At 67.2% G+C, this 57,671-nt stretch carries 49 protein-coding genes (1 of these 49 running past the window's edge); 18 read left to right on the forward strand and 31 right to left on the reverse strand.

Annotated features, from left to right (window positions below; translation table 11 throughout):
* Positions 1-149: 149 nt before the first annotated feature.
* The 4 genes from G3O06_RS18500 to G3O06_RS18515 all read right to left on the reverse strand — a co-directional run bounded on the left by G3O06_RS18500 (position 150) and on the right by G3O06_RS18515 (position 7,067).
* Positions 150-3,563 (reverse strand): transglutaminase family protein, encoded by a 3,414-nt coding sequence (locus G3O06_RS18500; protein ID WP_205817068.1) that lies wholly within the window; start codon positions 3,561-3,563, stop codon positions 150-152.
* Between the two features lie 96 nt (positions 3,564-3,659).
* Positions 3,660-4,637, reverse strand: coding sequence for a transglutaminase family protein (locus G3O06_RS18505; RefSeq protein ID WP_205817069.1), 978 nt, complete (start codon positions 4,635-4,637; stop codon positions 3,660-3,662).
* 8 nt (positions 4,638-4,645) lie between these two features.
* A complete protein-coding gene (locus G3O06_RS18510) occupies positions 4,646-5,587 on the reverse strand; it encodes an alpha-E domain-containing protein (protein WP_174910732.1) in 942 nt (313 codons plus the stop codon).
* A 64-nt stretch (positions 5,588-5,651) separates the two neighbouring features.
* Positions 5,652-7,067, reverse strand: a complete 1,416-nt coding sequence (locus G3O06_RS18515; protein ID WP_174910735.1) for a circularly permuted type 2 ATP-grasp protein — start codon at positions 7,065-7,067, stop codon at positions 5,652-5,654.
* 600 nt (positions 7,068-7,667) lie between these two features.
* Between G3O06_RS18515 and G3O06_RS18520 the strand changes: the two genes are divergently transcribed.
* The 11 genes from G3O06_RS18520 (at position 7,668) to G3O06_RS18570 (ending at position 22,113) form a co-directional block, all read left to right on the forward strand.
* Positions 7,668-8,669 (forward strand): LysR substrate-binding domain-containing protein, encoded by a 1,002-nt coding sequence (locus G3O06_RS18520; protein ID WP_205817070.1) that lies wholly within the window; start codon positions 7,668-7,670, stop codon positions 8,667-8,669.
* 731 nt (positions 8,670-9,400) lie between these two features.
* Positions 9,401-9,811, forward strand: a complete 411-nt coding sequence (locus G3O06_RS18525) for a hypothetical protein (protein ID WP_205817071.1) — start codon at positions 9,401-9,403, stop codon at positions 9,809-9,811.
* A 63-nt stretch (positions 9,812-9,874) separates the two neighbouring features.
* Complete coding sequence (locus G3O06_RS18530) at positions 9,875-10,660, forward strand: hypothetical protein (RefSeq protein ID WP_205817072.1); 786 nt, start codon at positions 9,875-9,877, stop codon at positions 10,658-10,660.
* 105 nt (positions 10,661-10,765) lie between these two features.
* Complete coding sequence (gene pgaA, locus G3O06_RS18535) at positions 10,766-13,456, forward strand: poly-beta-1,6 N-acetyl-D-glucosamine export porin PgaA (protein WP_205817073.1); 2,691 nt, start codon at positions 10,766-10,768, stop codon at positions 13,454-13,456.
* Between the two features lie 14 nt (positions 13,457-13,470).
* Positions 13,471-15,564 carry a poly-beta-1,6-N-acetyl-D-glucosamine N-deacetylase PgaB gene (gene pgaB, locus G3O06_RS18540; RefSeq protein WP_205817074.1) on the forward strand — a complete coding sequence of 698 codons (2,094 nt, stop codon included), beginning with the start codon at positions 13,471-13,473 and terminating at the stop codon, positions 15,562-15,564.
* Positions 15,561-16,832 (forward strand): poly-beta-1,6-N-acetyl-D-glucosamine synthase, encoded by a 1,272-nt coding sequence (gene pgaC, locus G3O06_RS18545; protein ID WP_205817075.1) that lies wholly within the window; start codon positions 15,561-15,563, stop codon positions 16,830-16,832. The genes pgaB and pgaC overlap by 4 nt, the downstream gene beginning before the upstream one ends.
* A complete protein-coding gene (locus G3O06_RS18550; protein WP_174910756.1) occupies positions 16,810-17,298 on the forward strand; it encodes a Biofilm PGA synthesis auxiliary protein PgaD in 489 nt (162 codons plus the stop codon). Before pgaC ends, G3O06_RS18550 begins: the two co-directional genes overlap by 23 nt.
* Positions 17,299-17,415: 117 nt before the next feature.
* On the forward strand, positions 17,416-19,239 hold the full coding sequence (gene glmS / locus G3O06_RS18555; protein WP_205817076.1) for a glutamine--fructose-6-phosphate transaminase (isomerizing): 1,824 nt from the start codon (positions 17,416-17,418) through the stop codon (positions 19,237-19,239).
* A gap of 8 nt (positions 19,240-19,247) precedes the next feature.
* The gene (locus tag G3O06_RS18560; protein WP_205817092.1) at positions 19,248-20,504 is read left to right on the forward strand and encodes a hypothetical protein; all 1,257 of its coding nucleotides are present in this window, start codon (positions 19,248-19,250) and stop codon (positions 20,502-20,504) included.
* Between the two features lie 259 nt (positions 20,505-20,763).
* On the forward strand, positions 20,764-21,600 hold the full coding sequence (locus G3O06_RS18565) for a cytochrome c (RefSeq protein WP_174983784.1): 837 nt from the start codon (positions 20,764-20,766) through the stop codon (positions 21,598-21,600).
* A 33-nt stretch (positions 21,601-21,633) separates the two neighbouring features.
* Positions 21,634-22,113: a GNAT family N-acetyltransferase gene (locus tag G3O06_RS18570; protein WP_205817077.1), complete on the forward strand. Its 480-nt coding sequence runs from the start codon at positions 21,634-21,636 to the stop codon at positions 22,111-22,113.
* A gap of 92 nt (positions 22,114-22,205) precedes the next feature.
* On the opposite strand, the gene G3O06_RS18575 is transcribed toward G3O06_RS18570, so the two are convergent.
* From G3O06_RS18575 to G3O06_RS18585, 3 genes are read right to left on the reverse strand one after another with little or no spacing between them, the layout of a single operon-like run.
* Positions 22,206-23,471 (reverse strand): Zn-dependent hydrolase, encoded by a 1,266-nt coding sequence (locus G3O06_RS18575; protein WP_205817078.1) that lies wholly within the window; start codon positions 23,469-23,471, stop codon positions 22,206-22,208.
* Positions 23,464-23,988, reverse strand: coding sequence for an L-2-amino-thiazoline-4-carboxylic acid hydrolase (locus tag G3O06_RS18580; protein ID WP_174969325.1), 525 nt, complete (start codon positions 23,986-23,988; stop codon positions 23,464-23,466). The genes G3O06_RS18575 and G3O06_RS18580 overlap by 8 nt, the downstream gene beginning before the upstream one ends.
* 33 nt (positions 23,989-24,021) lie before the next feature.
* Complete coding sequence (locus G3O06_RS18585) at positions 24,022-25,188, reverse strand: branched-chain amino acid ABC transporter substrate-binding protein (protein WP_174969324.1); 1,167 nt, start codon at positions 25,186-25,188, stop codon at positions 24,022-24,024.
* A 177-nt stretch (positions 25,189-25,365) separates the two neighbouring features.
* Here G3O06_RS18585 and G3O06_RS18590 point away from each other — a divergent pair, with 177 nt between their 5' ends.
* The 4 genes from G3O06_RS18590 to ahpF all read left to right on the forward strand — a co-directional run bounded on the left by G3O06_RS18590 (position 25,366) and on the right by ahpF (position 29,165).
* Positions 25,366-26,262 carry a LysR substrate-binding domain-containing protein gene (locus G3O06_RS18590; protein ID WP_089442808.1) on the forward strand — a complete coding sequence of 299 codons (897 nt, stop codon included), beginning with the start codon at positions 25,366-25,368 and terminating at the stop codon, positions 26,260-26,262.
* A 128-nt stretch (positions 26,263-26,390) separates the two neighbouring features.
* Complete coding sequence (locus tag G3O06_RS18595) at positions 26,391-26,600, forward strand: ribbon-helix-helix protein, CopG family (protein WP_174910776.1); 210 nt, start codon at positions 26,391-26,393, stop codon at positions 26,598-26,600.
* Positions 26,601-26,874: 274 nt separating this feature from the next.
* On the forward strand, positions 26,875-27,438 hold the full coding sequence (ahpC, locus tag G3O06_RS18600) for an alkyl hydroperoxide reductase subunit C (protein ID WP_205817079.1): 564 nt from the start codon (positions 26,875-26,877) through the stop codon (positions 27,436-27,438).
* A 128-nt stretch (positions 27,439-27,566) separates the two neighbouring features.
* On the forward strand, positions 27,567-29,165 hold the full coding sequence (gene ahpF / locus G3O06_RS18605; RefSeq protein WP_205817080.1) for an alkyl hydroperoxide reductase subunit F: 1,599 nt from the start codon (positions 27,567-27,569) through the stop codon (positions 29,163-29,165).
* A 95-nt stretch (positions 29,166-29,260) separates the two neighbouring features.
* On the opposite strand, the gene G3O06_RS18610 is transcribed toward ahpF, so the two are convergent.
* From G3O06_RS18610 to G3O06_RS18645, 8 genes are all read right to left on the reverse strand, one after another.
* Positions 29,261-30,025 carry an extensin gene (locus tag G3O06_RS18610; protein ID WP_205817081.1) on the reverse strand — a complete coding sequence of 255 codons (765 nt, stop codon included), beginning with the start codon at positions 30,023-30,025 and terminating at the stop codon, positions 29,261-29,263.
* 161 nt (positions 30,026-30,186) lie between these two features.
* Positions 30,187-30,741, reverse strand: a complete 555-nt coding sequence (locus tag G3O06_RS18615; protein ID WP_174956526.1) for a carboxymuconolactone decarboxylase family protein — start codon at positions 30,739-30,741, stop codon at positions 30,187-30,189.
* A 32-nt stretch (positions 30,742-30,773) separates the two neighbouring features.
* Entirely contained in the window at positions 30,774-32,108 is a 1,335-nt protein-coding gene (locus tag G3O06_RS18620) for an aspartate aminotransferase family protein (protein ID WP_174969318.1), read from the reverse strand.
* Positions 32,109-32,123: 15 nt separating this feature from the next.
* Positions 32,124-33,173 carry a C45 family peptidase gene (locus G3O06_RS18625; RefSeq protein WP_205817082.1) on the reverse strand — a complete coding sequence of 350 codons (1,050 nt, stop codon included), beginning with the start codon at positions 33,171-33,173 and terminating at the stop codon, positions 32,124-32,126.
* Between the two features lie 20 nt (positions 33,174-33,193).
* Positions 33,194-33,922: a glutamine ABC transporter ATP-binding protein GlnQ gene (glnQ, locus tag G3O06_RS18630; protein WP_011355556.1), complete on the reverse strand. Its 729-nt coding sequence runs from the start codon at positions 33,920-33,922 to the stop codon at positions 33,194-33,196.
* Positions 33,919-34,575, reverse strand: coding sequence for a glutamine ABC transporter permease GlnP (gene glnP, locus G3O06_RS18635; RefSeq protein WP_011355557.1), 657 nt, complete (start codon positions 34,573-34,575; stop codon positions 33,919-33,921). The genes glnQ and glnP overlap by 4 nt, the downstream gene beginning before the upstream one ends.
* Positions 34,576-34,641: 66 nt before the next feature.
* Positions 34,642-35,394: a glutamine ABC transporter substrate-binding protein GlnH gene (glnH, locus tag G3O06_RS18640; RefSeq protein ID WP_174983799.1), complete on the reverse strand. Its 753-nt coding sequence runs from the start codon at positions 35,392-35,394 to the stop codon at positions 34,642-34,644.
* Positions 35,395-35,940: 546 nt separating this feature from the next.
* Positions 35,941-39,480: an ABC transporter ATP-binding protein gene (locus G3O06_RS18645; protein WP_205817083.1), complete on the reverse strand. Its 3,540-nt coding sequence runs from the start codon at positions 39,478-39,480 to the stop codon at positions 35,941-35,943.
* A 119-nt stretch (positions 39,481-39,599) separates the two neighbouring features.
* Here G3O06_RS18645 and G3O06_RS18650 point away from each other — a divergent pair, with 119 nt between their 5' ends.
* Positions 39,600-40,562: a LysR family transcriptional regulator gene (locus tag G3O06_RS18650; protein WP_174969313.1), complete on the forward strand. Its 963-nt coding sequence runs from the start codon at positions 39,600-39,602 to the stop codon at positions 40,560-40,562.
* A gap of 27 nt (positions 40,563-40,589) precedes the next feature.
* Here G3O06_RS18650 and G3O06_RS18655 read toward each other — a convergent pair whose 3' ends face one another.
* Positions 40,590-40,961, reverse strand: coding sequence for an MAPEG family protein (locus G3O06_RS18655; protein WP_011355561.1), 372 nt, complete (start codon positions 40,959-40,961; stop codon positions 40,590-40,592).
* Between the two features lie 301 nt (positions 40,962-41,262).
* Here G3O06_RS18655 and alr point away from each other — a divergent pair, with 301 nt between their 5' ends.
* On the forward strand, positions 41,263-42,384 hold the full coding sequence (gene alr / locus G3O06_RS18660; protein ID WP_174969312.1) for an alanine racemase: 1,122 nt from the start codon (positions 41,263-41,265) through the stop codon (positions 42,382-42,384).
* 150 nt (positions 42,385-42,534) lie between these two features.
* On the opposite strand, the gene G3O06_RS18665 is transcribed toward alr, so the two are convergent.
* The 4 genes from G3O06_RS18665 to G3O06_RS18680 all read right to left on the reverse strand — a co-directional run bounded on the left by G3O06_RS18665 (position 42,535) and on the right by G3O06_RS18680 (position 45,567).
* Complete coding sequence (locus G3O06_RS18665; protein ID WP_205817084.1) at positions 42,535-43,329, reverse strand: enoyl-CoA hydratase; 795 nt, start codon at positions 43,327-43,329, stop codon at positions 42,535-42,537.
* Positions 43,330-43,473: 144 nt separating this feature from the next.
* Entirely contained in the window at positions 43,474-43,926 is a 453-nt protein-coding gene (locus G3O06_RS18670; RefSeq protein WP_174969310.1) for a DUF3592 domain-containing protein, read from the reverse strand.
* Between the two features lie 10 nt (positions 43,927-43,936).
* The gene (locus G3O06_RS18675) at positions 43,937-44,521 is read right to left on the reverse strand and encodes a hypothetical protein (RefSeq protein ID WP_174910812.1); all 585 of its coding nucleotides are present in this window, start codon (positions 44,519-44,521) and stop codon (positions 43,937-43,939) included.
* Positions 44,522-44,661: 140 nt separating this feature from the next.
* Positions 44,662-45,567 carry a LysR family transcriptional regulator gene (locus G3O06_RS18680; protein WP_205817085.1) on the reverse strand — a complete coding sequence of 302 codons (906 nt, stop codon included), beginning with the start codon at positions 45,565-45,567 and terminating at the stop codon, positions 44,662-44,664.
* A 90-nt stretch (positions 45,568-45,657) separates the two neighbouring features.
* Between G3O06_RS18680 and G3O06_RS18685 the strand changes: the two genes are divergently transcribed.
* The gene (locus G3O06_RS18685) at positions 45,658-46,188 is read left to right on the forward strand and encodes a DMT family transporter (RefSeq protein ID WP_205817086.1); all 531 of its coding nucleotides are present in this window, start codon (positions 45,658-45,660) and stop codon (positions 46,186-46,188) included.
* A 39-nt stretch (positions 46,189-46,227) separates the two neighbouring features.
* On the opposite strand, the gene G3O06_RS18690 is transcribed toward G3O06_RS18685, so the two are convergent.
* The 11 genes from G3O06_RS18690 to G3O06_RS18740 form a co-directional block, all read right to left on the reverse strand.
* Entirely contained in the window at positions 46,228-46,593 is a 366-nt protein-coding gene (locus G3O06_RS18690) for a response regulator (RefSeq protein WP_174910821.1), read from the reverse strand.
* Positions 46,594-46,633: 40 nt separating this feature from the next.
* Positions 46,634-47,593 carry a chemotaxis protein CheX gene (locus G3O06_RS18695; RefSeq protein ID WP_174983811.1) on the reverse strand — a complete coding sequence of 320 codons (960 nt, stop codon included), beginning with the start codon at positions 47,591-47,593 and terminating at the stop codon, positions 46,634-46,636.
* Positions 47,594-47,635: 42 nt separating this feature from the next.
* Positions 47,636-48,217 carry a hypothetical protein gene (locus G3O06_RS18700; RefSeq protein WP_205817087.1) on the reverse strand — a complete coding sequence of 194 codons (582 nt, stop codon included), beginning with the start codon at positions 48,215-48,217 and terminating at the stop codon, positions 47,636-47,638.
* Positions 48,214-48,942 (reverse strand): methyl-accepting chemotaxis protein, encoded by a 729-nt coding sequence (locus G3O06_RS18705; RefSeq protein ID WP_205817093.1) that lies wholly within the window; start codon positions 48,940-48,942, stop codon positions 48,214-48,216. The genes G3O06_RS18700 and G3O06_RS18705 overlap by 4 nt, the downstream gene beginning before the upstream one ends.
* 22 nt (positions 48,943-48,964) lie before the next feature.
* Complete coding sequence (locus G3O06_RS18710; RefSeq protein WP_205817088.1) at positions 48,965-51,346, reverse strand: MCP four helix bundle domain-containing protein; 2,382 nt, start codon at positions 51,344-51,346, stop codon at positions 48,965-48,967.
* Between the two features lie 460 nt (positions 51,347-51,806).
* Positions 51,807-53,537, reverse strand: coding sequence for a cation acetate symporter (locus tag G3O06_RS18715; RefSeq protein WP_174983816.1), 1,731 nt, complete (start codon positions 53,535-53,537; stop codon positions 51,807-51,809).
* Positions 53,534-53,842 carry a DUF485 domain-containing protein gene (locus G3O06_RS18720; RefSeq protein WP_174910839.1) on the reverse strand — a complete coding sequence of 103 codons (309 nt, stop codon included), beginning with the start codon at positions 53,840-53,842 and terminating at the stop codon, positions 53,534-53,536. Before G3O06_RS18720 ends, G3O06_RS18715 begins: the two co-directional genes overlap by 4 nt.
* 282 nt (positions 53,843-54,124) lie before the next feature.
* Positions 54,125-55,135: a succinylglutamate desuccinylase/aspartoacylase family protein gene (locus tag G3O06_RS18725; protein WP_205817089.1), complete on the reverse strand. Its 1,011-nt coding sequence runs from the start codon at positions 55,133-55,135 to the stop codon at positions 54,125-54,127.
* A 31-nt stretch (positions 55,136-55,166) separates the two neighbouring features.
* Entirely contained in the window at positions 55,167-56,360 is a 1,194-nt protein-coding gene (locus tag G3O06_RS18730) for an aminotransferase class I/II-fold pyridoxal phosphate-dependent enzyme (protein WP_205817090.1), read from the reverse strand.
* A 52-nt stretch (positions 56,361-56,412) separates the two neighbouring features.
* Positions 56,413-57,108, reverse strand: a complete 696-nt coding sequence (locus G3O06_RS18735) for an ABC transporter permease subunit (RefSeq protein WP_174983821.1) — start codon at positions 57,106-57,108, stop codon at positions 56,413-56,415.
* A gap of 49 nt (positions 57,109-57,157) precedes the next feature.
* A protein-coding gene (locus G3O06_RS18740) for an ABC transporter permease subunit (protein ID WP_175001521.1) crosses the window boundary here: on the reverse strand, positions 57,158-57,671 show its 3' portion. It continues 203 nt past the right edge of the window; only the last 514 of its 717 coding nucleotides appear in the window; its start codon lies beyond the right edge, outside the window; it ends in the stop codon at positions 57,158-57,160.

Raw genomic sequence — 57,671 nt, forward strand, 5'->3', positions numbered from 1 at the left:
CGGCCGCGCACGCGCGCCGCCCAACGGGCGGCGGGCCGCGGCGCGCGGCCGCAATCTGCCCGCATCCTAGCATTCCGGCAGGGCCGCCAGCGACCGGAACCGCCGGGTATCGCGAACCGCGCATCGTCGTCCGTCCTGTCATCGTCCGGTCACGGCCGCCGCAGGTCGAGCGTGAACGGGAATTCGCGGCTCGGCGCGGCAGCCGCGACATCCATCCGCCCCGGCGTATGCCCCATCTCGACGAAGCGCGCGAGCCGGCGGCTCTCGGCTTCGTATGCATTGACCGGGAACGTCGCGTAGTTGCGTCCGCCCGGATGCGCGACGTGGTAGCGGCAGCCGCCGAGCGAACGCTGCAGCCACGTATCGACGATGTCGAACGTGAGCGGCGCGTGCACGCCGAGGGTCGGATGCAGCGCGGACGGCGGCGACCACGCCTTGTAGCGCACGCCCGCGACGTATTCGCCGACGGTGCCGGTCGGCTGCAGCGGCAGCGTGCGGCCGTTGACCGTCACGACGTGCCGGTTGTCGTTCAGCCCCGTCACGCGTACCTCGAGCCGTTCGACCGACGAATCGACGTAGCGCACGTTGCCGCCGGGCGCGCCCTCCTCGCCCATCACGTGCCACGGTTCCAGCGCGCCGCGCAGCGACAGCTGCATCCCGTTCACCGCAATCTGCCCGAACAGCGGGAAGCGGAATTCGAAGTGCGGCGCGAACCACGCCGGATCGAACGCAAAGCCGGCATCGCGCAGTTCGGTCAGCACGTCGTCGAAATCCATCTGAAGAAACTCGGGCAGCATGAAGCGGTCGTGCAGCGCGGTGCCCCAGCGCGTGAGCGGCGTCGTGTACGGCGCGGCCCAGAAACGGGCGACCAGCGCGCGCAGCAGCAATTGCTGCACGATGCTCATCCGCGCATGCGGCGGCATCTCGAACGCGCGCAGCTCGAGCAGGCCAAGCCGGCCGGTCGACGAATCGGGCGAATACAGCTTGTCGATGCAGAACTCGCTGCGGTGCGTGTTGCCCGTCACGTCGATCAGCAGGTTGCGCAGCACGCGGTCGACGAGCCACGGCGGCATGTCCTGCCCGAACAGCAGCTTGTTGCGCTGGATCTCCGCGAACGCGATGTCGAGTTCGTAGAGCTGGTCGTTGCGCGCCTCGTCGACGCGCGGCGCCTGGCTCGTCGGCCCGATGAAGAGCCCCGAGAACAGGTACGACAGCGACGGATGGTTGTGCCAGTACGCGATCAGGCTCGCGAGCAGATCCGGGCGGCGCAGGAACGGGCTGTCGGCCGGCGTCGCGCCGCCGAGCACGAAGTGGTTGCCGCCGCCCGTGCCGACGTGACGGCCGTCGACCATGAACTTCTCGCTGCACAGCCGCGACTGCCATGCGGCGTCGTACAGGAATTCGGTGTGATCGACCAGTTCGTCGAAGTTCCTGGCCGGATGGATGTTCACTTCGATCACGCCGGGATCGGGCGTCACCTGCAGCAGCTTCAGCCGCGCGTCGCGCGGCGGCGGATAGCCTTCGAGCACGAGCTTCACGCCGAGCGAATGTGCGGTCAGCTCGATTGCGCCGAGCAACTCCAGATAATCCTCGAGCGCGGCGAGCGGCGGCATGAACAGGTACAGGATGCCGTTGCGCACTTCGACGCACAGCGCGGTGCGCGTGATCCACGCGGCCGATTCGAAGCGCTCGGGCTGACGACCCGGGTCGCGCGCGGCCGGCCGCCCGTTCGCGGCCGTGCCGTCGTTGCGCCACTGCATCACGGTCTGCGCGGACGCCTCGCGATGCACGCCGGACAGGTAGCGCGGCGCATCGGCCGGGCCCGCATAGCGCGCACGAATGGCGGCCGCTGCCGGCAGCGCGTCGCGCGGCGCGAACGGATCACGTTCGACCAGGTACGGATGGTCAGCGCGGCTGGCCCACGGCAGCGAATCGAGCGGCAGCCGATAGCCCATCGGCGAATCGCCGGGCACGAGGTACATCCGCTCGTCGCGGAAGAACCACGGGCCCGTTTCCCAGCGCGGACCGTCGAGGCCCGGCGCTTCATCGGCGCGCTTGACCGGCAGCACGTAGCCGACCACGCTGTCGAGCTGCTGCTCGAACACCTTGCGCAGCCGCGCGCGTTCGAGTTCGTCGTCGAGGCGAGAGTCGAACGGATCCACGTTGACCGGCAGCCGGCGTTCTCGCCACAGGTAGTACCAGACATCCTCGTAGCCGGGCCGGATGAATTCACCGGTCAGGTTCAACCGCGCGGCGAGCGCATCGATGAAACGCTTCGCGTCGTCGGTCGTATAGGCGGACGGCTCGCGCTCGTCGGCGAACAGCGACGGATCGTGCCACACCGGCTGGCCGTCCGCACGCCAGAAGATCGACAGCGCCCAGCGCGGCAGTTGCTCGCCCGGATACCACTTGCCCTGCCCGAAATGCAGGAAGCCGCCATCGCCGTATTCGGCGCGCAGCCGCTGCACGAGCTCGGTCGCGTAGCCGCGCTTGGTCGGGCCGAGCGCGTCGGTGTTCCACTCGGCGCCGTCGCGATCGTCGATCGACACGAAGGTCGGCTCGCCGCCCTGCGTGAGCCGCACGTCGCCGGCCGCGAGCGCGCCGTCGACCTGCGTGCCGAGCGCCAGCACGCTGTCCCATTGCGATTCCGTATACGGCTTCGTCACGCGCGGCGATTCGTACACGCGCGTCACGCTCATCTCGTGCTCGAACGACACCTCGCACTCGTCGATCAACCCTTCGACCGGCGCGGCGCTCGTCGGCTGCGGCGTGCAGGCCAGCGGAATGTGGCCTTCGCCGGCGAGCAGGCCCGAGGTCGGGTCGAAGCCGATCCAGCCGGCGCCGGGCAGGTACACCTCGCACCACGCATGCAGGTCGGTGAAGTCGACCGACGTGCCGCTCGGGCCGTCGAGCGACTTCACGTCGGGCGTCAGCTGGATCAGGTAGCCCGACACGAAACGCGCGGCAATGCCGAGATGGCGGCACAGCTGAACGAGCAGCCATGCGCTGTCGCGGCACGAGCCCGACGCGAGTTCGAGCGTCTGCTCGGGCGTCTGCACACCCGGCTCCATCCGCACGAGATAGCCGATGTCGTGCTGCAGCTGCTGGTTCAGCGCGACGAGGAAGTTCACGGTGCCGGCCGGCGTGCGGTCGACGCCGTCGACATACGCGCGGAACAGCGGCGCCACGCTCGTCTGCGGGTCGCACGCGAGATACGGCGCGAGTTCGGTCTTCAGTGCGTCGTCATAGCTGAACGGATATTGCTCCGCGCTGGCTTCGAGGAAGAAGTCGAACGGGTTGTACACCGACATCTCGGCAACGAGATCGATCGTGATCTCGAAGTGCTCGGTGCGCTCCGGAAACACGAGCCGCGCGAGATAGTTCGAGAACGGGTCCTGCTGCCAGTTGATGAAGTGCTGCGCGGGCTCGACCGTCATCGAATACGCGAGGATCGGCGTCCGGCAGTGCGGCGCGGGACGCAGGCGCACGACCTGCGGGCCGAGGTTGACGAGCCGGTCGTAGCGGTAGCGGGTGGTGTGATGCAGCGCGACGTGGATGGACATGGGAGCTCGGTTCGGGTTGGGCCGGCCGCGCGCCGCGTCGCGCTCGATGCGACGCGGCGGCCCGGCCTGGCGGATTCGGCGAAAGCGTGCGTCGGGTCAGACAAGTTCCGGCGTCTGCACGACGCTGATCTCGACGCCGACGGCCGTCGCGCCGAGCCCCGTCACCGGCTGCGCGTCGCGATAGTCGAGGCCGACCGCGATGCGCACGTAGCGCTCGTCCGGGCAGCGGCTCATGAACGGATCGAACCCGACCCAGCCGAGCCCTTCGACATAGGCTTCGGCCCACGCATGGCCGGCCGGCTGCAGCATCAGCCCGGCCGCTTGCGGCTGCGCGCCGAGCGCCGGCTGCGGCAGCCCCTGCGACTGCGCGGCATGCGACGCGCCGAGCACCTGCTGCATGCCCTCGCCGCTCTGCAGCGCAAGCGCCTCTTCCTCCTCGACGTCGCCCGCGTTCTGCTTCGCGTCGGCGATGCGCTGCATCGCGCTGTCCGCCAGCACGTAGCCCGAGATATAGCGCGCGGGAATCTTCAGCACGCGCGCGGCCGCGATGAACGCATGCGCATGGTCGCGGCTCGTGCCCTCGCCGCTTTGCAGCGCGGTCTCCGCATCGACCGGCGCGTCGGCGGCCAGGTTCGGCGCATACGCGATGCGGTCGTGCACTTCCGTCATCAGCCAGTGCAGCGCGTCGAGGCTGTGCGGCTCGATCGGCAGCGCTTCGGTGAGCGCACGCACGGTGTCGCCCGCCTTCGTGAGCGCGGTTTCGCGCTCGAAGATCCACGGCGGCGCGTAGCCTTCAGGATTGCCGATAATGCCCGAGCGGTCCTGCGTCTCGACGACGCCGGCCGCGATGACGACGATCTCGGCCTTCGCGCCGCGGTCGTGCCGCACGAGGTCGATCCGGTTGCCGAGCCCGTCGGCATAAGACAGCGTCGGCTCGACGCCGTCGATCGTGACCTGCCACGCGCGCACCGTCTGCCCGGGGCCCGACTGCGGGCGCAACCGCAGCCGTTGCAGCGCATGGGTGGCTTGATCGTCGAACTGATAACGCGAGATGTGTCGGATGGCGAGTCGCATGGCAAGTCTCAGTCGAAGTTGTAGGCCTGGGCGATTTCGAGCCCGAGGCTGTTGTTGCGGCCGATGAAGTCGGTCAGGAACTCGTGCAGGCCGCTCTTGAAGATCCGCTCGACCGAGGTATCGGACAGCATTTGCAGGATCTTCGTGGCCGTGTCGTGACACGGGTGTGTCACACCGTAATCCTTCGCGAGCAGGTTCAGGCTCGACACGACGCGCCCGTAGCAATAGCGCAGCGAACGCGGCATGCGGCCGTTCAGGATCAGGTAGTCGGCGATGTTCATCGGCTTGTACTGCACGTCGTACACCCAGCGGTACGAACGGTGCGCGGCCACGCAGCGCAGGATCGTCTCCCACTGGTAGTTGTCGAGGATCGTGCCGACATGCGACACCGACGGCAGCAACAGGTGGTATTTCACGTCGATGATCCGCGCGGTGTTGTCCGCGCGCTCGACGAACGCGCCGATCTGCGCGAAATCGAAGATCTCGTTGCGCAGCATCGTGCTGTAGAAGCTGCCGAGGATCAGCGCGGTTTCGCGTTTCACCTGGTCGAGCACGGCCGGCAGTTCGCTCTCCGGCACCGGCTGCGCGAGCGCGCGGCGCAGCGCGAGCCACGCGCCGTTCACGCTCTCCCACGCTTCGCGCGTGAGCGCCGTGCGCACCATCCGCGCATTCGAGCGCGCGGCCTCGATGCACGACAGCACGCTCGACGGGTTGTCGCGGTCGCGCAGCAGGTAGTCGGTCACGGTATCGGCCGCATACGCGTCGTATTTCTGCCGGTAGCCGTCGTCCGTGCCCGAGCTGACGAGCACCGACGACCATTCGGCCGGCGCGTCGGACGTGCGCGTGAGCGCCATCCGCAGCCCGGCATCGACGATGCGCGCGATGTTCTCCGCGCGCTCGATATAGCGGTACATCCAGTAGAGACCGCTTGCAGTACGTCCCAGAAGCATCTCGTGTCCACTCCGTCTTCGTTCGGTTGGCACCCCGGTCGCGGGGCGCGCGGTCGCGTCCGGCTCAGTCGGCCAGCACCCAGGTGTCCTTGGTGCCGCCGCCCTGGCTCGAGTTGACGACGAGCGATCCCTCCTTCAGCGCGACGCGCGTGAGCCCGCCCGGCGTGATGCGGATCCGGTCCGACACCAGCACGAACGGCCGCAGGTCGACGTGGCGCGGCGCGAGGCCGGCTTCGGTCAGGATCGGCGTCGTGGACAGCGCGAGCGTCGGCTGCGCGATGTAGTTCGCGGGGCGCGCGCGCAGTTTCGCGGAAAACGCCTCGAGCTCGGCCTTCGACGCGCACGGCCCGACCAGCATCCCGTAGCCGCCCGAGCCGTGCACTTCCTTCACGACCAGTTCGTCGAGATGCTCGAGCACGTACTTCAGGCTGTCGGCCTCGCCGCAGCGCCAGGTCGGCACGTTCTCCAGCAGCGCCTTGCGGCCCGTGTAGAACTCGACGATCTCCGGCATGTACGAGTAGATCGCCTTGTCGTCGGCGATGCCCGTGCCGGGCGCGTTCGCGATCGTGATGTTGCCCGCGCGGTACACATCCATGATCCCCGCGACGCCGAGCACCGAATCGGGGCGGAACGTGAGCGGGTCGAGGAACGCATCGTCGACGCGGCGGTACAGCACGTCGATCGGACGGAATCCCTCGGTCGTGCGCATCGCGACGCGGCCGTCGACCACCTGCAGGTCGCTGCCCTCGACGAGGTGCACGCCCATCTGGTCGGCGAGAAACGAATGTTCGTAGTACGCGGAATTGTGGATACCGGGCGTCAGCACGGCGATGGTCGGATTGTCGGCGTTGCCGCCCGGCGGGCACACGGCCGCGAGCGACTGGCGCAGCATCTGCGGATAGGTCTCGACCGGGCGCACCTTCACCTGCTGGAACAGCTCCGGGAAGAGCTGCATCATCGTCTCGCGGTTTTCCAGCATGTACGACACGCCGGACGGCGTGCGCGCGTTGTCCTCCAGCACGTAGAACTCGTTCTCGGCGGTGCGCACGATGTCGACGCCGATGATGTGCGTGTAAACGTTTCCGGGCGGCCGGAAGTCGATCATCTCCGGAACGAACGCTTCGTTGTGCGCGATCAGGTGCTTCGGCACGATGCCCGCGCGCACGATTTCCTGGCGGTGATAGATATCGTCGAGGAAGGCGTTGAGCGCCATCACGCGCTGCTCGATGCCGAGCGACAGCCGGCTCCATTCGGCACCCGAAATGATGCGCGGGACGATGTCGAACGGAATCAGCCGCTCGGCGGCCTCCGCGTCGCCGTAGACGGCGAACGTGATGCCCGTCTTGCGGAACACGCCTTCCGCGTCGTGGGCTTTCTGGGCGAGGCTCGCGGGATTCTGCGTGTCGAGCCACTGCTTCAGGCGCGCGTAGGGCGCCCTTACCATGTCGCCGGATTGCAGCATTTCATCGAATGGCTTCATCGATCTTTTCTCCATCGATCGTTTTCCCCGGCATTGCGCATGCCGGACCGGCGTAATGAATGCTTCGCAAGGAACGTGCCTTGTGCGATCCCCTCGATATCCCCCCGTTTTTACGCCGCGCCAGGCACGCCCGCGCGGCATTGCGCACCACAACGGTGCAACCCCTGACGCGACGTGCGACCGCGGTGCGCCGCGAACGCGCACGGCCGATGCTGCGCCGCGTCTTTCGAACATAGTTCCCCCGCGTGTCACGAATGTGCAATCTGCACTGCACAAAAAACGGCCTGCCCGGGCACCGGGCCACCGGAATGACGGGATGGGAAGGCGGGCCGGTACGCACACGGCGCAACCGGCCCTGGGGGAAGTACCGTCTGCGGCGGCACCGGCAGTTCGACGCGATGAACTGTCCGGTTAGCCGGGTCCGGCACCTCAACGCTATGCAGCCGTAATCCCGCCGACAACGCTCATGCATATTTCGACTGACACCGATCGAAAAAAAACATCGGGCCGACGCGTGCGAGGCGCGGTACGCTAGAAAATTCGTGCAGCAAACGGTGCCGCCGCCTTTCAGGCGCCCGACTATAAAAAGCGAAGATCGAAATGGAAGCAAAGTGGCTGGAAGATTTCCTGAGCCTTGCGGATACCAAGAGCTTTTCCCGGGCCGCGCGTAACCGGCACCTCACGCAGTCGGCATTCAGCAGACGAATAGCCGCACTCGAAACCTGGATGGACGCGAAGCTGGTGGACCGCAGCATCAACCCGATCACGCTGACGCCGGCCGGCCAGATGTTCCGCGGGCTCGCCGCGGACATCCTGCGCAGCATGTATGCGGCGCGCAATCTCGTGAACGGCTACGACCAGTTCGCGGCCAGCGACCAGGTCGTGCGCTTCGCGGTCGCCCATACGCTCGTCTTCACGCTGTTTCCCGAATGGCTCAAGCAGCTCAACGGCGAGGTCGGCCACGTGACCGCGCGCGTCAACGCGGTGAACGTGCCGGAAGGCGTGCAGCAGCTCGTCGAAGGTGAATGCGACCTGCTGCTCGGCTATCACCATCCGCAGTTGCCGATCGTGCTCGACCCGAACCACTTTCCGTTCGTCAACCTCGGCGTCGAACGGATCCTGCCCGTGTCGACGCCCGACGCGCACGGCAAGCCCGTGTTCCAGCTGCCGGGCACGCCCGATGCACCGCTGCCGCTGCTCGCGTATTCGTCGGGCGCGTTTCTCGGCAACATCGTCGAGATGCTGCTGCTGAATGCCACCGAGCCGTACGTGCTGCACCGGTGCTTCGAGACGCACATGTCCGAGGCGTTGAAGGGCATGGTCGTGGCCGGGCACGGAATCGGCTGGCTGCCGGAAAGCTGCGTCGCGAAGGAACTCGCGGAAGGCACGCTCGTGTGCGCGGGTTCCGGCGACTGGATCACCGAGCTCGAAATCCGCCTGTACCGGTCGGCCCGCAAGCGCGGGCTCGCGGCCGAGCAACTGTGGACGTACATCATGAACCGGCCGCGCGTGGCGGTCGAAGGTGCTGCGGTCGGTGCGGCCGAACCAGGGGCCGCGCCGGCGATGCGCATCGCGCGGCGCAGCGCGGGCGGCAGCCGCTGATCTCCGCGCTCGTGTCGTGCCGGTTCACGACACGAGCGCGGTCGAGGCGCGATCGTCATGCCCGCCGATCGCATGCCCTCTCCTGCAGCCGCGTTGCGCCGCCTCGCGGCGAACGCGACCGCCCTTTCAACGGCAATCAATCGACAATCCCCGTAAAGCCCGAAAATTACTGCACCAGACCCGCAATCGATATTCGACGATTTCGCAAACGTTTGCACTTCGACGTCTAATTTTTACCCCCGTCGCTTCACAAGCCGGATATTCCATCTGATTTTCCGGTCAGAAATACTCTGTTACACAACAAATTAAAAGTTTCGATTTATCCGCGGCAATCGCGAATATCAAAAACGTCGCACCCTCATTTCGAATCGTGCGAGCTGTATCCCGGCCGTCATCGATTCGCACCGAACACAGCCGCAAAAATTCCTTTTATCAGTCGTTACTTTTCGGCACGAACGTCGATACCTCCGACATGATTCAAAGCGTGCTCGATCATCGCTACCGAAGAGCAATATTCATATCTGGCAATATCGACTTTCTTCAGCGGCAAGCAAGTCAGACAAACCCGTCGTTATCCTATTTAAATAGGACATTTCACCTCCGTCCCTTTCGGGCCACACGCGGTTGTTGGTTAAAAAACCGTCGTGTATCAATAGCGTGTCGCAAAAATAACGCTGGCAAATCTGACTCGGAATTAATGGGTTTCCATTGACTCCGGACGGGAGGTTGCAATGTCTTCCTCGTTTCGACAGCATGCTTGCCCTTTCCTGAGCGTCGTCATCTCCGCGCTCTGCATGAATGCCATGGCGCAGGCACCCGCGCCGGGGCCGGGCACCGGCCGCTACGTGATTTCGTATATCTGTGGCGATGCCCGGATCGACGGTACCGCACCGCTCCCCCCCGACGGCCGTCCGTACAACCTGGGTGTGTCGTTCGCGTCGGCCCGGACCGGGCAACCGCTTTCCAACGTGCAGGTGCGCCTGCGCCGGCATGGCCGCGTGCTGGTCGAGTTCAACGCATCGGGGTCGCGCTGCCTGTTCAGCGTGCCGGATGCGAGCTACCGGGTTGAAGGCACCTACCAGGGGGCCATGCAGTTCGCGATCGTCGAAACGGGCGACCTCACCACGCAATTGCGCTGGTGAACGCTGCCCGCCCTCGCTCGGATCGCTTCATTCGCCACCGCGTATCGAATCGAGGAGCATCGAATGACTCCTGCAGAACGAACGGACCGCTCACCCGCCCCCCAGCCGAAACCGTCCTGGGGCCCGGGAAAGAACGCAGCACTCAGCTTCGTCGCGTTTGCCACGATCTTCGGCATCTTCGCGTATGCCGAACGGGACACGACGGTCGGCCACGCGAGCGTGACGCACGACGTCTCCGGCGTGATCCGGACCGCGGTCGGGAAGTACCGCAAGACGATCGTGACCATGGCCTCTCGCGCAACCGGCGCATCCGGAACATCCGTCGCGCGCGAGCCGGCTTCGACCAACGCGCAGGCCACGCTGCCCGCGCAGCCGCTGCGAGCTGCGTCGGCTTCGGTTGCCCGCGAAGTATCGACCGTGCCGCCCGGCACGCTCGCGGTCGAGCCGGCGGCCGCGCCGCGTGCCGTCGCGAAACACCGGCAGTCGCCGCATGCACCGCCCGTGATGCTCGCGGCCGGTACGCAGGCGACATCGGCCTACGGTCGCGCCGCCACGCGGTACGGTGCCGCGCATCGTGCGCAGCGCACCGAAACGCTGGCCGGCACGAGCAGGCGCATGGACTTCGCGTCTAAGCCCCGGCCCTATGGCACCGGCACCGTGCACATGCAGACGGCAAGCATCACGCACGCCGAACTGGAAAGCGCGCGTGCGCTGGCAAAGGCCCGCTCGTGCGCGGTGATCGACGAATGGAACTGTGTGGAGCACAACGCGAGCCGGGCGCTCGCGATCGACCCGACGAACAGCGAATCGCGTGCCTTGCTCGGTCAGGCGATCCGCAACCGGCTGTAAGCCAGGTCCGCGTCGCCGGGCACTCGCGGCCCGGCCGCGCGACGCGCGACGACTTGCGTCGTCAGGCGTGCAACCGATGGGATCGTTTCGAAAGGAGGACACCTCGTGGCCAACAATCGTCAACAACCCTGCACGACCGTCGCTCCGTCCAACCGGCGGATCCTCCTGCATGCGCCGCTGGTGGTGCTGCTCGTCGCGTCCGGCCCCTGCTTCTCCGCCGACGGCGACACGGAAGCGGGCCGCGTCAACGAAATCGCCGGAACCAACGGCGCGCCGGATGCGGCGCCGCGCGACAGACAGCCAACGGTCGTGTCGATCCAGATTGCCCAAGTTGAAGACGACCCGCCCTCTCATGCGCCGACGCCGATCGCGCAGGCGTCGGATGCGTCGATGCGGATCACGCAGGCGTCGAACCCGCAGCCGCCGGCCATGCCGACCACGGTCGTGGTGGAACCGGAGGCGCCGCAATCGAGCGACCCGGTGCCGGGCGCGCGAGCGCCGGATACGCCCGCACCGGTCACGCACGCAACGGACGCGCCGATGCTGCTTGCGCAGGCCGGGAACGCCCGACCGCCCGATGCGTCGACGCTTCCCGCCTCGACGATGTCCGACACGTCTGCCCCCCCTTCACCGACACCCGCCGCGCCGGCTTCGGACTCCCCGCCAAAGGTCGCACAAGCCGCACCCACGGCGTCGTCGATTGCGCCGGCGCAAACCGCGCAGGCATCCGGCACCCCGATGCCGGACTCGCCCGCGCCCGTTCCCCAGATGCCCGGCTTGCCTCCGCCGTCGTCCGCGGCGCCGAACTCGCAGACGCCCGGCGCCCAGCTGCCCGACGAACCGACACGACGATCGCAAGGACCTGACGTCGAAACACCGAATCCCCAGGCGCCGAATCTCCGTACCGCCGACGTCGAGACCGTGCGCAACGATGTGTTCGGCCTCGCGGCGAGCGGCGGCGCGATCAAGGCGCTCGACGAAGCGAAGGCACGGCCCGATGCGTTCTCCGCCGTCGACATCGCGCAACTCGAAGAACTGTCGATTCGCCAGCAGGTGCGCGGCGGACGCGACAAGTCGCGCGCGATGACGAGTGCCGACCGCTTCGACGGGATCGACAGCGCGCTGCGCGCGGCCGACGATCTCGACAAGCGGATGCCGCCCACACCCGAGTACACGCCGGTCAGGACGGCGCTCGCAGGCGACCGCACGGTCGCCTATGCGGCGCGCGGCGACATGAAGACGGCCGTCGCGACGTTCGAGACCATTCCGTCCGACGCGGAGATCTCGATCGACGCGCTGTCGGCCGTCGGCGACGCCTACCTGTACCTGAGCGAACCGGGCAAGGCCAATGCCGTCTACCAGCGCGCGCTGAAGCAGGCGACCGCGTCGCCGACGGACCGCGCGACCCGCGGCTTCCAGTACGGCGCACGCACGCGCCCGATCGAACTGCGCGAAGGGCTGTTCTGGTCGTACGTCGACCAGGCACGCGCGGCGGACGCAAAGCAGGCGCTCGACGACATGGGCGCGTCGCTGCCGCCGGCCAAACAGGTCAGCAGCTACGGCCCGGAGGAAAGCGACTATCTGCGCTACTACCGGCTACGCGCGCAATACCTGATCTACACCGGCCACGTCGACGAAGGAATCGCCGCGCTCGAAGAGCTCGAGAAGCAGGTGCCGTTCAACGCGGAGATCCGTGCCGCGCACGCCGACGCGGTATCCGGCCAGGCGCATCCCCGCCAGGCGATCGCGATGTATCGCGCGTCGCTGACCGACCACCCGGACAGCGTCGAGATGCTCGCGGGCCTCGGCCGCGCGTCGCTCACGGCCGACGACTACGCGAGCGCGAAGACCGTCGACCAGACGCTGGACAACACGTTCCCGGACAGCGGTGCCGTGCGGGGCTTCAAGCGCGACTACAAGGCGTACCGCAGCCCTGTGTTCACGACCGACCTGAGCTTCGAGCACGGCAACAGCGCGCTGGCCGACAACAGCTTCACGTCGGACAGCTATGTGTATTCGCAACCGTTCGGCGACAACTGGCGCGTGTTCTCGCACACGTTCTTCGGCCATGCGCAGACCGACGCCGGCAACGTCAGCCGCACGCGCACGGGCGGCGGCGGCGACTACCGGCACGGGCCGCTCACGGTCCAGGGCGAAGTCACGCGCTCGTTCGGCTCGGACGGCCGAACCGGCGGCCGCGGATCGATCGCATACGCGCTGAACGACTACTGGACGGTCAGCGGCGCGCTCGACACCAACGACAACTCGCTGCCGTGGAAGGCGTATGCCGCGCACATCTGGGGCCGTTCCGCGAACGTCTCGGTCGTGTATCGCCAGAACGACCGTCGCGAGGTGAAGCTGAGCTACGGCGTGAGCCGCTATAGCGATTCGAACCTGCATCAGGAGATCGCGGCGACCGCCACGCAGCGCGTGTACACGAGCGCCAACCAGCTCGTCAACGTATCGCTGGATCTCGGCACCGACAGCAACACGCGCCGGGACGCGCCCTACTTCAGCCCGGGCCGCGACTACGCGGCCGCGGCGACCGTCATGCACCAGCTGACGCTGTGGAAGAAGGGCGACATGGGGCTGCAGCAGCGCGTATCGGTGTCCGGCGGCGTGTACAACGAGCGCGGCTTCGGCACCAGCCCGCTGTGGAGTGCGCGCCTCGAGCATGCGTGGACCTTCAAGCACGACATCACGCTGACCTATGGCGTCGAGGTCAGCAGCCACGCGTACGACGGCCAGCGCGAACGCTCCGAAACCGGCTTCATGTCGGTCAACCTGCCGTTCTAGCAAGGAGATCGCGAATGCAAACCAGACGGACCTTCATGTGCGGATGCCTCGGCACGTTTGCCGCCTGTTCGCTGTTCCCGGGCGTGACGAACGCCAAGATGATCGACCTGCTGCCGCCGTCCGACCCGGCCGACGGCAAGACGTTTCGCGTGATCTGCATGCACGACGTGCGCGACAACCTGATGGCGTCGTTTTCCTCGAAGTCGGCGATGGTCGACCCGTTCGCGGTCGATACAGGCACGCTGACCGCGATCTTCTCGTGGCTGCAGACCAACAACTACCACACCATCACGGTCAGGCAGATCGAGGAGTCGCGGCACGGCGGCAAGCCGCTGCCGCCGCGCGCGGTGCTCCTCACGTTCGACGACGGCTACCGCAGCCATTACACGAAAGTGCTGCCGCTGCTCGAGCGCTTCAAGTATCCGGCCGTGATGGGCATCGTGACCGCCTGGATCGATGCGCCGCTGGATGCGCCGATCCGCATCAGCGACAAGGTCCAGGTGCCGCGCGACTACTTCATGTCATGGGACGAGGTGAAAAAAGTCGGCCAGTCGCAGCTCGTCGAGCTCGGCTGCCACACGCACAACCTCCATCACGGCGCGGTCGCGAATCCGCAAGGCAACGAATTGCCGGCGACCACGTCGCACCTCTACCTTCAAGACGAGAAGCGCTATGAAACCGACGCCGAATTCGAAGCGCGCGTGCACAACGACCTGCAGACATGCGTGCGCCAGATCCGCGAACATACCGGCATCGTCGCACGCTCGATGGTGTGGCCATACGGCGCGGAAAACCAGCCCGTGCGCACGATATCGACGTCGCTCGGCATGGACATCCAGTTCAGCCTCGATGCCGGCCCGAATACGCCGGACGTGCCGCTGGACCGGCTGCGGCGGATCCTGATGATGTACGACGTCGACATCGGCGGGTTCGAGCGCTCGATGCGCGAGCCGGCGTCGAACCGCGGCGACGTCGACGTGCCCGAGCGCATCGTGCAGGTCGATCTCGACCAGGTCTACGATCCGGATCCCGCGCGGCAGGAAGCGAATCTCGGCAAACTGATCGAACGCATCTACCGGATGCAGCCGAAATCGGTCTACCTGCAGGCGTATGCGGATCCGAAAGGCACGGGCGTGGCCGAATCCGTGTATTTCCCGAACCGGCACCTGCCGATGCGCGCCGACCTGTTCTCGCGCGCCGCGTGGCAGCTCAATACGCGCTCCAACGTGCAGGTGTACGCATGGATGCCGGTGCTCGCGTTTCGGCCGCCGGTCGACAAGCAGCGCGGGCTCGAGGCCGTGAGCGCCTATGGCGGCGCGCCGGCCCGCGAGAACGGCACGCGCACGTTCCGGCTGAGCCCGTTCGATCCGGCTGCGCGGCTGATGATCCAGCAGATCTACGAGGACCTGAGCAAGCACGCGTCGTTCAGCGGCATCCTGTTCAGCGACGATGCGGTGCTCGACGACTACGAGGATGCGGGCCCGCACGCGCTGCGCACCTATTCGCAGTGGGGGCTGCCGGCCGACGTCGGCAAGATCCGCGAGAACCCCGACCTGATGAAACGCTGGACCCGGCAGAAGTCGCGCTACCTGATCGACCTGACCCGCCAGCTCGAACAGGTCGTGCTGGCCCATCAGAACGTGGGCGACGTGCTGACCGCGCGCAACATCTTCGCGCTGCCGGTGCTCAAGCCCGAATCGGAAGCGTGGTACGCGCAGAACTACGACGACTTCCTTGCCACCTACGACTACGTCGCGCTGATGGCGATGCCGTACATGGAGCAGGCGAAGGATCCCGAAGACTGGATGGACCAGCTCGTGCGGGCCGTCCGTGCGAAGCAGCGCGGGCTGCAGCGCACCGTGTTCGAACTGCAGTCGTACGACTGGCATGCGCACAAGGACGTGCCCGCCAGCACGCTGCTCGCGCAGATGCGGCGGTTGCGCAGCGAGGGCGCGGTGAATTTCGGCTACTACCCGGACAACTTCCTGAACGGCCTGCCGGAACTCGATGCGATGCGCGACGTGATGTCGCTGAAGTCGCGCCTCGACCCGACCTCGATCAACGCGCTGATGCAGATGCAGAAAACACAGGGGGCGAAGACACCATGACCACCCACGGCATCATCCAGCGCCTGCAGGATTTCGTCTTCTACTACCCGTTCTTCATGTCGTACCTGTGGATGATCGGCGGCGTCGTGCACTACTTCCTGCTCGAGGAAGGCCGCGAGCTGTCCACCCGGACGATCGCGTCGAGCGGCATCCCGAAGATCTCGATCGTCGTGCCCTGCTTCAACGAAGCGGCCAACGCGCGCAGCGTGATCAGCCACCTGAACGGGATGCAGTATCCGAACTACGACATCATCGCGGTCAACGACGGCAGCAAGGATCGCACCGGCGAGATCCTCAACGAGCTGGCCGTCGAGATCCCGCGGCTGCTCGTGATTCATCACGCGCGCAACGAAGGCAAGGCGGTCGGGCTCACGACCGCGGCGGCCGTGTCGAATGCGGAATACCTGCTGTGCATCGACGGCGATGCGCTGCTCGCGCATGACGCGATCAGCTGGATGCTCGAGCATTTCCTGACCGACCCGGGCGTCGGCGCCGTGACCGGCAACCCGCGCATCCGCACACGCACTTCGCTGCTCGGCCGCATGCAGGTCGGCGAATTCTCGTCGATCGTCGGGCTGATCAAGCGCACGCAGCAGGTGTACGGCCGCATCTTCACGGTATCCGGCGTGATCACGATGTTCCGCAAGACCGCGCTCGCCGACGTCGGCTACTGGAGCTCGGACATGCTGACCGAGGACATCGACATCAGCTGGAAGCTGCAGTGTCGTGACTGGCGCGTCGTGTACGAGCCGCACGCGCTGAGCTGGATCCTGATGCCCGAGACGCTGAAGGGCCTGTACCGGCAGCGGTTGCGCTGGTCGAAGGGCGGCATCCAGGTGCTGATGAAATACGCGGGCACGCTTGCGCGGCCGACGCAGATGATGATGTGGCCGCTGTTCGCCGAGTACCTGATCGGCATCGCGTGGGCCTACTCGATGTCGTTCATCCTGCTGCTCGCGCTCATCGATGTCGTGTATCCGCTGCCGCAAAGCTGGCACGTATCGGTCGTGCCGCACTGGCACGGCATGCTGCTGGTCGCCACCTGCATCCTGCAACTGATCGTCGGCAGCATGATCGACCGTCGTTACGACGAAAAACTCCTGATGTATTTCCTGGACACCGTCTGGTATCCCGTCGCCTTCTGGCTGATCAGCATGATCACCACCGTCGTCGCCCTGCCTGCCATCGTGCTGCGGGGCCGCGGCAAGCGGGCCGTATGGGTCAGCCCCGACCGAGGCATTCAACATGAAGAACGCGCCGATTATTGACCTCTCCCTGCGCGCACCGCGCGAAATGATCGCCGAGCGCGGTCGCATCGTCGGGGCCGTGCTGATCATCTGGTTCCGGCTCTTGCGGCCGGCACTCGTGGGCGCCGTGTGGGCATCGATCTGCATCTACACGTACCGCTACCTGCTGCCGTTCAACCCGGCCGAGATGCCGATCGAACAGATGGTGTTCTACGCGACCAGCATCGCGATCATCGCCGGCACCATCGTCACGTGGCTGATCGCCGGCCGCGTCGTGCATCCGCTGGCGCACCGGTTGCGCGCGTCGAAGATGCTGCGCCGCTCGGCCAGCGCAAAGGTGCGCTCGGTGCCGGCGAACGCGCTGGCCGGCGCCCACCGGCGCGGCGCGCGGCGCACCACGCGCATTCTCGTCGCGTCGCACGACGCGAACGGCTCGATTTCCGGCATCGAATGGGTAACCCACGCGGGGCCACAGCCTCGCGAGTAGGTCAGCGCAGACGCGCCGCCGCGCACGGTACTGCATCGTGCCGCGCGGCGTCGCCGCTGACACCGTACTGCCGTGCCTGGCCGGCAGCGCGGCAACCTTTTGTGGACGAGGTGAATCATGTGCGGAATCGTCGGAGCAAGCGGCCTGAACAATCAGGTGCCGCAACTGGTCAATGCACTGAGCCGGCTCGAATATCGCGGCTACGATTCGTGCGGCATCGCCGTGCAGGATGAAGGCCGCCTGCGCAGCGAACGCACGCTGCGGCGCGTGACCGACCTGCAGGCCCGCGTGCTGACGCTGGGCCTCGAAGCGCAGACCTGCATCGCGCATACGCGCTGGGCGACCCACGGCGCGCCGTCGGAGATGAACGCGCATCCGATCATGTCCGGCGACACGATCGCGGTCGTGCACAACGGCATCATCGAAAACCACGACACGCTGCGCGTGGAGCTGCGGGAGCGCGGCTATACGTTTCGCGGCCAGACCGATACCGAGGTGATCGCGCACCTGATCCACAGCCTCTATCGTGACGACCTGTTCGACGCGGTCGTGCGCGCCGTCAAGCGGCTGCACGGCGCGTATGCGATCGCGGTACTGAGCGCGCGCGAGCCGCAGCGCCTCGTCGCCGCGCGCGCGGGCTCGCCGCTCGTGATCGGCATCGGCGCCGAACAGAACTACCTCGCGTCGGACTGCGCGGCGCTCGGCGACCTGACCGACTGCTTCGTCTACCTGGAAGACGGCGACGTCGCGCTGATCACGCCGGACCGCATCGCCGTGGTCGACTCGGGCGGGTACGACGCCCAGCGCCCGCTGTGCCAGGTGAAGGCGCGCGAAGGCGACGCCGCGCTCGGCCCGTACCAGCACTTCATGCAGAAGGAAATCTTCGAGCAGCCGAAGGCGATCGACAGCACGCTCGACGGCATCGACACGATCTCGCCGGCGCTGTTCGACGCGACCGACGGCACGCGCGCGCTGCTGTCGAGAGTCAGGAGCGTGCTGCTACTCGGCTGCGGCACCAGCTACTACGCGGGCCTGACCGCGAAATACTGGCTGGAGGCCATCGCGGGCGTGCCCGCCCAGGTCGAGATCGCCAGCGAATTCCGCTACCGCGATACGGTGGCCGATCCGCGCACGCTCGTCGTCGGCATTTCGCAATCGGGCGAGACGGCCGACACGATCGGCGCGATCGAACGGGCACGCGACATGGGCCAGGAACTGTCGATGGCGATCTGCAACGTGGCGACCAGCACGATCGCGCGCAACGCACCGCTGCGGTTCCTGACACGGGCCGGCATCGAGCTCGGCGTCGCGTCGACCAAGGCGTTCACGACGCAGCTCGTCGCGCTGTTCGTGCTGACGCTGACGCTCGCGCAGCTGCGCGGCCGGCTCGATGCGAAGCAGGTCGCGCTGCACCTGAAGCAGCTGCACGCGCTGCCCGAGCGCATCGGCCACGCGCTCGCGCTCGAAACGCAGATCATGGGCTGGGCCGCGAAGTTCGCGCACACCGAGAACGCGCTGTTCCTCGGGCGCGGCATTCACTTCCCGATCGCGATGGAAGGCGCGCTGAAGCTCAAGGAGGTGTCGTACATCCACGCGGAAGGCTATGCGGCCGGCGAACTGAAGCATGGCCCGCTCGCGCTCGTCACGAGCGCGATGCCGGTCGTCACGATCGCGCCGGACGACCGCCTGTTCCAGAAGCTGAAATCCAACATGGCCGAAGTGCGCGCGCGTGGCGGGCGGCTCTACGTGCTGGCCGGCGATCAGCTCGGGATCGACGCCGATCGCGACACGCACCTGATCCGCGTGCGCGAATCGGGCGACCTGCTGTCGCCGATCGTCAATGTGATCCCGCTGCAGCTGCTCGCGTATCACGTCGGCTGCGCGCGCGGCGCCGACGTCGACAAGCCGCGCAACCTCGCGAAATCGGTGACCGTCGAATGACGGGGCGAATGCGCCCGGCGCGGGCGGTCGCGCGGTGCGTCGCGGCCGCGCTGTACGGCGCATGCGGCATCGTCGCGGTGCCGCCACCGGCCTTCGCCGCCACGCCGGCCGTGCATACGGTCACCGCTCAGGACGCCCCGCCGCCTCACCCGGCCACCGATCCGCGCAGCTTCATGCACGGCATCGGCGTGGCCGACGCCGGCAACGGCAAGCGCTGGGTGTTCTTCAGCAGCTCGGGCATCGTGCCGCGCGGCGCGATGCGCAACGGCAACTGGCCGCATGACGTGTACGTCGGCGAATGGCTGCCCGGCAAGCCGCACCTGCTGCGCGTCCATCCGTTCATCAGCCGCCCCGAGGCGCAGGAGCCCGTGTCGATCGCGCAGAACGCGCACGGCGACATCTTCGTCACGTTCGAGGACGGCTGGAACGCGCCGCAGGAGGTCAGCCAGCGCTACGGCGTGTACCGTCGCGACCTGAAGCCGATCAAGCCCTACCCGAACGACGTCGAATCGGGCGGCCACTCGGGGCACGTCGCCACGGCGGCCGACCGCTTCGTCGTGTTCTATTCCACCGACTGGATCGACGGCGGCGGCGTCGACAACCTCGGCACCGGCAACGGCGTCTACGTGAAAACCTACGACGCGGCCGGGCGCGTGCTGAACCATGTCGCGGTCGCGCCGCACCGCCGCGAGTGGTGGCCCGTCGTCGCGGGCTCGCCGCATAACGCGCTGCTCGTATGGCAGAAATTCATCGAAGGCAGCACGGACGCGACGCTCGAATATGCGATGTTCGACCCGGTCACCGCGAAGCTGGACAAGCTGGGGACGCTGAACGACGCGATCCAGTACTACGTGTACTCGTCGGCATATGTGCCGGAGATCGACCGCTTCATCGTCGTCACGACGACGGCGGACGATCGCGGCGTCGCGATGCTGATCGCGCCGGACGGCCGCCGCACGGCGACGCTCGACTGCCTGCCGGCGTCGGTGCGCGAATCCGGCATCGGGGTGTCGGGCACGCATACGTACGTGCCGATCCGCGACGGGCGGCTGCTGACGCTCGCGCTCGGGCCGGCGGACATTTCAGTGAGCGGCGTGCAGCGTGCGCCGATTCCGTGGGGCTCGACCGGTATCGCCGGGTTCCCGACGCGCGGCAACGCCATGCATTTCGTGTCGCTGACGCCATCGGGCACGCGTGAAGCCGATTTCGAACCGGCGCACGAAACGCCGTTGGCAAAGAGCGAAGTGCGTTGTTCGAGTCATTGACGGCGGCGCTGTAGCGCGATCGCCGTGAACGCAGTGGGCCCGTATGCGCTCGTCCCGTCGGGCCCGCGCCGCGCCACGTCCCATCCTTCCCGAACCCTGTCGCCAGGCACACAGCGGCCAATCCGGCCGATCATCGCCGCCCCCTTCCCGCGCCGCAGTCGCCAGCGCGGCGCGTACCGGATAGACTGTCGCCCGATCCCTTCCATCGGCCGCGGCCTGCTCCTCCTGTCGCCGCCGGAACGCCCCTCCCGGAGAAAGAATGCTGAAGCGCCAGTGGTTTTCGCTTTTGCTGCTGACGGTTTGCCTGATCGGACAACGCGCGTCGGCCCAGTCCGCGCTTGAACTCGAGACGGACGGCACGGCCCGCGCCCTCACCCGGCAAACGCTGCTCGCGCGCCCCGATGCCACCGACATCCACGTGCCGCGCGACATCGCGTACGGCCGGCCGATGACGTTCCGCGCAGTGCCGTTCGCCGCGCTGCTCGGCGACACGCCGCTGCCGGCCGACGGCGTGCTCGAAACCCGCGCGGCCGACGGCTTCGCCGCGCAACTGCCGATGGATCTCGTGCGCCGCCGCACGCCGGCCGGCGCCATCCCGTGGCTCGCGATCGAGGATCCGGCGCATCCGTGGCCGAATCTGCCCGGCAAGAAAGTCAGCGCCGGGCCGTTCTATCTGGTCTGGCTCGGGCCGGATGCGTCGTCGGTGCGCGGCGAGCAGTGGCCGTACCAGATCGTGCGCGTCACGATCGAATCGTCACCGCTCGCGCGCTGGCCGTCACTGGCCGTCGATGCCGCGCTGCCCGCGGACGCCCCGGCTCGCGCGGGCCAGCGCCTGTTCGTCACGCAATGCCTCGCGTGCCACCGCATCGACGGTGCGGGCAGCAGCCATGCCGGCCCCGACCTGAACGCGCCGATGAATCCGGTCGACTACTTCCAGCCCGCCGCGCTGCGCCGCTATATCCGCAACCCGGCATCGGTGCGCGACTGGCCGGGCCGCAGCATGCCGGCGTTTCCGCCCGATCAGCTGAGCGACCGCGAACTCGACCAGATCGTCGCGTATCTCGCTTATATGGCGCGGCGCAAGGCCGGCCGGTAACGCGCGGCTGAATCGAATATTCAAGGAACGTTGATGATGTCAGGCGACACGCTGTTCACCATCGAATCGATCGACGCCGCGCAAACGCACCCACTCCGGGCGATGATCCTGCTGAATGGCGATCTGGACGCGAGCGCGCTGGCCGGCGACCAAGCGCCGACGACCCTGCACGTCGGCGTACGCGCTGCGTCGGGCATCGTCGCCGTTGCATCGCTCTGCGAGGAGGTGCGCGAAGACGATCCCGCGCGACCGGCATGGCGGCTTCGCGGAATGGCCGTCCACCCTGCCGTGCGTGGCATGGGCTTCGGGCGTGTGCTGGTGCAGGTCTGCGTGCGACACGCAGAAGAACGTGGCGCCGCGCTCGTGTGGTGCACGGCACGCGAAACCGCGTACCGGTTCTATGAAAAGCTCGGCTTCGCAGCCGATGACGCGACGATAACGATGCCCGGGCGCACCGATATGGCGTTCCATGTGATGCGACGATATATCGATCGACATTCGCCGGCGGCCTGACGCGAACGGCGCGTTCGCGTCGCCAGGCGGAACCCGGCGCGGCCCGGCCCAGCAAACACCTTCCCGCCGGACCGCCGCCGTCACACTCAGGCTCAGCTTTCCTGCGCGCTTTGCAGCACCGCGCGCAACAGCACGTCGGCGCCCGCCGCCGCCCACTCGGGCGTAATCGCTTCGGCCTCGTTGTGGCTCAGCCCGTCTACGCACGGCACGAAGATCATCCCCGTCGGCGCGACGCGCGCGACATAGCACGCGTCATGGCCCGCACCGGACACGATATCCATGTGCGACAGCCCGAGCGCCTGTGCCGCATCACGCACCGTGTCGATGCAGCGCGGCGCGAACGGGATCGGCGCATACGTGAAAATCTGCTCGATCTGCGCGCCGAGGCCCGTTTCGTCGGCCACGCGTGCAAGCTCCGCACGCAGCGCCGAGTCCAGTTCGTCAAGCACCGCATCGTCGGGATGACGGAATTCGACCGTGAAGAAGCAGCCACCGGGCACGGTATTACGCGAGTTCGGCCGCGCCTCGATCATCCCGACCGTCGCACGCGCGTACGGCGCGTAACGGCGGCCGAGCACGTCGACGAACGAGATCATCCGCGCGGCACCGACCAGCGCATCGCGGCGGAATTCCATCGGCGTCGTGCCCGCGTGCGCGTCGACACCGGTGAGCGTCACCTCGTACCAGCGCTGCCCCTGCCCGGCCGTCACGACGCCGATCGTCTTGCCGGCCCGTTCGAGAATCGCGCCCTGTTCGATATGCAGCTCATACGCCGCATGCACCGGATAGCCGCCGACGGGCTCGTTACCCGCGTAGCCGATCCGCGCCAGTTCCTCGCCGATCGTCCTGCCCGTGCCGTCGGCGCGCGACAGCCCGTATTCGAGCGTATAGACGCCCGAGAACACGCCGGCCGACACCATCGCCGGCGCGAAGCGCGAGCCTTCCTCGTTGGTCCAGATCACGACGTCGATCGGGCGCTCGGTCTCGATGCCCGCGTCGTTCAGCGCGCGCACGACCTCGAGCCCGCCGAGCACACCGTAGATGCCGTCGTAGCGGCCGCCCGTCGGCTGCGAATCGGCGTGCGAGCCCGTCATGACCGGTGCGGCGTCGGGATTGCGCCCCGCGCGGCGCGCGAACACGTTGCCCATCTGGTCCACGCGCACCGTGCAGCCGGCGTCTTGCGCCCATTGCACGAACAGGTCGCGCGACTCGCGATCGAGATCGGTCAGCGCGAGGCGGCACACGCCGCCCTTCGGCGTCGCGCCGATCTGCGCCATCCGGTCGAGCGACGCCCACAGGCGGTCGCCATCGACGCGCGGCGCGCTCAGGCTTTCAGCAACCGTGTTGTCGTCACGCATCGCCGTTCTCCGGCGCGGCTTGCCGTGCGTAGCGGAAATCGCAGCGCTTGCCGCCCTGCATGATCGTGCTCGTGCGCGTGAGCGCGATGTCCGGCGCATAGCCCTGGATGAAATAGCTGTCGCGCGCGCAGCTCAGCAGGTGCCCGATCTCGCCGAGCCCCATCGCGTGATACATCTCCGCGTAGCTGCAGCGATGCACGTCGTAGTCGTAGTGCGTGTCGTCCGCGCGCTGTACCTCGACGTCGAGCGCATCGTCCTTCTCCCACAGCACCTGCAGCGCGATGAACGACTTCACGCTCGTACCGCCAGGCTCCTGCGCGGCAAACGTGCGGCCGGCGTCGACCGCCGCGCCGCGCACGGCTTCCGCGATCACGGCCTGCGCACGCTCGGCGCCGAACTCGCGCTTCATGATCTCGTAGATCGGCTTGATGATTTCCGCTTCGATGCGGCGCCGCGCGAGGATCCCGAGGCGCGTGTCCTCGGGTGCGGCGGCGGATGTCTGGGTCGCTTCGGTCATGGGGATCGTCTTGGTTTTTTAATGCTGTGTCGTTTACTTGGTCGCGGTGCGCGAGCCGCCGAGCACGTCGACGACGGTCCACTTGCCGCCGCGCACTTGGTAGATCGTGAAGGCCGGGTCCTTCAGGTTGCCTTCGGCGTCGAACGCGACCCGCCCCGTCACGCCGGGCCGGTCGATCGCACGCACCGCCGCGACCAGCTTCGCCGGCTGCGTCGTGCCGGCCTTCTGCGCGGCCGCGATCAGCGTGGCGGCCGCGTCGTACGCGAACGGTGCATGCAGTTCGATCGGCGCGCGAAAGCGTGCCTGGTATTGCGTGTCGAACGCCTTGCCGCCCGGCATCCGATCGAGCGGCAAGCCCGGTTCAAGCGCCGTCACGCCGTCGCCGTCCTTGCCCGCGAGCGACAGGAAAGTCTGGCTCACGAAGCCGCCCGCGCCGAGCAGCGGCGCGTTCACGCCGAGCTGGCGCATCCGGCGCGAGATCGGAGCGGCCTGCGCATCGAGGCCGCCGAAGAACACGAGATCCGCGCGCTTGCCCTTGATCGCGGTCAGCACGCCGCTGAAGTCGGTCGTCTTGTCGTTCACGTACTGGCGATCGACGATCGTGCCGCCGTTCGCCTGCACGCCCTTGATGAACTGGTCGGCCAGCCCCGAGCCGAACGACGTGCGATCGTCGATCACCGCGATGCGCTTCGCCTTCAGCGTCTTCACCGCATACGCGCCGGTAAAATTGCCGCCCGCATCGTCGTGACCCATGATGCGGAAGGCCGTCGCATAGCCCTGTTGCGTGTACTGATGGCCGGTGGATGCCGGCGCGATCTGCGGGATGCCTGCATCGCGGTAGACGCGCGACGCCGGCACGCTGCAGCCCGTATTCCAGTGGCCGACGACGCCGATCACATGCTGGTCGACGAGCTGCTGCGCGACCGCGACGGCCGTGCGCGGATCGGACTGGTCATCGGCCGCGACGAGCTTGTAGACGACCGGCTTGCCGCCGATGGTTGGATGCTTAGCGTTCGCGTCGTCGATCGCGAGTTGCGCGCCGTTCTGCAGGTCCTTGCCGATCCGCGCGGACGGGCCGGTGAGCGGCGCGGCGAGACCGATCAGGATCGTCTGCGGCGCCGATTGCGCGAACGCGGGAACGGAGGCGACCAGGGCGGCCGCGGAGAATGCGAGGCTGGCGGGAAGGAATGCGATTTTCATGTGCGGGGATCGGTGAATCGGATCAAAACATGAAAAATATTAAATATTCAGCACCCAAACCCCAAATACCCAATTGTTGGATGCTTATGCCGTTCCCGACACATTAACCTACAGCGCTGTAAATACAGGATATTTTCATGTTGTCGCTTACCCTAACTTTTCGATAAAATTCGATACATGAAAAATATCGAACAATTGCCACACGATCCGCCGCTACGTGCAGTGCGTGCGTTCGAAGCGTTCGCGCGTCTCGGGTCGGTCACCGCGGCTGCGGGCGAGCTCGACATCACGCCGTCGGCGGTCAGCCATCAGCTGCAGCTGCTCGAAGCGTTCATCCAGACGCCGCTGACGGTGCGCGAGGGCCGGCTGCTCGCACTCACCGACGAAGGCCGCGACTACTACCGCTCGATCAGCGCCGCGTTCTCGGTGCTGCGCAGCGCGACGCGCTTCGTGCGCGATCGCTCGTCGCTGCGGCAGATCACCGTCAGCCTGATTCCGCTGCTCGGCATCGGCTGGTTCATTCCACGGCTGCACGCGTTCCTGGCGGACAACACGGACGTCGACGTGACGGTCCTGTATGCGCATCACCGCAACTACCGCAGCGATGCGTCGGACCTGTCGATCCGCTTCGGCACCGGCGACTGGCCCGGCTACCGCTGCGAGCGGCTGCTGCCGGGCGCGATGGTGCCGATGTGCAGCCCGTCGTTCCTGAAGCGTCACGGGCCGTTTCGCACGCCGGCCGATCTCGCTCGCGCACCGCTCGTGCACGACGAGGATCGCAGCACGTGGGTCAACTGGCTGCAGGGCGCGGGCGTAAAACATGTGTCGCATGCGGTGGGGCCGATGTTCGAGGACGGCCAGCTCACGCTGAGCGCCGCGCGCGCGGATCTCGGCGCGGCATTGCTGCGCGCGCCGCTGGTCGAGCGCGAGCTGGCGAATGGCGAGCTCGTGAAGCTGTTCGATCACGCGCTCGACGACGGGCGCGATTACTACCTGTGCACGCGCGAGGACGCGGACATGCCGGACGGGGCCAGGCGGCTGGCGGCGTGGTTGAGGAAGATGGCGGGGATTTGAGCGGAGCGGGACGCCGTCGCTCCGACAGCCGGTCGAATCGGGAAGCCGCATTCGCATCGGACGTGCCGCGTACTTGCACTTGGCCGACCGGATCGCCACGATGGCCGTGTCCCGTCACGGAGGTTGCAATGAACAAAATTCCGGTCGATCTATCAGATGACCAGCATGCGGCGTTGACCCGCATCGCCGCGCACCAGAACAGCTCCTCCGCCGAGATCATCCGGGACGCGATCGACGCCTACATCGCGCTGCGGAACCGGACACTTGCTGACAATGTGTTCGGCCTCTGGAAAGGGCGCAACGCCGTCGACCAGGAAGACTTGCGCTCGGAGTGGTGAACACGCGCCCCGAACAACCTTCCGCGCCGCCTCGAGTCGCTCCACCCGCTGCTTTTGACTTTCGATGCAATTCGTCTCGCCGCATCTCCGCCCGGCTACCGCTCGTCCATACACCCACGCGTCAATTACCTCCCCCGCACGCCGCACCCAATCAAGGGCCGGAAGCAGATAGAAATTCTCGATGCCCCGGATTGAAACAAGCAATTTCACAAACTCAGGGTGAACCCGGATACTGGGAACACTTCATCAACACCACTGCAAAGGAACTCGCAAGATGCCGATCATCAACACCCAAATCAAGCCGTTCAAGGCAACCGCTTACCACGATGGCGATTTCGTGCCCGTCTCGGAAGAGAACTTCAAGGGCAAGTGGTCCGTCGTCGTGTTCTACCCGGCCGACTTCACGTTCGTCTGCCCGACCGAGTTGGGCGACCTCGCCGACCGTTACGCGGAATTCCAGAAGCTGGGTGTCGAAATCTACGGCGTGTCGACCGACACGCACTTCACGCACAAGGCATGGCACGACACGTCGGACACGATCGGCAAGATCAAGTACCCGATGATCGGCGACCCGACGCTCACGCTGTCGCGCAACTTCGACGTGCTGATCGAGGAAGAAGGGATGGCCCTGCGCGGCACGTTCGTGATCAACCCGGAAGGCGAGATCAAGCTGTGCGAAATCCACGACAACGGCATCGGCCGTGACGCAAGCGAACTGCTGCGCAAGGTGCAGGCTGCTCAGTACATCGCGGCGCACCCGGGTGAAGTGTGCCCGGCCAAGTGGACGCCGGGTGCGGAAACGCTGACCCCGTCGCTCGACCTGATCGGCAAGATCTGACGATCGCGCCGCGCGCCTCGCACGGGGCGCGCGAGACACCCGATGACGGGCCGCCGCAGCACGCGGCCCGCGCCCTCCTCCGGCACGACGTGCCCGACCAGAATCATTAATACGGAATCCGAAACGCCATGCTCGACGCCAATCTCAAGAACCAACTGAAAGCGTACCTCGAAAAGATCACGCGCCCGATCGAACTCGTCGCCTCGCTCGACGACAGCGCGAAATCGCAGGAACTGCTGGCGCTGCTGAACGAGATTGCGTCGCTGACGGATCGCGTGACCGTGACCGAACGCCGCGACGACGCCGAGCGCAAGCCGTCGTTCTCGATCGGCGAGCCCGGCAAGCCGGCCGGCATCCGCTTCGCCGGCATCCCGATGGGCCATGAATTCACGTCGCTCGTGCTCGCGCTGCTGCAGACGGGCGGCCACCCGATCAAGCTCGACGACGACGTGATCGAACAGATCCGCGCGCTCGACGGCGACTACGCGTTCGAAACGTATTTCTCGCTGTCGTGCCAGAACTGCCCGGAGGTCGTACAGGCGCTGAACGTGATGTCGCTGATCAACCCGCGCATCCGTCACGTCGCGATCGACGGCGCACTGTTCCAGAGCGAAGTCGAGTCGCGCCAGATCATGGCCGTGCCGACGATGTTCCTGAACGGCGCGTCGTTCGGCCAGGGCCGCAGCAGCGTGAAGGAAATCCTCGCGAAAATCGATACGGGTGCCAGCGCACGTGCCGCGAAGTCGCTCGAGAACAAGCCGGTGTTCGATACGCTGATCGTCGGCGGCGGCCCGGCAGGCGCGGCGGCGGCGATCTACTCGGCGCGCAAGGGCATTGCGACGGGCGTCGTCGCCGAGCGTTTCGGCGGCCAGGTGCTCGACACGATGGCGATCGAGAACTTCGTATCGGTGCAGGAAACCGAAGGGCCGAAGTTCGCGACCGCGCTCGAACAGCACGTGAAGCAGTACGACGTCGACATCATGGACGTGCAGCGCGCCGACGCGCTGATTCCGGGCGATCTGCACCAGATCCGCCTCGCGAACGGCGCGGTGCTGAAGGCGAAGACGATCGTCCTCGCGACCGGCGCGCGCTGGCGTGAAATCAACGTGCCGGGCGAGCGCGAATACCGCAACCGCGGTGTCGCGTACTGCCCGCACTGCGACGGCCCGCTGTTCAAGGGCAAGCGCGTCGCGGTGGTCGGCGGCGGCAACTCGGGCGTCGAGGCCGCGATCGACCTCGCCGGCATCGTGAAGGCCGTCACGCTGATCGAATACGGCGCGCAACTGCGCGCGGACGAAGTGCTGCAGCGCAAGCTGCGCAGCCTGCCGAACGTGACGATCGTCACGCAGGCACAAACGACCGAGCTGACCGGCGACGGCAGCAAGCTGAACGGGCTCGTCTACAAGGATCTGCGCTCGGGCGATACGCAACGCATCGATCTGGAAGGCGTATTCGTGCAGATCGGCCTCGTGCCGAACACCGAATGGCTGAAAGGCACGGTCGAACTGTCGAAGCACGGCGAGATCGTCGTCGATGCGCGCGGCGCGACGTCGGTACCGGGCGTGTTCGCGGCCGGCGACGTGACGACGGTGCCGTTCAAGCAGATCGTGATCGCCGTGGGTGAAGGCGCGAAGGCATCGCTCGGCGCATTCGACCACCTGATCCGGCAGGACGTTGCACCGGTTGCCGCCGCACAACCGCAGGCCGAGGAAGCGGTCGCCGCGTAACGCGCGTCAGCCCGTCGGCACAACAATTTGTCTCTCTTGGCCCCGCATGCTTTGGTCGGCGTGCGGGGCCCTTTTTATTCCGGAAGCGATCGCGGTTACTTGGTCGTGCTCGGGCCGCCGTTCGCGGGCGCCGCTGACGGCGACTTCAAATTGCTCGACTCCCGGACCAGTTGCTCGGTCATCGCGGCAGCAACCGGATTCGCACCCGCCGACGAGTTGCCCTGCCGGTACGAACCGCTGCTCGACGACATCGACGGCGCAGGCAACGACGGGTCGAGCTTCGCCGACTCCCTCACGAGAGCGGCCGTCTCCGGCGTTTCGGATTTCGTTGCAGCGGGAGCTGCGGCCGCGTGACGTTCTAGGCCGTCGCGTTTGCGCGGCGCGCGTTGCGTGACCTGTGCGGAAGCAGGAACGGCCTGTTGCACCGGTTTGGCGGCCGGCGGCGGTGCCGGCGGGGTCGAATCCTGTGCATCGACGGTCACGACGTTGACCTTCGGCGGCGGTGCGCTCGGCTGCGCTTTCTCGCTGACGACGGGAACGGCGGGGACGGATGCGGGTGCGGCGCTGACACGCGCGGGTGCAGGTGTGGGTGCTGCCGGGGTGGGTGCGGATGGAGGCGGCGGAACGGCTGCCTGCTTCGATGCCGTATCGGCGTGGGCTGCCGGGGCTGGCGGCGCGATGGCGCCCTGCACCGCGTGATCGTTGTTCGCGGGCGCCGCGGCAACGGGCGCGGCCGAATCGCCGATGCCGGCATCTTCGATCGCGCGGTGGTCCGCGCGCAGGAGCATCACGTAGGCAGTGCCGGCCGCGGCTACCAGGAGCCCACCGGCGATCATCAAGGTCTTGCGGGTACTCGTCATGCTTGTTCACCGATCATGTCGACGTGAACAAGCCATCATACGCGGCCATCGGCCGTCGATCCCGCATGAATACATTTGGTTGCATTGTGCCCGGAACAGGTCGGCGCGGCGTTCGTCAGACGTATCGCCTCCTCTGCTCCGGCACGATCACCGTGTGGGCATTACTCCGGAAACGGCAATTCTGTCTGCCCTTCCGCGCGCATGCCGAACGTGTTCAGCGTCATCGCGACGAGCGCGTAGTAGCCGAGCAATGCAACGAGATTCACGACGGTTTCGTGGCCGAAACGCGCTTCCGCCTGCGCGAACGTTGCGTCGCTCACGCGCCGCGTGTCGTACAGCTCGCTCGCGAACGCATGGATCAGCGCATCGTCGTCCGACTCGAATGCGGGCGCGACGCCGCGCCGGATCGCGTCGGCCGTCGCGGCCGGCACGCCCGCATCGAGCGCGATCGGATGGTGGATGTGCCACTCGGCCTGCGAGCGCCATCGCGCGGCGGTCACGAGAATCGCGAGTTCCGACAGGCGCAGCGGCAAGCCCGTGCGATAGCGGCAGAACGCGCCGAGCTTCTGCGCGTGCTGAGCGAGCTCGGGGCTCGCGATCCAGCCGAGAAACGGCCCGTTCAGGTTGCCGCGCGGGCCACTGAGAATGTCGGCCAGCACGGCCTTCTGCTCATCGGTGGCCGATGCGGGATCGAACGGAGGCAATCTGTTGGTCATGGCGATGTCCGAATAGGATTCGATGAATGCGGTCACGCGCCGGCCGACGCGAGCGCCGCGCCGATCGCGCCCGACAGCCGCTCGACGATCGTATCGATCTGCTGCGCGGTGCAGATGAAAGGCGGCGCGACCAGGATGTGATCGCCGTGAACGCCGTCGATCGTCCCGCCCATCGGATACACCATCAGGCCGCGCTGCATCGCTTCACGCTTGACCGCCGCATGCAGCTTCAGCGCGGGATCGAACGTCGCCTTGCTGTCGCGATCGCGCACGAGTTCGACGCCGACGAACAATCCGCGGCCGCGCACGTCGCCGATATGCGGATGCGCGCCATAGTGCTCGCGCAGCGACGCGCGTAGTTGCTCGCCACGTGCCTTCACGTTGTCGAGCAGCTTCTCCTCGGCGATCACGCGCTGCACTTCGAGTGCAGCCGCGCATGCAGTTGCATGGCCCAAGTACGTGTGGCCATGCTGGAAGAAACCCGAACCGTCAACGATCGTCCGGTAGATGCGGTCGCTGACAAGCGTCGCGCCGATCGGCTGGTAGCCCGCGCCAAGCCCTTTCGCGATCGTCAGCAGGTCGGGCGCGACGCCGTCTTCATCGCACGCATACAGGTAGCCCGTGCGGCCCATCCCCGACATGATCTCGTCGAGGATCAGCAGCACGCCGTACTTGTCACACACCGCGCGAATCTTCTTCAGGTACGTGCGCACCGGCGGCACCGCGCCGGCCGTTGCGCCCACCACCGTTTCCGCGACGAACGCCGCGACGGTGTCCGCGCCGAGTTCGACGATCTTCTGCTCGAGCTCGTCCGCGAGGCGTTGCGCATACGCTTCGTCGGTTTCACCCGCCTGCTGGTCGCGGTACGCGAAGCACGGGCTCACGTGGTGCGCCTCGATCAGCAGCGGCAGGAACGGCTCGCGCCGCCACGCATTGCCGCCGATCGCGAGCGCGCCGAGCGTGTTGCCGTGATAGCTCTGGCGCCGCGCGATGAAATGGCGGCGCTGCGGCTCGCCCTTCTCGACGAAATACTGCCGCGCGAGCTTCAGCGCGGCCTCGACCGCCTCGGAGCCGCCCGACACGAAATACACGTGTTCGAGGCCGGCCGGCGCGGCGTCGACGAGCCGGTCGGCCAGTTCCTCGGCGACGTCGGTCGTGAAGAACGACGTATGCGCGTACGCCAGTTGCTGCGCCTGCCGCTTGATCGCGTCGATCACGCGCTGGTTGCTGTGGCCGAGACACGAAACGGCCGCGCCGCCGCAGGCATCGATATAGCGTTTGCCGGTCGAGTCGATGATCTCGATGCCGTCGCCTGCGACGGCGACGGGCAAGGTGGCGCGCGGAGCGCGATGGAAAACGGTCGTCATGCGTTGCCTCATGGATCAGGATGCGTCGTGCGCGCGTCCGGACGGCACGATGCGCGTCGCGAAACGCGGCGTGCCTTGTTGGTGAATGGTGAAATCGATCGATGCCGCGCCGATCGCGAACACGGCCGTGGCCAGCGTGTTCTCGTCGTCGGGGTCGGCCGGATCGTCGCGGTAGATCGGCAGCCCTTCCGGCGCACGATCGCCGAGCACGCGCCGCAGCGCGGCTTCGTCGATCGCGCCGATGCCGGGCGTCAGCGCGTCGACGCGGCGCTGGCGGTCGGCCGACGATTGCGTGACGATCTGCGCTTCCGCGTCGCAGCCGGGATGCACGAGATGGTTCGCATGCCCCGTGAGCCACGCGACGTCGTTCACCGAACAGCGCGCGACACTCGCCTCGATGCTCAGCAGCCGCGCATCGCCGGTCGCGCCCAGCGTGTGATGAAAGCCGCTGGCGCGCGCATGACCGCGCAGCACGTCGGCCGCCGCGTCCAGCGACGTCGCGTCGAGCACGGCGCGCGCGAGGATCATGCGCGGCACGCCCGCCGCCGGCGTGCGGATCCGCAGGTTGTTGATCGCCTGCGCGATGCCCGCGCGGTTCGCGGCGAAGGTATGGCCCGGCAGCGAACCGGGGTAGTAGAAGCTGATGAAGCCCGGCTTGCCGGCCGGTTGTACGTCGACGAGCAGGCAGCGCTCGCGCAGGAACGGATCGCCGTCCTCGTTGTGCGCGATCCAGCGCATGCCGTTGGCGTCGCGCGCGGCAAGCGTCGTGCAGCCGTCCGGTGCGTTGTGGATCAGTTCGCCGCGGCAGTTCCACAGAAAGATGTCCTCGGCCGGCCAGCCGACACCGGCCGCGATCCCGTCCAGCTCCGCGACGAGATCGGGATACGCTGCCAGCGCGGCCTGCCGCAGCGCAGCGACGAACGGATGGCCGCGCCAGCGGCGCACGGCCTGCCACGCGCTGCTCTGCTGCATGTATTCATCGAACACGGGGCGAGCGAGCTCGCCGAGGCGCACGCCGATGTCGAACGGCGCGCCGGCGATGACGGGAGAAAGGGAAAGCGGCATGTCGGATGGTTCGGTTTCGTTCAGGACACGTGTTTCAGGAATTCCTTCAGGCGCGGGGTCGGCGGCCGGTCGATCAGGTCGACCGGATGGCCGTCCTCGGCAATCCCGCCCTGATCCATGAACAGCAGGCGCGTGCCGACCCGTTTCGCAAAGCCGATCTCGTGCGTGACGACGATCATCGTCATCCCTTCGGTAGCGAGATCCTGCATCACTTTCAGCACTTCGTGGCGCAATTCCGGATCGAGCGCCGAGGTCGGCTCGTCGAACAGCATCAGCCGCGGCCGGATCGCGAGCGCGCGCGCAATCGCGACGCGCTGCTGCTGGCCGCCCGACAGCTCCGACGGAAAATGATTCGCGCGCGATTCGAGGCCGACCTTGTCGAGCAGCGCCATCGCCTGGTCGCGTGCGTCGGCACGCGATGCGCCGCGCACCTGGATGGGCCCGAACATCACGTTCTCGAGCGCGGTCATCTGCGGAAACAGGTTGAACTGCTGGAACACCATGCCGGCTTCGAGCCGGATGTTGCGGATCGTCGTCGCGTTGCCGCGCACGCTCTGGCCGTCGACGAGCAGCTCGCCGCCGGTGATTTTCTCGAGCGCGTTGATACAGCGCAACATCGTCGACTTGCCCGAACCGGACGGGCCGATCACGACGACCACTTCGCCCGCGTCGATCTTCAGGTCGATATGCTTCAGCACCGGCACGTGGCCGAAGCTCTTCGACACGTTCTGGAACTCGATCATGCTCATAGGATCCTCATGCGCTTTTCGACGAGCCGCAGCGTCAACGTCATGGCGCCGGTCAGCAACAGGTAGATGACAGCCACGGCAGTCCAGATCTCGACCGCCTGGAAATTGCCCGCGATGATTTCCTGCCCCTTGCGCGTCAGTTCGCCGACGCCGATCACGATGAACAGCGACGTGTCCTTCAGGCTCACGATGCACTGGTTGCCGAGCGGCGGAATCAGGCGCCGGAACGCGAGCGGCCCGACCACCTTCAGCAGCACGCGCGGCATCGACAAGCCCATCGCGAGCCCCGCTTCCGTCAGCCCCTTCGGGATCGACAGCAGTGCGCCGCGCACCACTTCCGCGAGATACGCGCCGGAATTCACCGTGATCGCGATGATCGCGGCCGTCAGGCCGTCGATACGGATATGCGCGAGCAGCGGCAGCGCGAAATACAGGAACATCACCTGCACGACGATCGGCGTGCCGCGAATCAATTCAATATAAACCTGCGCAAGCACGTTCATCGCCTTCGGTCCGTATGCGCGGAACATGCCCGCGATCATCCCGACGATGAAGCCGCCCACCAGCCCGAAAAATGCGATGAACACCGTCAACCGGACCCCGTCCATCAGGTCCGGCAACGCCGCCCAGATCGCCGACCAATCGAAATTCACTTGTCGCTCCCCGTTCGATTCAAGACCGGCGCGGCCACCTGGCCGCGCGCTGTTGCGGCGTCACGCTCACATCTTCGGCGGTTCGGCACCGAACCACTTCTTGTAGATCTGCGCGTAGCGGCCATCGGCCCGGATCTTCACGAGCGATGCGTTGACCTTCGGCACGAGCGGGCTGCCCTTCGGGAAGCCGATCCCGTACTTGTCGCCGCTGACCGGCTGGCCCGCGACCTTCACCTTGCCCTTGCCCTCGTTGTTCACGAAGAACAGCACGTTCGGCGTGTCGTGCATCGCCGCGTCGACCCGGCCGGCTTCGAGCGCGAGGTAGGCCTGGTCGATATTCGGGAACTGGCGGATTTCCTTCGGCTTCAGGTGCGCCTTGATCCAGTCGATCGTCGCGGTGCCCGTTTTCGCGGCGATCACCTTGCCGTTCAGGTCGTCGATCGACTTGATCGTCGTGTTGTCGGTCTGCACCATCGCCGCAAGGCCGCTGTCGTAGTACGGCGCGGAGAAGTCGATCGCTTTCTTGCGCTCCTCCTTGATCGTCATCCCGGACAGCGCGACGTCGATGTTCTGCGTCTGCAGCGCCGGGATCAGGCCCGCGAAATCCATCGGCTGGATCGAATATTTCCAGCCCTGGTCCTTCGCGATCTCCGCCCACAGGTCGAGATCGAAGCCGACGTACTTGTCGCCCTGCTTGAACTCGAACGGCATGAACGACGTGTCGGTCCCGACGACGAGCGTCTTGGTATCCGCGTGCGCGAGGCTTGCGCCGAGCGCGGCAACGACCGCGACGGCTTTCAGGAAGGAACGGCGACTCATGGTTTCTCTCCGCATGATTGAGCGATGTGACCGGCCAGGCGGCCGGCGGAACGACGACATCAAGCCGCACCGCAACATGCGATGTCGAATTAGACCTTAGTGCAACAAGTGTTGTCAATGGCGATACTACGACAACAAAAAAGTCCGCAACGGGTAAATGCATCGAGACAAACCCGGGGCGCGTGGAGCGGATAAGTCGGAGGAAAGGGAGTGCGGCCCGGGGCGAAGCGGCCGGGCCGGAAGGCGCCGCGGGTGCCGATGACTGCGACTGAGAGCAGTTGGCGGTGGCTGGTCTGGACGGGGCTGGCTTACCGTCCCGGGCATCACGCGCGAGAGGAGAATGGCCGCGCAACCGCTCGGCGCCGAACGCCGCCGCCCGCGCGCTTGCCAGCCGGTTTGTCAGCCCGTCTGTCAGCGTGGATCGACGGCGCTTCGACGCGCGGCGTCGTGCCGGGGCGGCTGACCCCGCGATGCCGGCAACCGCCGGCGCGGTTCAACGCATGTTGCGGAATGCGCGCGGCCGGCCGCGCGCCGATGCAGCATCGCTTACGCTGCCACCCCGCTCGCCTGATGCGACACGAGCCGCGCATACGCGCCCTGCCGCGCGATCAGGTCCGCATGCCGCCCGGCCTCGATCACGCCGCCGTGCTCCATCACGAGGATCAGGTCCGCATTGCGCACGGTCGACAGCCGGTGCGCGATGATGATCGACGTGCGCTGCGTCATCAGGTCTTCCAGCGCCGCGCGGATCTGCTGCTCGCTGATCGTGTCCAGATGGGACGTCGCTTCGTCGAGGATCAGCACCGGCGCATCCTTCAGGAACGCGCGCGCAATCGCGACACGCTGGCGCTGGCCGCCCGACAGCTGCACGCCGCGCTCGCCGACGCGTGTCGCGAGCCCGTCCGGCAGCCGCGCGACGAAGTCGCCGAGCGCCGCATGGTCGATCGCGCGCCGCACGTCCGCGTCGGACGCATCGTTCGCGGCGAGCCGGATGTTCGCTTCGAGCGTGTCGTTGAACAGGTAGGTATCCTGCGCAACCAGCGCGATGTGCTGCCGCAGGTCGTCGAGGCGCAGGTCGCGCAGGTCGACGCCGCCGAGCGTCACGCGGCCCTGCTGCGGATCCCAGAAACGCAGCAGCAGGCTCGCGACCGTCGACTTGCCGGCACCCGACGCACCGACCAGCGCGACCGTGCTGCCGGGCGGCACCTCGAAGCTCACGCGGTCGATCGCGGGCACGCTGCGGCCCGGATACGTGAAGGACGCGGCCTCGAAACGCACCGCCGGATCGGCAGGCATCGCGTGCGTGCCGTCCGTCACCGGCACCGGCTCCTTCTCCAGCGCGCGCAAGCGGCGCGTCGACGCGATCGTGTCGGCGAGCTGACGCGCGACCTGGCCGATTTCGGCCACCGGCATGAAAGCGGCCACTGCCACCAGCACCAGCAGCGGCAACAACTCGCGCGGAAACCAGCCGCGCGCGCACAGCAGCGCGCCGAGCGCCGCAACCACCAGCCCGCCGAGCCCGCTCGCGATTTCCAGCGCGGCGCTCTGCGCCGACAGGTCGTCGAGCAGCTTCGCGCGTTGCTTCCGGTACGCATCGACTTCGGCCACGAACGCTGCACGCCGGCGCGCGACCGCCTGGAACGCGGTCAGCTCCGCGAGCCCCTGGATCGTTTCGGTCAGGTGTGCGCCGAGCTGGCCGAGCGCTTCGCGCGCGCCGGTGCCGAGCCGGTCGACATCGCGCCGCGCCAGCACCGGTGCGAGCCCGGCCCACAACAGGAACGGCAGCAGCACGAGCGCAAGCGGCCACGCGACCGACGCGAGCAGCACCAGCACGGCGGCCGGCACGAGCACCGCGACGAACGCGGGCGCCAGCGTGTGCGCATAGAAATACTCGACGGTCTCGACGTCCTGCGTCGCGAGCGACACGAGATCGCCGGAACGGCGGCGCAGCAGTCCGGCCGGCGCAAGGCGTTCGAGCGTCGCGAACAGCGCGATGCGCATTTCCGCGAGCAGCCGGTACGCCATGTCGTGCGCGAGCCACGATTCGAGCCAGTGCAGCACGGCCGCCACCGGTGCAATCACGAGCAGCGCGGTGACGAGCGTCGGGCTCACATGACCGCCCGGTACCGCACCGACCACCAGCGCGCCGATCACGCCGACGCCGATGAACGCGAGCACGCGGCCGATCCCGAACAGCACCGTCAGCACGACCTTGCCCGTCCACGGACGCACGAAGCGCAGTAGCGTCTGCAGGGTTTCCGGCCAGCCGATCTCCGCCGCATCGTCGTTCAGCGGCCGCACCTGCGGACCCGACGACGCGCGCGCGGTCGCGCCGGCCGTCGCTGCCGTGCCGACCGATTCGGCAACCGCTTCCAGTTGCGGCCCCATCAGCCGGCGATACGGGCCATCGCGCGCGATCAGCGCCGCGTGCGTGCCCTCGTCGACCACCTGCCCCTGGTCGAGCACCAGGATGCGGTCGGCACCGATCACGCTGGACAGCCGGTGCGCGAGCACGAGCGTGGTCCGTCCGCGCGTGAGCCGGTCGAGCGCCTGCTGGATCAGCGCTTCGTTCTCCGCGTCGACCGACGACAGCGCCTCGTCGAGCAGCAGGATCGGCGCATCGCGCAGCAGCGCGCGGGCAATCGCGAGTCGCTGGCGCTGGCCGCCCGACAGCATGAGCCCGCGTTCGCCGATGCGCGTCGCGTAGCCGTCGGGCAGCGCCGAGATGAAATCGTGCGCGTTGGCGGCGCGCGCAGCGGCGATCATGTCCGCGTCGCTCGCGTCGGGACGGCCGAGCCGCAGGTTGTCGACCACGCTGCCGTCGAACAGCGTCGCATCCTGCGCGACGACCGCGATCATCTCGCGCACCTGGCCGGCATCGAGCGTGCGCACGTCGTGGCCGCCGATGCGGATCGCACCGCCCTGCGCATCGTGCTGGCGCAGCAGCAGGCGCACGATGGTCGACTTGCCCGCGCCGCTCGGCCCGACGATCGCCACCGTCTCGCCTTCGCGCACCGAGAAGCTCAGTGCCGCATGCGCGTCCGCACGGCGCCCCGGATACGCGAAGCTGACGGCGTCGAACGCAATCTCCGGCCGCAGGCCCGTGACGCGCGGTGCGTCGGTGGAAGGCGCTTGGCTGTCCGCATCGAGCAGCGCGTGGATCGCATTCGCCGCCGACTGGCCGATCATCCCCTGATGCAAGACGGAACGCAGGTCGCGCAGCGGCCGGAAGATTTCGCTGCCGGCCATCAGCACGATCAGCAGCGCCTCGAGGCTCATGTCGCCATGCCGCACGCGCCACGCGCCGACCGCGATCGCGGCGGCCGCACCGAGACCGGTGCCGAGATCGGTGAAGAGCCGCGTCAGCAGGCCGAGCGCAAGCACCCAGAACGTGCTGTCGGACAGCGCGCGCGCCTTCGCGGCCAGCTTCGCGCCGAATGCCGTGCTTTGCCCGAACGCCTTCAGCGTCGGCAGCCCTTGCACCGCATCGAGAAATTCCTCGCCGAATGCCTTGAACGCTGCGGAGCGCGCAAGCGCCGCGCGCTTGTCGGCACGATGCACGAACTGCGGCAGCGCGAGCGTGACGAGCGCCGCGACCAGCAGGATCGCGGCCGTCGGCACGTCCCACCACGCGAGCACCGCGAAGATCATCACCGGCGCGCAGGCGGCAATCACGAGCTGCGGCAGGTAGGTGCCGAAAAAGGTCTGCAGTTGCTCGACGCCGTCGACGACGGCCAGCATCACGCCGCCCGTGCGTTCGCCGCTGAACCAGGCGGGGCCGAGCGCCGCGATCCGGTCGAACAGCCGCGCGCGCAGCGTGGCCTGCACGCGCCCGGCCGTGTGCTGCGCGAGCACCGTGCGGCGATGATCGAGCCACGCGCGCAACAGTACGCAAGCTGCCGTTGCAACGACGGCTTCGCCGATGCTGCGCGCCGGCGCGCCGGAAAAGACCAGCGCCAGCACGCGGCCGAGAAAGACGAAGCGCAGGATCCCGACACCCATCGCGAGCAGCCCGAGCGCGACGGCCGCGGCCACCCGCCAGCGCAGTCCCGCCATCATTGCCCATAGTCGTCGGTCGAAATACATGAAGCCCTCCGGTAGTGTCTGATGATGTTTTTTCTTGACCGGATCGAGGCTACCCGCGCGTCCCGCGCGCGGCAAAAGATGATTTTTCAACGGGTGTTGAGTCAACTACAATACCCCGCATGTCGCACCTCCCTCCCCTCAGCGCATTGCGAGCTTTCGAGGCGGCCGTCCGCCTCGGCGGGTTCGCGCGCGCGGCGGTCGAGCTGAACGTGTCGACCAGCGCGATCAGTCACCAGATCCGCGCGCTCGAGGAATCGCTCGGCGCGCGGCTGCTCGAACGCAGCACGGGGCTCGGCGGCATCAGCGTCACGCCGGCCGGCGCGCGTCTGCTGCCGGCTGTCAGCGATGCGCTGTCGCGGCTCACCGACGCCTGCGCCGAGATTCGCGGCACCGCACAACGGCTCACCGTCTCTGCCAACGCGCCGTTTTCGGCGATGTGGCTCGCACGCCGCCTCGCGGAATTCTCGTCGCTGCATCCCGATACGCCCTTGCATGCCGTCGTGCTCGACGACGAACCGGATTTCGCGCGCAGCGGCGTCGATCTCGCGATCGTGCACGTGCCCGCGCACCGGCTGCGGGCCGACGACGACGTGCTGGTGCGGGAGACGGTGTTCCCGGTATGCAGCCCCGAACTGCATCCGTATGCGTCCGTGAACGTGTGCCGCTCCCGGCTGCTTCAGGAAATGCACGAGAACAGCCCCGAGATCGACTGGCGCAACTGGTCCACGGATTTCGGCCTGCCGGACGACTTCGAGACGAAGATCGTCCGCTACAGCAGTTTCAGCCAGGTAATCGGCGCGGCGGTCGGCGGCGCGGGCATCGCGCTCGGCCGCGCGCCGCTGATCGAGCCCGAGCTGCGCAGCGGGCGCCTCGTGCCGTTGCGGCCGGGCCTCGAGCGCGCCGCATCGTGGCGCTTCGTGCTGCGCCGCAATCCGTCGACGCGGCACCGCCTGCTCGATCCATTGATCGCGTTCCTGCGCCGCGAAACAGAAGCGGAAGCGGCGCCGGTCGCGGGCCCGATCGTTGCGCCCGCATCCAACGACAGCCGCCTGCACGGCACGGACCGCGCGACCGGCAAGTAACACGCCGGCCTCGCCCGCATGCGCCGCTTACGGCGCGGCGAAGAACAGCGCGACCACGCACGCCATCCCGCCAAACCACACGAGCGAACGCAGCGACGCCCAGTTCAGCAGGTACATCAGCATATAGACGATGCGAATCGCGACGAACGCCATCGCAAGCTGGTCGACGCGATGCACGTTCGCGCCGTTGTGCCACGCCACCACCAGCGCGGCCGTGAACAGCGCGAGCGCTTCCCACGCATTCTGGTGCGCGGCCTGCGCGCGGGCGCGCCAGCCTTCGAGCTTCGCCAGGTAGTCGCGCGGCGCGCGGTTGTCGTAGCCCTTGCGGGCCTTCGCGAGAAACGTCATCGGGAACGGCAACAGCGCCACGATGAACAGGCACAGCTGGGACGTCGTCATCAAAAGTCTCCTCCTTTATGATTACATTGATCAATGACAAGATCGCCGAGAGCTTAGCATTGCGCCGGGCTGTTCGCGCACCGGTTTTCTAGACGGGAGACTCGGCAACGCGACTCGCCGGCAGCCGCGACGAGCCTGGTTCGACACCAAAATTTCCACCAAATCATCGACAAAAACGTTAATTAAAACTGGTCGAACACCAATAAGATAGCGTTCAACACTGGCCCGGCGCGTTGCCGCGCCAGACTGCCGAACCCGCGCCGCCGCGCGCGCCAAACGACATCCGATCCGAGACATCGCCATGCCCCGTCCCATCGTCGCCCATATCCGCCCTGACGCCGTCCGCCACAACCTCGACTTCATCCGCCGCACCGCCGCGCAATCGCGCGTGTGGGGCGTGGTCAAGGCCGATGCGTACGGCCACGGCATCGAGCGGATCTACCCGGGCCTCGCGGCCGCCGACGGCATCGCGCTGCTCGATCTCGACGAAGCCGTGCGCGTGCGCGAGCTCGGCTGGGACAAGCCCGTGCTGCTGCTCGAAGGGATCTTCGAGCCGGCCGACGTCGAGCTCGCCGATCGTCACCGCCTGACGGTGGCCGTGCACTGCGACGAGCAGCTCGACCTGCTGATCGCGGCAAAGCCGCAGCAGCCGATCGACATCCAGCTCAAGATGAATTCCGGGATGAACCGGCTCGGCTACCGCCCCGCCGCTTTCCGTGCCGCGTGGGAGCGCGCGGCCAGCGCGCCGTCGATCGGCAAGATCACGCTGATGATGCATTTCGCGAACGCCGACGAAGGCGAAGTCGACTGGCAGCTCGACCAGTTCGATGCGACTACCGCGGGGATTCCGGGCGAGCGCTCGACGTCGAACTCGGCAGCCGTGCTGTGGCATCCGCGCGCGCACCGCGACTGGGTGCGGCCCGGCACGATCCTGTATGGCGCATCGCCGACGGGTGCGTCGCGGGATATCGCCGATACGCCGCTGATGGCCGCGATGACGCTGACGAGCAAGATCATCGGCGTGCAGACGCTGTCGCCGGAAGAAACCGTCGGCTACGGCCGCCGCTTCACGGCCGACCGGCCGATGCGGATCGGCGTCGTCGCGTGCGGCTATGCGGACGGCTATCCGCGCCACGCACCGACCGGCACGCCGATCGCTGTGGACGGCGTGATGACGCGCGTCGTCGGCCGCGTGTCGATGGACATGCTGACCGTCGACCTGACGCCGTGCCCGAACGCGGGTATCGGATCGAGTGTCGAGCTGTGGGGCGACCAGGTGAAGGTGGATGACGTGGCGGAAGCCAGCGGCACGATCGGCTACGAGCTGATGTGCGCACTCGCGCGCCGCGTGCCGGTCGTGATCGTGCCGCCCGGTGTGTCGAGCGAACAGCCGGCGCTGCGGACCGGTAGCTACGGGCGCTGACCGGCGTCGATACGGCGGCGCGCCGTTGCGTCGCCGTGCGTGCTACTTCGGTTACGGGTCGCCTCGGGCGGCCCGTTTGCTTTTCCGTGCGAGCGAAAAGCGGGGGTGACGGCCCTTCCGCTTCGTTCAACGCACCCCTTCAGCAAGGCACTACGAACGCCACGTGGGCTTGCGCTTCTCGAGGAACGCGTCGATCCCTTCGCCCGCGTCCTCTTCCATCATGTTGCGCGCCATCACGTCGCCCGCATACGCATAGGCTTCGTCGAGCGGCAACTCGCGCTGGCGGTAAAACATCTGCTTGCCGTACCGCACCGCGGCCGGGCTCTTCGCGACGATCTCCGCGACCTTGCGGGCGACGGCCGCATCGAGCGCGTCCTCGGGCACGGCCTCGTTGACGAGCCCCCACGCGGCGGCCGTCGCCGCATCGACGAAACGCCCGGTCACGAGCATGTCGAATGCGCGCTTCGTCGTGACGTTGCGGCTCAACGCAACGGCCGGCGTCGAACAGAACAGCCCGACGTTGATGCCCGATACCGCGAAGCGCGCGGTATCGGCCGCGATTGCCAGATCGCACGCGGCGACGAGCTGGCAGCCGGCGGCCGTCGCGATGCCGTGCACGCGGGCGATCACCGGCACCGGCAACGCACGCATCGCGAGCATCACACGGCTGCACTGCGCGAACAGCGTACGGTAGTAATCGAGCTCGGGCTTGCTGCGCATCTGCCGCAGGTCGTGGCCCGCGCAGAACGCCTTGCCTTCGGCGGCCAGCACGACGCAGCGCACGTGCGGATCGGCAGCAAGCGTATCGAACGCGTCGTGCAGGCTCGCAAGCATCGCCTCGGACAATGCGTTGAACTGCTGCGGGCGGTTCAGCCGCAGCGTGACGACACCGTCGTGCGCGTCGCGCAACAGGATCGGCTCGGCAGTCTCTTGATCGGATTCCATGATGTTCCGCTCGATGGGGTTCGGCAGGATTCGATGCGGCGCGATCGCGCGGCGATGATGCGCGCACGTTCACGGCACCGTGGTGATGAAATGCTCCTCCACATTCGGTGCGACGTCCAGTCGTGGCGCAGCAGGCTCACACGGTCACGCGCGCCTGCGCCCGCTGCGCCATGCGCGCACGCCCGAGCGCAGTTGACCGGCGCCGCCCAGGAAAAAGACGACGCCCATCCCGCCGTAGATCAGTACCCCGCCCCAGATCGCACCGAACGTATTCATCCGCGCAGTCATATGGGGGGCGTCGGGTGCGTAGCGCACCTCGACCGTCTCACCATCCTGCACGCTGACCTCGCCGCCCTGCGGGTATTCGACGTGCTCGCCCGCGAGCGTCGTGAACGCGATCTCCGGATGATGCGGGCCCGCGTTCAACTTGATGACGCGCCCCGGCACGACGACCGACGTCCGCAGGAATTCGCGCGTCGACTGCGCATACAGCGCGGCGCCGATCAGCAGGCACGTGCCCACGAGGGTAAAAACGACGCCCTTCGCGATCAGCGTTTCCGTCTGCTGCGCGGCGGTGCGGCCGGATTCGGACACCATCCCGCCCACCTCAAGGACGCGACTGATAGAACGACACGTCGATCTTCGACTGCGTCTTGCAGCGATACATCACACCGCGCCCCGTTTCGTCGGTCACGCCTTCGTACGGGCCGTTGCAGCCGGTGACCTTGTACTGCGCGAACGGAATGCGCTTGCCGTCCTGCGGCCGGACCAGCACGGGGATGCGCCCCGTCGGGCCGGCGCCGATCGTGCGGACGAGCACCATGCGCGCCGCATCGATCGGTGCGGCGGAACGCACGTAGGCCGTGCGCCCCTGCGCGTCGGTCGTGCCTTCGACTTCGAGTTCCCGGTTGTCCTGGGCCGCGCTCGTGTAAAGCGCGAACGCATAGCGCGTGTTCGGCAGCGGCTGCTTCGTCGCGGGATCGTGCAGCACGAAATAGCACCCGTTGGCGCCCGTTCCGGCCGTCACCTGTCCGTCGGCCTGCACGGGATTGCACGTATACGACGAACCGCTGCTGACGGCGGCCTGTTGTGCCTGCTGCTGCCCGGTGCTCGCACATCCGCCTGCCAGCGCAGCCATCAGCGCCACGCATGCACCGCGCACGAGCGCTGCCCGATCGATCTTGATTGTCATGGGAAGGTGTTCCGTTCCTGATTGTTCTGGATGCCGGGCGTGCCGCGCTGATCGCGCAGGCACGCCGCCCTCGGCATCCGGCAGGATACGGACATCGCGACACGCTGTAAATTGCACGCGCGGCCGCCCGCACCGCACGGCTACCCGCCGCTCGCGACGCGCGCGATCGTCTGCCGCAGCCAGATGTGCGCGGCATCGCCGTGCCGGCGCGCGTGCCAGTGCTGCGCGAATTCGAACGAATCGATCGGGAACGGCGGCTTGAACACGCGCAGCCGCGCGTCGTCGCGCACGCGGTCGAGGTTGCGGCGCGCGACGGTCAGCACGAGATCGGTGCCGGCGATCAGGTCGTTCGCAACACCCCAGAACGGCAGGATCACCGCGATGTGCCGCTCGCGTCTTAGCCGCGCGAGCGCGCGATCGACTTCGTTGTCCATCCCGTCACGCATCGCGACCAGCGCATGCGGTCGCGCGAGCCATGCGTCGAGTGTGAGTTCGCCACGGCGCGGCAGGCGGCTTGCATCGGTCACGCACGCGAACGATTCGACGAACAGCGGTTGCGCGTGCAGGTCGCGTTGCAACGCGGGCAGCACGCCGAGCGCGAGATCGACCTCGCCGTCCATCAGTTGCATCCGCATCGCCTCGCGGGTGGCCTGCGACACGATCAGCTCGATGCCCGGCGCGTCGGCGCGCAGCGTCTTCACGAGCGCCGGCAGCACGATCCGCGCGCCGTAGTCGGACATCGCGATGCGAAACACGCGCGTGGCGGCAGACGGATCGAACGCCGGCGGCTCGATCAGCGCACCGAGCCGGCCGAGGACGTCGTTCAGCGGTTCGACCAGTTCGTTCGCGCGCGCGGTCAGTTCGAGCCGGCCCGCGCGCCGCACGAGTAACGGATCACCAAATATTTCGCGCAGCCGCGCGAGCGCATGGCTCACGGCCGGCTGGCTGCGGTGCAGCCGGACGGCGGTACGCGAGATGTGTTTTTCGCTGAGCAGCGCGTGAAGCGTCACGAGCAGGTTCAGGTCGACGCGGGCCAGATTATTCATGAAAGGAATATGACGCATCCGAAGAACGAATTTCCATTCGCCATCTTAATGGATAACAATCATTTCAATATCCTTTCACGGCCGACCAAGATGACGACTTCCCTTTCCTTCGCCACCCTTCCGCTCGCCGTCGCGGCGTTCGTCGCCGGCGCGCTCGTGCCGCTGCAAGGCGGCAGCAATGCCGCGCTCGGGCGCGCGCTCGGCCACCCGCTTTGGGCGAGCGTCGCGTCGCTGACGGTCAGCCTGCTCGCGGTACTGCCCGTGCTGCTTGCCACCCGTGCGAACGCGCCGCTCGTCGGCGACGCGCTGCAGCGCCCGCTGTGGATGTGGCTCGGCGGCCTCGCGGGCGTGATCTACATCACGCTCGCGCTGATCCTGACGCCGCGGCTCGGCGCGACGACCTTCATCGTCTGCGTCGTGGCCGGGCAAACGCTCGCGTCGCTGCTGATCGACCACTACGGGCTGATGGGGCTCGCGCAGCGGCTCGCGACACCCGGCCGCATCGCGGGCGTCGCGCTGATCTTCGCGGGAATGATCGTCGTGCAATGGCAGACGCCCGCGCCATGCGTGCCGGCCGCAACCGGCGGCGCGGCGGCCGCGCAACCCGAACCGCAACGCTGAATGCGCGGGCGGCAGCGGGTGCGCTGCCGCCCGTGTGCGTCAGCCTGCGAGCTTCTTCAGCGCGTCGAGCACCGCGTCGCCCTTGAACGGCTTCACGATCCAGCCCTTCACGCCGGCGGCCTTGCCGCGCTCCTTCATCGCCGGGCTGCTCTCGGTCGTCAGCATCACGACGTTGACCGTCGAGTTCGCCAGTTCGCCGCGGATCTTCTCGACCATCGTCAGGCCGTCCATGTTCGGCATGTTCACGTCGCTGATCACGAGGCGCACGCCGGGCGTTGCCTTGAGCTTCGCGAGCCCGTCCTTGCCGTCGACGGCCGTCGCGACGTCGAGCCCGTTATTGCGCAGGAAGCCCGCGACTTCGTCGCGCACCGTGCCCGAATCGTCGACCACCAGAATCTTTGCCATGTCGTATTCCCCTTCCTTTCCTTGTTGCTGACTTCAATATTCAAAACAGTTCGAGTTCACCCGATTCGACCATCGGGCCCACGTCCTGCACCGATTCGCGGAAATCCTCCGGCGACCAGCTCAGGCTGAACACGAAGCGCTGGTCGAGGCAGACGGAGCGCCCCGATGCCGGGTCGGTCATCCGGTACTTGAAGCAGAGTTGCGGGCAATCGCCGCCGAACGAGATGAACTTCTGCTTGTGATTGACGACGAGCGGCACCTGCACCGGATGGCGCGCCAGTGCCTCGGCATCGCCGAGATAGCGGTTCTTGAACGCGCCCCACACGAGGTTGGTCAGCTCGCCGAGCACGCTGTTCACGTCGCGGAAATCCGGCGCGCGGCCGGGGTCGCGCGTGCCGCCGAGCATGTCGAGCAGCGGCTGCTCGCTCGTCTGCAGCAGCATGTAGCCGCGGCACCATGCGCTTTCGAGCGCGATCAGGCTGAACACTTCGCCGAAGATGATCTGATCGCGCACGATGCACGGCGTTTCGTGCTCGATCGTCATGCCCGGGAACAGGCTGTCGATGCGCGCCTCGGTGATCTCCGAGATGCCGCGCACGAGCGCGTTCGGGTAGTCGTGGCCGAACAGGTATTCGTCGATCGCACGCTTGAGCGGCGTCATGTCGTCCGCGACGTAGGCCGCGCATGCGACACGCGCGAGCGCCTCCGGCAGCCCGTCGCGCGATGCGAGAGACTCGCGGCGCAGGATGATCGGCAGCTCGGGGCGCAGCGCATCGATCTGCGTCGCGATGATCGCGCTCTCGGCCGGCGAGCCGCCGTAGTCCTCGGCCAGCAGGATGGCGCCGAGGTCGATGTTCGAGCGCAGTATCTTCAGCAGCCGGTTGCGCCGCACGGTCAGGCCGATCAGGTTGTGCTCATCGCAGAAACGCTTGATCGCGTCGGCGTGTGCGCGGCTGTCGTCGAGCACGAGCACCTTGCTGACGGGTTTGTCCAGGGTCATCTCAAGGGTTCCTAATGGTCGATCCGGGTCGGTCGGGTTCAGTCAGAACAGTTCGAGCTCGCCGCCGGTTTCCATCACGGCCGTATCCGGCACATGGAAATCGACCGGCGCGTTCGTGCACACGCACAACGTCGCACCGACCCGCACGTCGCCATCGAGCGTCAGGTCGTAGGCGGCCACGTGATCGGGCGCAAGCGCGGGCAGGTAATCGATGCTCGATCCGCTCAGCAGATAAGGCGTCGACATCCCCAGGTCCGGAAACGGTACGGTCAGCGCCTGGTTGATCGCGCCGCAGCACAGGTTCGCGACTTCCATGAACGCTTCGGGCAGCGGCCGCTGGCTGCTCGTGCCCGCCGTCGCGCCGGCGAAATGGCGGCGCGTCGCTTCGTCGTCGCTGAAGCGCAGCGCGAGCAGCAGGCGGAAATGCAGCGCCGAGATCGTCAGCACCGCGACATGCTCGGGCACTTTCGGCTTCGTGCGCGACTTCGCGTGCGCGTGATCGCGCCCGTCGTGTGCAGGGCTGGCCGACGGCCGGATGTCGCACGCGCCACCAGATGCGAGCCGCGTGCGCGCCGCATCGAAGAAAATTCGCTCGAAGCCGGCTTTCGCCTGCGCGCTGATCACGCCGCGCCTCCTTCGATCCGCGCGTGCAGTTGCCCGGCCAGCGTCTCGACGGTCGCGAGCGCGGCCGTGATCATCTTGCCGCCGGCCTGGATGTCCTGGAACGTCGCGGCCGTCACGAGATCGTTGCGGTTCAGGCTGTCGCGATAGCTGTTCGACAGCTGCTGCGAGCGCGCGGCCAGCCCGCGCACCTCGCTCGCGACGATCGAGAAGCCGCGCCCGGCCGTGCCCGCACGCGCGGCCTCGATCGACGCGTTCAGAGACACGATCGACACGTGCGCTACGATCGCCGACAGCTCCTGGTTCTTCGTGCGCATGTCCTGGTTCTGCGTGGTCAGCGAGATCATCTGCTCGTGCCAGCGCTCGAAGGTGCCGGCGAGCCCGCGCAGACGCGCGGCTTCGTCGGCGATCTTCATTGCGTGCTGCGCGAGCGCCGTTCGATCGGCCGACAGCGCCTGCATCGCGTCGCGCTGCGTGCCGGCGGCGGATGTCTCACGCGCCAGCGCATCCTCGAGCTGCGCCTCGCGGTGCGCCCATGCGTCGGCCGCCTCCGCGTGCGCCGACGCCGCATCGGCGACGCGCGCATCGGCTGCGTCGAGCGCGCCGCGCAACTGTTCCGTATCGCGTTCAAGTGCCGCGACGAGCCGCTTGCGCGCCACGCGAAACACGACCGCCGCCACGATTGCGACGACGGCACCACCCGCCAGTGCGGCGGCCATCTGGATCATCCACGCCTGCCCGATCACGTCGTCACTCCGCCGCGCCGATATCCGCACTGCGCGCACGCTCGTGCACGACGCCCTGGGCAGCACCGTCCGCCGCGAAACGGGCCGGCAACGACACGATCGTCTCGAACGCGCGATACGACGCGCCGACGCGATCGTCGGTGAAGCGCAGCGCGATGTCGCCGCCGTCGCGCTTCAGGAAGTTGCGCACCGCGTCCATGCCGACGCCGCGCCCCGACACTTCGGTCACGGCACTCGCAGTCGAGAAGCCCGGCCGGAAGATCAGCTCGGCCACCTCATCGTCGGACAGCGCCGCGTCGTGGTCGGCATCGATCCAGCCGCGCTCGCGCGCAATGCCGCGAATCCGGTCGAGCGCGAGGCCGCGGCCGTCGTCGCTCAGCACGAACCACAGCTCGCCGCCGCCCACGCCGACCGCGATGTCGATCGTGCCGGATGCCGCCTTGCCGGCCGAGCGCCGCTCGTCGGACGATTCGATCCCGTGGTCCATCGAATTGCGCAGCAGGTGCATGAACACGTTCTTCAGCGTCGCGGCGATTTCGCTGCGCACGCGGTGGCCGTGGCTGTCGATATGCACGACCGGTGCCGGCTTGCCGAGTTCGGCCGCAAGCGACGGCAGCGACTCGATCACGCCGCCGAGCGCATCGCCGATGCCTTGCGTGCCGAGCTGGCTCAGCATGCGGCGCACGGCGTCGCGTGCCGCGTGCCAGTCGGCCGCGTTCGCCGGATCGGCGCCGTCGAGCACGCGCAGGCTCTCGCTGATGTGCGCGCGTTCGACCATCAGGAAGTCGGCGCCCTGCACCGCTTCGCCGCTGCGGCCGAGCGTGACCGCGTTGATCGTCGCGTAGTGCTCGACCGCGTCGCGCACACGCGCCAGGTCGTCCATCAGCGCGTCGCGGTTCCACTCGGGGCCGCCGTCCGCGCGACGCAGCGAGTCGTACGCCTGCTCCGCTTCGTGGACGATGTTCGTCAGGTGCTGCAGGCTGTACGTGCGCGCATTGCCCTTGATCGTGTGCATGTTGCGGAACAGCGCCGCGACGATCGAGTGATCGGCGCGCTCGTGCTGGCGGATCATCCGCTCGTTCTCGCTGAGGAAGCCCTTCGCGCTGTGCACGAAGTCGTGGAACTTGTCCTGGCTGATCGACAAAATCTCGCCGATCATCTCGAGGCGGCGCTGCTGCTCGCCCGCCTGCGCGGTCAGCTCGCGAATCTCGGTCACGTCGCGCACGCACAGCATCAGGCGCACGACCGTGTCGGTCTCGTCGGTGATCGCCGACCAGCTCAGGTCGAGCCACTTGTCGCGGCCGTCCGGCATCCGCTTCGCAACTTCGTTCACCAGCAGGTGCTCGTTGAACTCGAAGTTCATGCTGTCTTCGCCGAGGCACGCGTGCACGGCCGCATCGACCTGCGAGCGAGCGTCGGACCCGATGTTCGAGTCGTCGAACACGAGCGCCATCAGGTCGCGGCCCGCGATGTCGTTCGTCTCGAAGATGGTTTCGAGGTACGCCGAATACTCCGCATGCACGACGCCGCCTTCGACGACGGTCAGGATCCCCTGCTGCATGTTCTGCAGCATCGCCTGGATGTCGGCCGTCTTCTGCTTGAGCTGCGCCGAGTTCTCCTGGATCTTCTCGATCATCCCGTTGAACGCGACGATCGAATGGCCGATTTCGTCCATCCGGCCCACCGGCACGCGGCGCGTGAAATCCTGGCTCGTCGCGATCTCGCTCATCGCCGTCTGCATCCCGATCAGCGGGCGCGTGATCTGGCGATACAGCAGCAGGCCGAGCGCGGTCAGCAGCACGATCACCGTACCGGCGACGCCCGCGATAGCGGTTGCCGTCGTCGAGAGCATCCCGTTCAGCGCGCTGATCGCGTCGTCCTTCTGGCGGTTCTTCTCGACGCGCAGCGTGTCGACGATGCTCTCGAGTTCGTCGCGATACTGCGCGACGTTCGCGAACAGGTACGCCTGAGCCATCTCGGGCTTGCCGTCGGCCTTCATCTTGACGGTATCGTCGATCGCCGCGAAATAGTTCGTGGCGCTGTCCTTCGCCTGCGAGACGAGCCCGACCTGCGCCTGGCCGACCGCCGACTTCGCCTGCACGTCGAGTGCGGCGCGCAGCGCGGCCTGCTTCGCCTTCAGCTCGTCGCGCGCCTGCGCGGCGGTATTCGCGTCGGGCGCGTAGACGAGCGTCATCGTCGCGATCTGGATGTTCTTCACATCGGCGACGAGATCCGCCGACGCGAGCGCGCTCGGCACGATTCCCTGGGTGACCTGACGCACCTCGGACGCGCTCTTGCGTGTCTGGTACACGGCATAGATGCCGATCGCGGACAGCGCGAAGAACGTCAGGACGACTAGCAGCGTAATGCGATGACGGATGGTCATGAGTACAGCTCCCCGCAGCGATCCGGATTCGACCGCCGTTTGGTCTATTGAAAGAATGTGAGCGCCGAATTATCGGGGATGGCGCATGACGATCCGATGACCGGAAATCAATCGTTCATTGATAAAAATGCAATGAATAATTGCGACGAAAGAACCCTAAAGTATTGCCGGAATCTGCCGTTAACCTTCTGCCTCATGGCTTCGAACGGCGACCCTGCGCGGCCGGAAAATTCGGGATCCGGATATTTGTTTTTTAATTATTTGATCCGGGAATTAACCGAAATCGGGCTTTCGTAAAACGTTTGCGGATTATCCGCGAATTCGGTCGAATTCGCGATTTTTTATTGCAGTCGAGTGATTCGACGGACGGATGAAAACGATACCGCCCGCCCTGGGGCCGACGAGCGACGATACAGCGCATCGCATCGTTGCCCCAGGAGCGGGCGTGACCGGCTACCGGTCAGTGGCTGCTGGCGCGAGTCGCCCCCAGCCCCGTTTCCGAACGCACCTGCTGCGCGGCGAACGCGCCCTTCTCCGCCTTCGCGCGCAGGCTCGTGTCGAGCACCGAGAACAGCCACACACCCACGAAGCCGATCGTCATCGAGAACAACGCGGGCGACGTGTACGGGAACCACGCCGAACCCTTCGGATAACCGAGCGTCGCCTCCCACACCGACGGCGACACGATGGTCAGCCCCACCGACGAGACCAGCCCCAGGAATCCGCCGATGACCGCGCCACGCGTGGTGCAGCCCTTCCACATCATCGACAGGAACAGCACCGGGAAATTGGCCGAGGCTGCCACGGCAAATGCCAGCGACACCATGAACGCGACGTTCTGCTTCTCGAACGCGATGCCCAGCAGTACGGCGATCACGCCGAGCACCAGCGTCGTGATGCGAGACACCTTCAGCTCGTCGGCACTGTTCGCCTTGCCGTTCTTGAAGACGGTCGCGTAGAGGTCGTGGGACACCGCGGACGCGCCCGACAGCGTGAGCCCGGCGACCACCGCCAGAATCGTCGCGAAGGCCACGGCCGAGATGAAGCCGTAGAACACGTCGCCGCCCACCGTCTTGGCCACCAGCACCGCGGCCATGTTGGCCGTGCCCGCACCGCCCTTGATCACGCCCTTGGCCACGTCGGCCAGTTCCGGATTGGTCAGCACCAGCGTGATCGCACCGAAACCGATGATGAAGATCAGCACGTAGAAATAGCCGATCCACGTGGTTGCCCAGAACACGGATTTACGTGCTTCCTTCGCATCCGGCACCGTGAAGAAGCGCATCAGGATGTGCGGCAGGCCGGCGGTGCCGAACATCAGCGCCATGCCGAACGAGATGGCCGAGATCGGATCCTTGATGAACCCGCCCGGCGACATCACCGACAGCCCGATCCGCGTGGCGTCGTCCGGCGACTTGCCGGCATTCGCGGCGATCGCGGTCTTGACTTCCACGGCATGGGCGAACAGCGCCTCCGGGCTGAAGCCGTACTGCGCGAGCACCATGATCGCCATGAACGTCACGCCCGCGAGCAACATGCACGCCTTGATGATCTGCACCCAGGTGGTGGCGGTCATGCCGCCGAACAGCACGTAGACCATCATCAGCGCGCCGACGATGACGACGGCCATCCAGTAGTCGAGACCGAACAGCAGCTTGATGAGCTGCCCCGCGCCGACCATCTGCGCGATCAGGTAGAACGCCACCACCACCAGCGTGCCGACCGCGGCGAAACTGCGGATCGGCCCCTGTTCGAAGCGATAGCCCGCGACGTCGGCGAAGGTGAACTTGCCGAGGTTGCGCAGCCGCTCGGCCATCAGGAACGTGATGACCGGCCAGCCGACCAGAAAGCCGATCGAGTAGATCAGGCCGTCGTAACCCGACGTCATCACTGCAGCGGAAATGCCGAGGAAGGATGCCGCCGACATGTAGTCGCCCGAGATCGCCAGGCCGTTCTGGAACCCGGTAATGCCGCCGCCGGCGGTATAGAAATCCGCGGCGGAACGCGTGCGGGACGCCGCCCACTTGGTGATCCACAGCGTCCCTGCCACGAACAGCGCGAACAGGACGATGGCCGTGGTGTTGGTCGCCTGCTTGGCGGTCTGACCGACATCGCCGCCGCCCGCGATGGCCACGCCGCACGCGCCCGCTGCCAGCAGCGCGACCAGCGTCATCGAAAGTGTCTTCTTCATTGGGCGACGTCCTGCAGGATGTCCTGCGTCAGTTGATCGTATTCGTTGTTCGCGCGACGCACGTAGATGCCGGTGATGACGACGGTAAACACGATCACCGCCATGCCGACCGGTACGCCGACACTCGTCACGCCGGTGCTGACGGGCTTCGCGAGGAACGACTTGTCGAATGCGATCAGTGCGATGTAGCCGTAGTACACGATCAACATCAGCACGGTCAGGAAGACACCGAGCGTATTGCGCCGTCGCTTGAGTTGCGCATACTTCGGATGCGCTTCGATTTTTTTCACCAACCCATCATGCATCGCCTGTCTCCTGGTTTGCTTTTGAATGAGTGTGGCGATTCTGAAGAGCGAAGCTGACTGCGCGCTTACTCGATCTTTCGAGCGCGGCCTCCCGGGCACTATGGTTTTCCCTAGCGGTACAGCGCGTAGCGCCGCACTCTCAAGGGAGACGCTTGATGGGTGTACGCGGCCCTGCGCGGCGCGCGCCGTCACGACGACGTCAATTCGGCGCAGCGATGCGGGTTAGTCCGGACGCAATATTTCGATAGTTCTCAATAAGCGGATAGTCGCGCGCAGCGTCGATCACGGATCGAGCGCGCCGCCCGACCATCCCGCCGACGGCCGCGAACCCGTCAGCTTCAGCGCGACGTCGCCCTGCGCGACCAGCCGCTCGCGATTGCGCGTGACGATGCGTCCGGCCTGCGGCGCGACCAGCACGTGCTCGCTGCCGGGCACGCCCGGATGCGCGACGATCCGTGCGATGCGCTCGCCCGCGTCGACCGTCGCACCGAGTTCGCGTTCGTACACGAGCACGCCCGACACCGGCGCGAGCACCGTCTCCATGTGCGCGATCGGCACGGCCTCGCCATGCCAGTCATGCGCGCCGGCAGGCTCCGCGATCACGCCACGGCCGCGCAGGAACGCCAGCACGCCTTCGGCATCGCGCTCGGCGAGTGCATCGGATACGTCGGATTGCCCGCGCAGCTCGACGGTCGCGACGAGCCGTTCGCGCAGGCCGCCGTTGCGCGCCCAGTGCGCGGCGATCGCGCCTTCGAACGCGCCGTCGTCGTCCTCGTCCCACAGAATCGCGACGTCGACGCCGAGCGCCGCCGCGAGATCGCGGCCGGCCGGCCACATTTCGCGCTGCACGTACAGGTACGGCAGCGCATCGGAATCGGTATGCAGGTCGAGCACGATATCGGCGTTGCACGCGGCGTCGAACAGCGTGCGCTGCCAGGCGGCGAATGTCGTCGCAGGCCGGCGCGCCGCGGCCGATTCATGGAAATGCCGGTTGAAATTGCGCTGCGTCGCATCGTGGAAGCGGCCGAGCAGCCGCCCTTGCCGGAACTGCGCGAGCCCGAGCGGGTTCGCCTGCGGCACCACCGTCACCGTGCCGCGCAGCATGCCGCGATCGTGCGCCGCGTACAGCTGCGGCAGCAAGCGGTGCAGCACGAGCATGCCGGCGATCTCGTCCGCATGCACGCCGGCCTGCAGGTGCACGCGCGGCCCGTCGCCGCCCGACAGCCGCCATGCGCGGATCGCGAGCGGCTGCCCGCCGTCGCCGGGCACCTGCCATGTCAGCGTCTCGATCATCGTCCGTCCTCCTTCCGGTTCGACTCGCCCATCACGACGCTGCGCGCGAATCCAAGCCGAGGCCCGCGACGAATGCCGCAATGCGCTCGCAGGCGTCGGCCAGCTTCGCATCGTCGACGACGAAGCCGAAGCGCACGAAGCCGGATGCGGTATCGCCGAACGCGCTCGCGTCGAGCAGCGCAACCTGCTTCGCGCGGAACAATCCCCACGTGAATGCATGCGCGTCGAGCCCCGTGCCGCGCACGTCGACCATCATGAACATTCCGGCTTCCGGCAGCAGGCAACGCAGCCCCGGCACGTCGCGCAGGCGCGCGTAGGCCAGGTCGCGGCGGCGCCGGTACAGCTCGCGCATGTCCGCGACGATCGCGGCCTTGTTGTCGAGCGCGGTGACGGCCGCCTGCTGGATGAAGCCCGGCAGCCCGTACAGCATGCACAGCGCGAGCCGCTCCGCATGCTCGATCAGCTCGGTCGGGCCGATCGCCCAGCCGACCCGCCAGCCCGGCATCGCATGCGATTTCGACAGGCTGCCGATCGTCACCGTGCGTTCGGCCATCCCCGGCAGCGACGCGATGCTGACCAGGTCGCGCTCGAACGTCAGCTCCGCATAGACCTCGTCGGACACGACCCACAGATCGCGCTCGCAGGCGAGCCGCGCGATCCGTTCGAGATCGGCGCGCGGCAGCACGACGCCGGTCGGGTTGCACGGCGTCGCGAAGAAGATCGCCTTCGTGCGCGGCGTCACGGCTGCCTCGAGCGCGTCGAAGTCGAGATGAAAGCCGCGCGACGCATCGACCGGCACCGGCACGAGCGTCGCGCCCGATGCGCGCACGCTCGCTTCGTACGTCAGGTACATCGGCTCCGGCACGATCACCTCGTCGCCCGCCTCGCACAGGCACATCGCCATCGCGAACAGCGCGTTCTGCGCGCCGGCCGTCACGATCACGTGCTCGGCACCGACCGCCTGCCCGGACGCCTTCGCATGCTCGCGCGCGATCGCCGTACGCAGTTCGGCGCGGCCCCGTACTTCGCTGTAGTGGGTGTCACCGCCGCGCAGCGCGGCTACCGCGCGTTCGACGATGATCTCCGGCGTCGAAAAGTCGGGATCGCCGACGCTCAGGATGATCGCCGGCTCGCCCGCCGCGACGGCCGCCTGCGCCGCGTAATGAATGTCCCACGCGGTCGTGCGCTTGCCCTGCAGGCGATCGACCAGCTTCGAATAGTTCATGCGTTCTCCGTCGCGCGGCGCCCGAGCGGCCGCCGCATCTTCAAGGGTTCGTTCAACGCGGCATGCGTACCGGCACACGCCGCTCGAGCCGGCCGAACGCGCGTTCGATCACGAACGCGAGCACGACATAGATCACGGCGATCGCCAGCAGCGGCTCGTAGGTCCGCAGCGTCTGCGCGCGGATGTAGTTCGCGGCGCCGAGCACGTCCATCACCGCGACCGTCGACGCGAGCGCGGTCGATTTCAGCAGCATCACCGTCTCGCCCGCGAGCGTCGGCAGCAGGATCTGGATCGCGCGCGGCAGCCACACGCGCCGCGCGATCATCGACGGGCGCATCCCCATCGCGCGCGCCGCCTCGATCTCGCCCTTCGGTACGCCGCGCAGGCCCGCGCGCAGCACCTCGCCGACATACGCACCGACGCTGATCACCAGCGCGAACGCGACATACCAGAAGCCGTCGCGCAGGAACGGCCACAGCACGCTGTCGCGCAGCGCGGGCCAGCCGGCGAACAGCGAGCCGAGGCCATAGTAGATCAGGTAGATCTGCACGAGCAGCGGCGTGCCGCGTATCACTTCGGTGAAGGCCTTGCTGACGCGCGCGACGACCGGGTTGCCCGACAGCCGCGCGAACGCGACGACGATCGCGAGCGCGAAGCCGAACACGGCCGAGATGACGAGCAGCTTGACAGTGGTCAGCACGCCGAGCAGCAGCAGCGATCCGTAGGAAGACAGTACGCTCAGATCCATGACGTTGATCCGGTTCGGTCAGAAAATGCGTGAGAAGACCCGGCGCGGCTCACGATGCCGGCATCCACCGGCCGAAACGCCGCTCGATCTCGCGAAACAGCATGCCGGACAGCGACGTGATCGCGAAGTACACGGCCGCGACCATCAGGTAGTAGTGCATGTACTCGCGCGTCGACCCGGCCGCCTGCTTCGCGGTGTAGAGCAGCTCGCTGTAGCCGACCACGCTGATCAGCGCACTGTCCTTCACGAGGATCAGCCACAGGTTCGTGAAGCCGGCCAGCGCGTACGGCGCCATCGCCGGCAGCGTCACGCGGCGGAACACTAGTGCAGGCGGCGCGCCGAACGCGCGCGCGGCCTCGATCTGCCCGTACGGGATCGCGAGGATCGCACCGCGGATGATCTCGGCCGCATACGCGCCCTGCACGATGCCGAGCACGATCACCGCCGCCGCGAAGCCGTTGACCGCGACCGGCCCGGCACCGATCGCCGTCATCAGCAGGTTGATCGCGTCGGTGCCCGCGTAATAGAGGAGCAGGATCAGCAGCAGCTCGGGCACCGCGCGG

It is taken from the genome of Burkholderia sp. Ac-20345 (genome assembly GCF_017104825.1).
In the GTDB taxonomy this organism is placed as follows: domain Bacteria; phylum Pseudomonadota; class Gammaproteobacteria; order Burkholderiales; family Burkholderiaceae; genus Burkholderia; species Burkholderia lata_B.

Excerpts from the sequence above, each read along its gene's own strand:
- G3O06_RS18500 (WP_205817068.1), bottom strand. The coding sequence starts at position 3,563 with ATGTCCATCCACGTCGCGCTGCATCACACCACCCGCTACCGCTACGAC.
- G3O06_RS18505 (WP_205817069.1), bottom strand. The coding sequence starts at position 4,637 with ATGCGACTCGCCATCCGACACATCTCGCGTTATCAGTTCGACGATCAA.
- G3O06_RS18510 (WP_174910732.1), bottom strand. The coding sequence starts at position 5,587 with ATGCTTCTGGGACGTACTGCAAGCGGTCTCTACTGGATGTACCGCTAT.
- G3O06_RS18515 (WP_174910735.1), bottom strand. The coding sequence starts at position 7,067 with ATGAAGCCATTCGATGAAATGCTGCAATCCGGCGACATGGTAAGGGCG.
- G3O06_RS18520 (WP_205817070.1), top strand. The coding sequence starts at position 7,668 with ATGGAAGCAAAGTGGCTGGAAGATTTCCTGAGCCTTGCGGATACCAAG.
- G3O06_RS18525 (WP_205817071.1), top strand. The coding sequence starts at position 9,401 with ATGTCTTCCTCGTTTCGACAGCATGCTTGCCCTTTCCTGAGCGTCGTC.
- G3O06_RS18530 (WP_205817072.1), top strand. The coding sequence starts at position 9,875 with ATGACTCCTGCAGAACGAACGGACCGCTCACCCGCCCCCCAGCCGAAA.
- pgaB (WP_205817074.1), top strand. The coding sequence starts at position 13,471 with ATGCAAACCAGACGGACCTTCATGTGCGGATGCCTCGGCACGTTTGCC.
- pgaC (WP_205817075.1), top strand. The coding sequence starts at position 15,561 with ATGACCACCCACGGCATCATCCAGCGCCTGCAGGATTTCGTCTTCTAC.
- G3O06_RS18550 (WP_174910756.1), top strand. The coding sequence starts at position 16,810 with ATGAAGAACGCGCCGATTATTGACCTCTCCCTGCGCGCACCGCGCGAA.
- glmS (WP_205817076.1), top strand. The coding sequence starts at position 17,416 with ATGTGCGGAATCGTCGGAGCAAGCGGCCTGAACAATCAGGTGCCGCAA.
- G3O06_RS18560 (WP_205817092.1), top strand. The coding sequence starts at position 19,248 with ATGCGCCCGGCGCGGGCGGTCGCGCGGTGCGTCGCGGCCGCGCTGTAC.
- G3O06_RS18565 (WP_174983784.1), top strand. The coding sequence starts at position 20,764 with ATGCTGAAGCGCCAGTGGTTTTCGCTTTTGCTGCTGACGGTTTGCCTG.
- G3O06_RS18570 (WP_205817077.1), top strand. The coding sequence starts at position 21,634 with ATGATGTCAGGCGACACGCTGTTCACCATCGAATCGATCGACGCCGCG.
- G3O06_RS18575 (WP_205817078.1), bottom strand. The coding sequence starts at position 23,471 with ATGCGTGACGACAACACGGTTGCTGAAAGCCTGAGCGCGCCGCGCGTC.
- G3O06_RS18580 (WP_174969325.1), bottom strand. The coding sequence starts at position 23,988 with ATGACCGAAGCGACCCAGACATCCGCCGCCGCACCCGAGGACACGCGC.
- G3O06_RS18585 (WP_174969324.1), bottom strand. The coding sequence starts at position 25,188 with ATGAAAATCGCATTCCTTCCCGCCAGCCTCGCATTCTCCGCGGCCGCC.
- G3O06_RS18590 (WP_089442808.1), top strand. The coding sequence starts at position 25,366 with ATGAAAAATATCGAACAATTGCCACACGATCCGCCGCTACGTGCAGTG.
- G3O06_RS18595 (WP_174910776.1), top strand. The coding sequence starts at position 26,391 with ATGAACAAAATTCCGGTCGATCTATCAGATGACCAGCATGCGGCGTTG.
- ahpC (WP_205817079.1), top strand. The coding sequence starts at position 26,875 with ATGCCGATCATCAACACCCAAATCAAGCCGTTCAAGGCAACCGCTTAC.
- ahpF (WP_205817080.1), top strand. The coding sequence starts at position 27,567 with ATGCTCGACGCCAATCTCAAGAACCAACTGAAAGCGTACCTCGAAAAG.
- G3O06_RS18610 (WP_205817081.1), bottom strand. The coding sequence starts at position 30,025 with ATGACGAGTACCCGCAAGACCTTGATGATCGCCGGTGGGCTCCTGGTA.
- G3O06_RS18615 (WP_174956526.1), bottom strand. The coding sequence starts at position 30,741 with ATGACCAACAGATTGCCTCCGTTCGATCCCGCATCGGCCACCGATGAG.
- G3O06_RS18620 (WP_174969318.1), bottom strand. The coding sequence starts at position 32,108 with ATGACGACCGTTTTCCATCGCGCTCCGCGCGCCACCTTGCCCGTCGCC.
- G3O06_RS18625 (WP_205817082.1), bottom strand. The coding sequence starts at position 33,173 with ATGCCGCTTTCCCTTTCTCCCGTCATCGCCGGCGCGCCGTTCGACATC.
- glnQ (WP_011355556.1), bottom strand. The coding sequence starts at position 33,922 with ATGAGCATGATCGAGTTCCAGAACGTGTCGAAGAGCTTCGGCCACGTG.
- glnH (WP_174983799.1), bottom strand. The coding sequence starts at position 35,394 with ATGAGTCGCCGTTCCTTCCTGAAAGCCGTCGCGGTCGTTGCCGCGCTC.
- G3O06_RS18645 (WP_205817083.1), bottom strand. The coding sequence starts at position 39,480 with ATGTATTTCGACCGACGACTATGGGCAATGATGGCGGGACTGCGCTGG.
- G3O06_RS18650 (WP_174969313.1), top strand. The coding sequence starts at position 39,600 with ATGTCGCACCTCCCTCCCCTCAGCGCATTGCGAGCTTTCGAGGCGGCC.
- G3O06_RS18655 (WP_011355561.1), bottom strand. The coding sequence starts at position 40,961 with ATGACGACGTCCCAGCTGTGCCTGTTCATCGTGGCGCTGTTGCCGTTC.
- alr (WP_174969312.1), top strand. The coding sequence starts at position 41,263 with ATGCCCCGTCCCATCGTCGCCCATATCCGCCCTGACGCCGTCCGCCAC.
- G3O06_RS18665 (WP_205817084.1), bottom strand. The coding sequence starts at position 43,329 with ATGGAATCCGATCAAGAGACTGCCGAGCCGATCCTGTTGCGCGACGCG.
- G3O06_RS18670 (WP_174969310.1), bottom strand. The coding sequence starts at position 43,926 with ATGGTGTCCGAATCCGGCCGCACCGCCGCGCAGCAGACGGAAACGCTG.
- G3O06_RS18675 (WP_174910812.1), bottom strand. The coding sequence starts at position 44,521 with ATGACAATCAAGATCGATCGGGCAGCGCTCGTGCGCGGTGCATGCGTG.
- G3O06_RS18680 (WP_205817085.1), bottom strand. The coding sequence starts at position 45,567 with ATGAATAATCTGGCCCGCGTCGACCTGAACCTGCTCGTGACGCTTCAC.
- G3O06_RS18685 (WP_205817086.1), top strand. The coding sequence starts at position 45,658 with ATGACGACTTCCCTTTCCTTCGCCACCCTTCCGCTCGCCGTCGCGGCG.
- G3O06_RS18690 (WP_174910821.1), bottom strand. The coding sequence starts at position 46,593 with ATGGCAAAGATTCTGGTGGTCGACGATTCGGGCACGGTGCGCGACGAA.
- G3O06_RS18695 (WP_174983811.1), bottom strand. The coding sequence starts at position 47,593 with ATGACCCTGGACAAACCCGTCAGCAAGGTGCTCGTGCTCGACGACAGC.
- G3O06_RS18705 (WP_205817093.1), bottom strand. The coding sequence starts at position 48,942 with ATGATCCAGATGGCCGCCGCACTGGCGGGTGGTGCCGTCGTCGCAATC.
- G3O06_RS18710 (WP_205817088.1), bottom strand. The coding sequence starts at position 51,346 with ATGACCATCCGTCATCGCATTACGCTGCTAGTCGTCCTGACGTTCTTC.
- G3O06_RS18715 (WP_174983816.1), bottom strand. The coding sequence starts at position 53,537 with ATGAAGAAGACACTTTCGATGACGCTGGTCGCGCTGCTGGCAGCGGGC.
- G3O06_RS18720 (WP_174910839.1), bottom strand. The coding sequence starts at position 53,842 with ATGCATGATGGGTTGGTGAAAAAAATCGAAGCGCATCCGAAGTATGCG.
- G3O06_RS18725 (WP_205817089.1), bottom strand. The coding sequence starts at position 55,135 with ATGATCGAGACGCTGACATGGCAGGTGCCCGGCGACGGCGGGCAGCCG.
- G3O06_RS18730 (WP_205817090.1), bottom strand. The coding sequence starts at position 56,360 with ATGAACTATTCGAAGCTGGTCGATCGCCTGCAGGGCAAGCGCACGACC.
- G3O06_RS18735 (WP_174983821.1), bottom strand. The coding sequence starts at position 57,108 with ATGGATCTGAGCGTACTGTCTTCCTACGGATCGCTGCTGCTGCTCGGC.